The 57,671-nt window shown below is 43.6% G+C and carries 45 protein-coding genes and 1 pseudogene (1 of these 46 running past the window's edge); 10 read left to right on the plus strand and 36 right to left on the minus strand.

Annotated features, from left to right (window positions below; all coding sequences use genetic code 11):
- Window positions 1-69 precede the first annotated feature (69 nt).
- From IEV16_RS09575 to rpsF, 28 genes and pseudogenes are all read right to left on the minus strand, one after another.
- A pseudogene (locus IEV16_RS09575) lies at window positions 70-921 on the minus strand (IS30 family transposase); the annotation flags it as partial.
- 234 nt (window positions 922-1,155) lie between these two features.
- Window positions 1,156-2,172, minus strand: coding sequence for a cation diffusion facilitator family transporter (locus IEV16_RS09580; protein WP_229728310.1), 1,017 nt, complete (start codon window positions 2,170-2,172; stop codon window positions 1,156-1,158).
- A 113-nt stretch (window positions 2,173-2,285) separates the two neighbouring features.
- A complete protein-coding gene (locus IEV16_RS09585) occupies window positions 2,286-4,325 on the minus strand; it encodes a copper-translocating P-type ATPase (protein WP_229728311.1) in 2,040 nt (679 codons plus the stop codon).
- A 45-nt stretch (window positions 4,326-4,370) separates the two neighbouring features.
- Window positions 4,371-4,967, minus strand: a complete 597-nt coding sequence (locus IEV16_RS09590) for a hypothetical protein (RefSeq protein WP_229728312.1) — start codon at window positions 4,965-4,967, stop codon at window positions 4,371-4,373.
- 62 nt (window positions 4,968-5,029) lie between these two features.
- A complete protein-coding gene (locus IEV16_RS09595; RefSeq protein ID WP_188365484.1) occupies window positions 5,030-5,923 on the minus strand; it encodes a ribose-phosphate pyrophosphokinase in 894 nt (297 codons plus the stop codon).
- Window positions 5,924-5,932: 9 nt separating this feature from the next.
- Window positions 5,933-7,435: a thymidine phosphorylase family protein gene (locus tag IEV16_RS09600; protein WP_188365485.1), complete on the minus strand. Its 1,503-nt coding sequence runs from the start codon at window positions 7,433-7,435 to the stop codon at window positions 5,933-5,935.
- A gap of 30 nt (window positions 7,436-7,465) precedes the next feature.
- Window positions 7,466-8,842: an MBL fold metallo-hydrolase RNA specificity domain-containing protein gene (locus IEV16_RS09605; RefSeq protein WP_188365486.1), complete on the minus strand. Its 1,377-nt coding sequence runs from the start codon at window positions 8,840-8,842 to the stop codon at window positions 7,466-7,468.
- Between the two features lie 16 nt (window positions 8,843-8,858).
- Window positions 8,859-9,701, minus strand: coding sequence for a restriction endonuclease (locus IEV16_RS09610; RefSeq protein WP_188365487.1), 843 nt, complete (start codon window positions 9,699-9,701; stop codon window positions 8,859-8,861).
- A gap of 97 nt (window positions 9,702-9,798) precedes the next feature.
- Entirely contained in the window at window positions 9,799-10,809 is a 1,011-nt protein-coding gene (locus IEV16_RS09615; RefSeq protein ID WP_188365488.1) for a type II glyceraldehyde-3-phosphate dehydrogenase, read from the minus strand.
- 89 nt (window positions 10,810-10,898) lie between these two features.
- A complete protein-coding gene (locus tag IEV16_RS09620; RefSeq protein WP_188365489.1) occupies window positions 10,899-13,259 on the minus strand; it encodes a phosphoketolase family protein in 2,361 nt (786 codons plus the stop codon).
- Window positions 13,260-13,287: 28 nt separating this feature from the next.
- Window positions 13,288-13,935, minus strand: a complete 648-nt coding sequence (locus IEV16_RS09625) for a methyltransferase family protein (protein ID WP_188365490.1) — start codon at window positions 13,933-13,935, stop codon at window positions 13,288-13,290.
- Window positions 13,936-13,982: 47 nt separating this feature from the next.
- Complete coding sequence (locus IEV16_RS09630; protein WP_188365491.1) at window positions 13,983-14,243, minus strand: DUF5676 family membrane protein; 261 nt, start codon at window positions 14,241-14,243, stop codon at window positions 13,983-13,985.
- Window positions 14,244-14,375: 132 nt separating this feature from the next.
- Window positions 14,376-14,801, minus strand: a complete 426-nt coding sequence (locus tag IEV16_RS09635) for a MerR family DNA-binding protein (protein ID WP_188365492.1) — start codon at window positions 14,799-14,801, stop codon at window positions 14,376-14,378.
- A gap of 122 nt (window positions 14,802-14,923) precedes the next feature.
- Window positions 14,924-15,397 carry a YybH family protein gene (locus tag IEV16_RS09640; RefSeq protein ID WP_188365493.1) on the minus strand — a complete coding sequence of 158 codons (474 nt, stop codon included), beginning with the start codon at window positions 15,395-15,397 and terminating at the stop codon, window positions 14,924-14,926.
- A 23-nt stretch (window positions 15,398-15,420) separates the two neighbouring features.
- The gene (locus IEV16_RS09645; RefSeq protein WP_188365494.1) at window positions 15,421-16,320 is read right to left on the minus strand and encodes a CopD family protein; all 900 of its coding nucleotides are present in this window, start codon (window positions 16,318-16,320) and stop codon (window positions 15,421-15,423) included.
- 12 nt (window positions 16,321-16,332) lie between these two features.
- Entirely contained in the window at window positions 16,333-16,671 is a 339-nt protein-coding gene (locus IEV16_RS09650) for a copper resistance CopC family protein (protein ID WP_188365495.1), read from the minus strand.
- Window positions 16,672-16,706: 35 nt separating this feature from the next.
- The gene (locus IEV16_RS09655) at window positions 16,707-19,847 is read right to left on the minus strand and encodes an efflux RND transporter permease subunit (RefSeq protein ID WP_188365496.1); all 3,141 of its coding nucleotides are present in this window, start codon (window positions 19,845-19,847) and stop codon (window positions 16,707-16,709) included.
- Window positions 19,840-21,645, minus strand: a complete 1,806-nt coding sequence (locus IEV16_RS09660) for an efflux RND transporter periplasmic adaptor subunit (RefSeq protein WP_188365497.1) — start codon at window positions 21,643-21,645, stop codon at window positions 19,840-19,842. The genes IEV16_RS09655 and IEV16_RS09660 overlap by 8 nt, the downstream gene beginning before the upstream one ends.
- A complete protein-coding gene (locus tag IEV16_RS09665; protein WP_188365498.1) occupies window positions 21,638-23,032 on the minus strand; it encodes a TolC family protein in 1,395 nt (464 codons plus the stop codon). Before IEV16_RS09665 ends, IEV16_RS09660 begins: the two co-directional genes overlap by 8 nt.
- A complete protein-coding gene (locus IEV16_RS09670; RefSeq protein ID WP_188365499.1) occupies window positions 23,029-23,529 on the minus strand; it encodes a DUF411 domain-containing protein in 501 nt (166 codons plus the stop codon). The genes IEV16_RS09665 and IEV16_RS09670 overlap by 4 nt, the downstream gene beginning before the upstream one ends.
- 153 nt (window positions 23,530-23,682) lie before the next feature.
- Entirely contained in the window at window positions 23,683-24,084 is a 402-nt protein-coding gene (locus tag IEV16_RS09675; RefSeq protein ID WP_188365500.1) for a hypothetical protein, read from the minus strand.
- A gap of 92 nt (window positions 24,085-24,176) precedes the next feature.
- On the minus strand, window positions 24,177-27,056 hold the full coding sequence (locus IEV16_RS09680) for a penicillin acylase family protein (protein WP_188365501.1): 2,880 nt from the start codon (window positions 27,054-27,056) through the stop codon (window positions 24,177-24,179).
- A gap of 95 nt (window positions 27,057-27,151) precedes the next feature.
- The gene (locus tag IEV16_RS09685; protein ID WP_188365502.1) at window positions 27,152-28,444 is read right to left on the minus strand and encodes an NTP/NDP exchange transporter; all 1,293 of its coding nucleotides are present in this window, start codon (window positions 28,442-28,444) and stop codon (window positions 27,152-27,154) included.
- The gene (alr, locus tag IEV16_RS09690; RefSeq protein ID WP_188365503.1) at window positions 28,425-29,507 is read right to left on the minus strand and encodes an alanine racemase; all 1,083 of its coding nucleotides are present in this window, start codon (window positions 29,505-29,507) and stop codon (window positions 28,425-28,427) included. The genes IEV16_RS09685 and alr overlap by 20 nt, the downstream gene beginning before the upstream one ends.
- 14 nt (window positions 29,508-29,521) lie before the next feature.
- Entirely contained in the window at window positions 29,522-30,934 is a 1,413-nt protein-coding gene (gene dnaB / locus IEV16_RS09695) for a replicative DNA helicase (protein ID WP_188365504.1), read from the minus strand.
- Between the two features lie 127 nt (window positions 30,935-31,061).
- Window positions 31,062-31,520: a 50S ribosomal protein L9 gene (rplI, locus tag IEV16_RS09700; RefSeq protein ID WP_188365505.1), complete on the minus strand. Its 459-nt coding sequence runs from the start codon at window positions 31,518-31,520 to the stop codon at window positions 31,062-31,064.
- A gap of 14 nt (window positions 31,521-31,534) precedes the next feature.
- Window positions 31,535-31,789 carry a 30S ribosomal protein S18 gene (gene rpsR, locus IEV16_RS09705; RefSeq protein ID WP_188365506.1) on the minus strand — a complete coding sequence of 85 codons (255 nt, stop codon included), beginning with the start codon at window positions 31,787-31,789 and terminating at the stop codon, window positions 31,535-31,537.
- A gap of 2 nt (window positions 31,790-31,791) precedes the next feature.
- Window positions 31,792-32,256 carry a 30S ribosomal protein S6 gene (rpsF, locus tag IEV16_RS09710; RefSeq protein WP_188365507.1) on the minus strand — a complete coding sequence of 155 codons (465 nt, stop codon included), beginning with the start codon at window positions 32,254-32,256 and terminating at the stop codon, window positions 31,792-31,794.
- Window positions 32,257-32,474: 218 nt separating this feature from the next.
- On the opposite strand from rpsF, the gene mfd reads away from it, so the two are divergent.
- From mfd to IEV16_RS09730, 4 genes are all read left to right on the plus strand, one after another.
- The gene (mfd, locus tag IEV16_RS09715) at window positions 32,475-35,876 is read left to right on the plus strand and encodes a transcription-repair coupling factor (protein ID WP_188365508.1); all 3,402 of its coding nucleotides are present in this window, start codon (window positions 32,475-32,477) and stop codon (window positions 35,874-35,876) included.
- Between the two features lie 230 nt (window positions 35,877-36,106).
- On the plus strand, window positions 36,107-36,943 hold the full coding sequence (locus IEV16_RS09720; RefSeq protein WP_188365509.1) for a CsiV family protein: 837 nt from the start codon (window positions 36,107-36,109) through the stop codon (window positions 36,941-36,943).
- A complete protein-coding gene (locus IEV16_RS09725) occupies window positions 36,940-37,545 on the plus strand; it encodes a YceI family protein (RefSeq protein WP_188365510.1) in 606 nt (201 codons plus the stop codon). Before IEV16_RS09720 ends, IEV16_RS09725 begins: the two co-directional genes overlap by 4 nt.
- Window positions 37,546-37,568: 23 nt before the next feature.
- Window positions 37,569-38,354, plus strand: a complete 786-nt coding sequence (locus IEV16_RS09730) for an enoyl-ACP reductase FabI (protein WP_188365511.1) — start codon at window positions 37,569-37,571, stop codon at window positions 38,352-38,354.
- 3 nt (window positions 38,355-38,357) lie between these two features.
- Here IEV16_RS09730 and IEV16_RS09735 read toward each other — a convergent pair whose 3' ends face one another.
- Together IEV16_RS09735 and IEV16_RS09740 are read right to left on the minus strand one after the other, a co-directional pair.
- Window positions 38,358-40,826, minus strand: a complete 2,469-nt coding sequence (locus tag IEV16_RS09735) for a protein kinase domain-containing protein (RefSeq protein WP_188365512.1) — start codon at window positions 40,824-40,826, stop codon at window positions 38,358-38,360.
- Window positions 40,823-41,356 carry a sigma-70 family RNA polymerase sigma factor gene (locus IEV16_RS09740; protein ID WP_188365513.1) on the minus strand — a complete coding sequence of 178 codons (534 nt, stop codon included), beginning with the start codon at window positions 41,354-41,356 and terminating at the stop codon, window positions 40,823-40,825. Before IEV16_RS09740 ends, IEV16_RS09735 begins: the two co-directional genes overlap by 4 nt.
- Window positions 41,357-41,501: 145 nt before the next feature.
- Between IEV16_RS09740 and IEV16_RS09745 the strand changes: the two genes are divergently transcribed.
- From IEV16_RS09745 to IEV16_RS09765, 5 genes are all read left to right on the plus strand, one after another.
- The gene (locus tag IEV16_RS09745) at window positions 41,502-41,927 is read left to right on the plus strand and encodes a hypothetical protein (RefSeq protein ID WP_188365514.1); all 426 of its coding nucleotides are present in this window, start codon (window positions 41,502-41,504) and stop codon (window positions 41,925-41,927) included.
- 17 nt (window positions 41,928-41,944) lie between these two features.
- Window positions 41,945-42,496 carry a hypothetical protein gene (locus IEV16_RS09750; RefSeq protein ID WP_188365515.1) on the plus strand — a complete coding sequence of 184 codons (552 nt, stop codon included), beginning with the start codon at window positions 41,945-41,947 and terminating at the stop codon, window positions 42,494-42,496.
- Window positions 42,497-42,663: 167 nt separating this feature from the next.
- Window positions 42,664-44,661, plus strand: a complete 1,998-nt coding sequence (locus tag IEV16_RS09755) for a right-handed parallel beta-helix repeat-containing protein (protein ID WP_188365516.1) — start codon at window positions 42,664-42,666, stop codon at window positions 44,659-44,661.
- 59 nt (window positions 44,662-44,720) lie between these two features.
- Window positions 44,721-45,062: a PAN domain-containing protein gene (locus IEV16_RS09760; RefSeq protein WP_188365517.1), complete on the plus strand. Its 342-nt coding sequence runs from the start codon at window positions 44,721-44,723 to the stop codon at window positions 45,060-45,062.
- Between the two features lie 195 nt (window positions 45,063-45,257).
- Entirely contained in the window at window positions 45,258-46,793 is a 1,536-nt protein-coding gene (locus IEV16_RS09765) for a right-handed parallel beta-helix repeat-containing protein (protein WP_188365518.1), read from the plus strand.
- Window positions 46,794-46,975: 182 nt separating this feature from the next.
- On the opposite strand, the gene IEV16_RS09770 is transcribed toward IEV16_RS09765, so the two are convergent.
- Entirely contained in the window at window positions 46,976-47,365 is a 390-nt protein-coding gene (locus IEV16_RS09770) for a hypothetical protein (protein WP_188365519.1), read from the minus strand.
- A gap of 7 nt (window positions 47,366-47,372) precedes the next feature.
- On the minus strand, window positions 47,373-48,800 hold the full coding sequence (locus IEV16_RS09775; RefSeq protein WP_188365520.1) for a leucine-rich repeat domain-containing protein: 1,428 nt from the start codon (window positions 48,798-48,800) through the stop codon (window positions 47,373-47,375).
- 65 nt (window positions 48,801-48,865) lie between these two features.
- Here IEV16_RS09775 and IEV16_RS09780 point away from each other — a divergent pair, with 65 nt between their 5' ends.
- Entirely contained in the window at window positions 48,866-49,270 is a 405-nt protein-coding gene (locus IEV16_RS09780) for an HIT family protein (RefSeq protein ID WP_188365521.1), read from the plus strand.
- Here IEV16_RS09780 and IEV16_RS09785 read toward each other — a convergent pair.
- The 4 genes from IEV16_RS09785 to IEV16_RS09800 all read right to left on the minus strand — a co-directional run.
- Window positions 49,267-50,154, minus strand: coding sequence for an EamA family transporter (locus IEV16_RS09785; RefSeq protein ID WP_188365522.1), 888 nt, complete (start codon window positions 50,152-50,154; stop codon window positions 49,267-49,269). The genes IEV16_RS09780 and IEV16_RS09785 overlap by 4 nt on opposite strands.
- Window positions 50,155-50,500: 346 nt before the next feature.
- Complete coding sequence (locus IEV16_RS09790) at window positions 50,501-53,689, minus strand: S41 family peptidase (protein ID WP_229728313.1); 3,189 nt, start codon at window positions 53,687-53,689, stop codon at window positions 50,501-50,503.
- Between the two features lie 165 nt (window positions 53,690-53,854).
- Window positions 53,855-57,436, minus strand: coding sequence for a translocation/assembly module TamB domain-containing protein (locus IEV16_RS09795; protein ID WP_188365524.1), 3,582 nt, complete (start codon window positions 57,434-57,436; stop codon window positions 53,855-53,857).
- Window positions 57,436-57,671, minus strand: the 3' end of a protein-coding gene (locus IEV16_RS09800; RefSeq protein WP_188365525.1) for an autotransporter assembly complex protein TamA. It continues 1,525 nt past the right edge of the window; only the last 236 of its 1,761 coding nucleotides appear in the window; the start codon falls outside the window, past its right edge — the gene reads right to left on this strand; it ends in the stop codon at window positions 57,436-57,438. Before IEV16_RS09800 ends, IEV16_RS09795 begins: the two co-directional genes overlap by 1 nt.

The following is a 57,671-nucleotide window of genomic DNA, read 5'->3' on the forward strand; positions in this document are numbered from 1 at the left end:
TCATGAAAGCATGCTTTCATGATGAAATCTCTCTCTTTACAAATGGTAGCGGTTTATTGGGCTAGTCACTGTGACTTGATTGAAATCGGTTCCCTTTGGAAAATATTGCCTGATTAAGCCATTGGTATTTTCATTGATACCACGCTCCCAGGAACTATAAGGATGGGCAAAATAAATGTCAGCCTTTAGCCCTTCAGCGATCAGTTCATGGGCTGCAAACTCCAAACCATTATCCAATGTAATAGTCAGTATTTGGTCAACTATATGTGCCATACCTTCAATGGCTGCCTCCGCCAACAGTGAAGCTTGTTTTCCGGTTAACCGGAAGATCATGGTGTACAAGGTCTTTCTTTCAACCAGGGTGAGCAAAGCGCTTTGACGACCTTTGCCAATGATTGTGTCACCTTCCCAATCACCAATCCTTGTTTTCTTATCAACCACAGCCGGTCTGTCGTCAATACTGACCCTGTTCCTGATTTTACCCCGCTTATCATAAGAACCATAACGTTTGCGGTACTTCTTACAAGCAGTTCGTAATTGTTTGTAAAGTGTTCCACCGGCATCTCTATCAGCATAAATAAGCTGGTATATGGTTTCGTGATGCAACGAGATACTCTTACGCCTTTTGAGATAAATAGTAATCTGTTCTGGGCTCAGGTCATGATACAGAAGTGTGATAATCCAATGTTTAACTTGTTCTGTTAACTTAACGGCTTTGTGGGCGTTCTTACGACGACTTTCAGCCAGCTGTTGGGCTTGCTTGGCCCGGTAATTCTTTTTGCCTGTATTACGGGATATTTCACGAGAAATGGTAGAAGGTGATCTGCCAAGCTCTTTGGCTATAATCTTTTGTGTGAAACCCATGTTCTTTAGCCTGTAAATCTGATATCGTTCTGGTTCGGTTAACTGTTTATAGCTCATATTGCATTTTCCTTTTGGTGAGAAAAATCAGTAACTATATCAGTTAACCGACTTTCTCAGGAAATTGCACTTATTATCCGAATTCAGGCAGTATAACCCCTGCTATTGATGCACGCATGGCGGCAAAAGTGATATGAGGCGCAAAGTTTAGACCCATTACTATTAACGGATAGCAAATAGCCCACAAAACCATTACCAGAATAATAGCCAGAACATTATTAGTTTTACTACTCTTCATGACCCTTGGATAGTCGGTTTTGAGTCACTGTCTAAGTAATCAATAAATTTGGAATCATCATTCATCCGACAATTCTCTTCAACTTGTAGGGTTGAAAAGTAAATATCGTATTTCGATTTGAGTAATTTATCAGCCTCATCAAGAACCTGTTCATGACCATTGATTTTATTAATTTTCAAATGCGCCATGAACAAATTCTTACCAGATGTTAAGGCCCAGGCATGGACGTGGTGGACATCAGTCACGCTATTTATATTTTCTAAGTCTTTAACAATTTCTGTCACTTCGATGTCTTTGGGTGCTGACTCTAACAAAATATCAAAACTGTCTTTGATGATGTTTATGGACGCGACAAATAGAACCAAACCAAATAACATCCCCAGTATCGGGTCAATGGGATACCAACCTGTAAATTTAATAACCACTGCAGCAATAATAATAATGATACTACCAACAAAGGTTTGTAAGACATGCCAAAGTGCACCTTTCATGTTGAGGTTGTTTTTTGAACCCTTCCACATGACGGCCATTGATATAAATTCAGTAATCAGTCCGCCAATCGCTGAAATAAACATGATATTTGTTGGTAGCTCTATGCTTACTTTCAAACGGCTATATCCCATCCAAAGAACATAAATTGCCATCATTAGCAAAAACAGACCATTCAATAAAGCGCCTATTATTTCTGCGCGGATAAAGCCAAATGTATAACTTTTACCAGGAGGTCTGGTCGCAATACGGTTTGCGACCAAAGCAATGAGAACCCCGCCAACTGCAGAAAACGTGTGGAATGCATCTGATATGACGGCGACCGAGCCTGAATAAAAACCCAAAATAAGTTCAATAATAAAATAAATACCGGTTAACCAGCCGGTTATTTTTAAGGCTTTGGCGTCGGCTTGCATGCCGTGAAATTGGTGATTGGTTGAGTTATGTTTTTCAGTTTCTTTTGCGCCTAACTGTTTCATTTTAACCTCAGATTTCGTTTTAGGAATTTGAATTAAAAAAAGCAAACTCTAAGTGTTATATAACTGCACTCTGAATAGATCAAAACCAATTAGACAGACAACAGCAGATAAACCAAGCCTCAATTACATTGCTAATTTTATAACTACATTCTTTTCAATTATTTTTTAGCTATTTTTCGTTTTAGTAATTGTGCATTAATGGCCACAATAATGGTACTCAAACTCATAAAGACTGCACCAATAGCTGGGCTTAAAACAAAGCCTGACGAGTACAATACACCTGCTGCCAAGGGTATGGCGACTACGTTATAGCCTGTAGCCCATGTCAAATTTTGAATCATTTTGTTGTAAGTTGCTTTACCAAACAAAATCAAGTTAGCAATATCCTGTGGGTTACTATTAACCAAAATAATATCGGCGGTCTCGGCCGCAACGTCTGTACCGGAACCTACGGCGATTCCAACATTTGCCTGTGCCAAAGCAGGGGCATCATTGACCCCGTCACCAGTCATCGCAACAAATTCATTTTTGCTTTGTAGATCTTTAACGATTTCTACCTTTTGATGTGGAAGAACCTCTGCAAAATACCCATCCAAACCCAAATTATCGCTGACCGCTTTGGCTGTTATTTCATTATCGCCAGTGGCCATCAAGACTTTGATGTTGTTTTCTTTAAATATTTTAATGGCTTTAGCGGATTCTGGTCTTATTTCATCAGCCAGAGCGATATAACCGGCCAATTGATCATCGATTAACACAAATACGACCGTTTCCGCGGCATCACTGTAGGCATCTTTTGGAATGGTGATTTTCTCATCTCTTAAATAACCCGGGCTCACTACTTTTATTTGCTTGCCTTCTACAATGGCTTCGACTCCTTTACCGGTAATGGCATTAAAGTTTTCGAGATTTGGAATGGTCATTTTTTCTTCTTTGACTTTTTTAATGATACCTACAGCAATAGGATGTTCTGAACTTTGCTCTAAGGCACTTGACAGACGTAAAATTTCATCAGAAGAATAATCCACATGGACAGATTTAATTCGAGTAACACCAAAATCACCTTTGGTCAATGTCCCTGTTTTATCAAAAACTAAAACTGAAATTTTACGTGATTCTTCAAAAGCAGTCCGATTGCGAATCAACAATCCATTTTGTGCAGATACAGCGGTAGAAATTGCAACCACAAGCGGAATGGCAAGCCCTAATGCATGTGGACAAGCTATGACCATAACGGTCACCATTCGCTCTAATGCATAGACAAAAGGAAAGCCTAAAATTAACCATACTGACAAGGTTCCAAAACCAATGACAAGCGCAATATAGGTCAACCACTTGGCTGCCCTATCCGACAGGTTTTGCATTTTTGATTTGGTCTTCTGAGCTTCCTCGACCATGGTGATGACTTTGTTAAGATAGCTGTCTTTTCCAGTATGCTCTACTTTTATCTTTATGCTGCCATTGCCGTTTATTGAACCACCAATTACTTTGTCTTTTTCTTCTTTTTTGACCGGTTTAGATTCTCCGGTAAGCATCGATTCGTTTAAATAACTGGAGCCTTCTACAATAATTCCATCGGCAGGGACTTTTTCTCCCGGCCTGACCAGAATGATGTCGTCTATTAATAACTCATCCAGAGGAATGTCCTCAATGTTATCACCTTTAACGCGATGTGCTTCAGCCGGCATCATACTGACCAGCAGTTGCAATGCTTTGGAAGCCCCCAGAACACTTTTCATCTCTATCCAGTGACCCAAAAGCATAATGGCGATAAGGGTGGCAAGCTCCCAGAAAAAGTCAACGCCTTGCAAGCCAAACACTGTCGCTGAACTATATACATAAGCCACAGTAATGGCCAAGGCAATCAGCGTCATCATCCCGGGTGCGGCTTTTTTAACTTCTGACCAAAAGCCGGTTATAAATGGCCAGCCGCCATAAAAATAGACCACCGAAGAAAGGATAAATAATATATATGGATTTCCCGGAAGTAGAAATTCATAGCCTAAAAAATCCTGAATCATCGGTGATATGAACAGTATGGGGACAGTCAGTACCAGCGTTACCCAAAACCGTTTTTTAAAGTCATCTATCATCATTTTGTGATGGTCGTGACCCATTTGCCCGTGCCCCGGACTATGACCCGAATGGTCTCCACTTTCGTGGTTCATTTTAGAATGATCTTCTTTTGTGTGTTTCATCTTTGTGCAACCCATTTTGTTGTTATAGTGATATTTATGACTCAATTATTTAGAGACCTCTGCATATTTTATTGTAAAATAACTACCATCGGCTTCAGTAAATTTCTGAAAGTCTAATAAACCGTTTTCATTTAATACTTCGTTAACGGTGTAATTGAGTTGTTTAATGCGAATTCCCCACGCATAGGCTTTCATACTAATTTTTGATTTAATGTTATTTTTGTTTTGTTCTTTTTCTAATTTTCGGTCAAAAATCTTTATGAGGCTTTTTGATCCTAAAAATTTTAACCAGCCTGAGTCAAAATTCATTTCCATTTCGATGTCTTTCATGTTTTCAAAATCATAAAGTTTTTTAAAGTTTTTAGAGATGGTATTGATTTCGGTTTGTTTTGATTTTGGATTGGTAAATGGAAAAGCCATAACCATCATACTGGCTTCATCAGGCTCACAACGATAAATGGTTCTGTACTTTTCAATAGACTTTTTATTTTTATCAAACAGCTCCGCAATGACTTCAATTTCATAATAACCATCATTATAGATAACTTTATTAGCGACAAATATTTGTTTGTTAAGAAAAGCACCCTTTTCATTAAAATTTTCCCGAACAACTATCCTATCGGAAATCTGTCCAATAAGCATCTCAGTTTGTCCATTTACTGTGGCAGTAAACAATATAAAAAAGAGTATGAAGCTATTCTTTATCATAAATGGTGCATTAGTTTTTTTACTTCTTTTGCCATAACATCACTTAAATCAATGGCATTTGTCGGATGTGGGATGGTGTTACAGGTCACTATTTTTTCCACTCCGGAATCCAACAAGTCCTGATAGGCATTACCTGAAAAAACGGCATGAATACCTACACATATCGGTGGTTTCATCCCTGCTTTTTTCAAGTGTTGCACAGTTTCAATCATTGTTCGTGCCGTGGAAATAATGTCATCCACTAAAATAGGTGTGGCATTTGTGTATTTTTCAACATCCGGTACCGATACTTCCACATTACGGTCGCCGTGACGTACTTTTTGTAAAACAGTAAAGGGTGCTTTTGCATTTTTTGCCACCTCGGAAACCCATTGTTCGCTTTCAGAATCGGGACCGATAAGAACCGGGTTTTCTATGTTTTCTTTTATCCACTCTGCAATGGTATCAGCAGCGCGGATAACTTTATTGGGAACTGTATAAACTTCATCCAAAGTACTTATTCTGTGTAAGTGGGGGTCTACAGTGGCAATGCTGTCGGCAAATCCTGAAACCAATTCTCCAAAAAAACCAGATGTAACACCCTCGCCTTCATTAAAGACCTTGTCCTGGCGCATATAAGCCAGATAAGGTGCCAATAAACAGGTGCATTTAGCCCCCAATGATTTGGCCGTTTTGCTTAAAAAATAAAGAGAGAGCAATTTCTCATCGGGTTGATGCAAGGTACACACTAAAACCACTCTCTTGCCTTTTACATCAGATAGTATGCGAGTATAAGATTCTCCATCGGGAAAATTGCGTATTGTGGCCTCACCGACTTCGGCATCCATTTTAGATGCTAATCGTTCTGTGAGTTCTTCGTTGCCGGGTAAACTAAATAATATTGTTTTCATGGTTTATTGTTAAATAATGGTTAGAATGTCGTTATGGTTATTTTTGTAATCCATGGCATAGTTAAGTTCGCCTTTGGATTCTGCATATAAGGTATAGAGCAATTGATTTTCTTCGATTGCTTCGCCTAAATGAACATTTAATAAAACACCTGCTGATTTAGATTGTGGCGCTCCTGAAAGCTTGGCAAGTTTTGCTATTTTTCGGTTATTGATTCTTTTTAGAGTGCCAGATTTTTGTGCTTTAATTTCAATCTTAAAAGGTGATAGCACTGGCAGTGTAAAGCGACCTTGCGCTTTGCAAATGGCTATGAACTTTTCAAGGGCTTGTCCTGATTCCAACACTTGTTTGGCAATCTGGTCGCCCGTTCCTGATTCAACTTTTCCGGAAAGTTCCAAGAGTTCTCCCGCCAATAGTAACGCCCTTTCCTTAAGGTCAATTGGTGCGTCGGCTTCGTTTTTCAATACTTTTAAAACATCAATGGCTTCTAAAGCAGGACCAATACCTCTCCCTACCGGCTGTGTACCATCAGTAATAACAACTTTTATATTCAAACCAACAGCATTGCCTACAGTTTCCATATGGCTCTTTAGTTTTCGTGCCATTTCCATACTGCGTATTTTGGCGGTTTCACCCACCGGAATATCAATGACCACGTGAGTGGAACCTGCTGCTGCTTTTTTTGAAAGTACCGAAGCAATCAGTTGACCTTCACTGTCAATGTCCAAGGCTTTTTCAATTTTAATCAAGACATCATCGGCTGGACTTAATTGTGCTGTTCCACCCCAGACGATGCATCCGCCTTCTTTTTTTACTACTGCCTTTATTTCTTCTGGAGAAAGGGTCACATTAGTCAGTACTTCCATGGTATCTGCTGTGCCTGCGGGCGAGGTGATGGCTCGAGACGATGTTTTGGGCATGGTAAGTCCATAAGCGGCCATAATAGCGACCACCAACGGTGTGGTTCGATTACCAGGTAGTCCGCCAATACAGTGCTTATCGACGACGATATTTTTGTCCCAATTCAGTTGTTCCCCTGAAGCTATCATTGCTTTAGTAAGGAATGATATTTCATTAATATCCATTCGGTCACCCGCACAGGCTGTAATAAAAGCCGACAGATGGATATTGGAATAATCGCCCTGAACGATATCTGTGATGATTTCATGGTAAGCGTTATAATCCAATTTCTGATTGTAGATTTTGGCTCTAACGTGGCTTAAGGATTCAATCGGTTCCAAATGTGAAACATACAGGTTGTCATTTTCTGTAATATTAAGTTTTTGTGCAGCCGCATCTGACAGTCCGATTTCGTTGGGCAACAGCATATCTGAATTGATAATATTGAGGCTTGCCACAATGGTTTGACTTGCCTTAGATATTCTAATTCTGGTGAGGGCTTCAAAACCTTCGGAGATACAGACGTGGCAATCTTCGTGCATATACACCACGTTTTCATTCTGTGTATAAATACCAAGATGTTTATATTTAAGTGTGTTCGGTTGTTGTTCCATACTATTTCAACTTTTTTAGTTTCCAAAAACCTATTCTATTTCCGCAATGCTATAGAGTTGTGGTATTTCAGCATCCCATCCAAAGGTTTCTTTAATACCTTGTTGCAATGCTTCTGCACTTTCTTTTTCACCATGTACAACAAAAATACGTTCTGGCTTATCTGCCAACTCACCCATCCAGTCAATAAGTTCATTATGGTCTGAATGTGCCGAGAGTCCTTCTATTTCTGATACTTGCATGTTGAAGGGCACCCATTTTCCATACACTTTCAGCTCTTTTTCACCTTCCAATAATTTTCTGCCGCGTGTTCCTTCCGCTTGATAACCCACAAAGAGTAATGTATTTTTTGGATTTTGTGCCTGAGTTTCAAGATAGTTGAGTATTCTTCCACCGGTGAGCATGCCACTTCCTGCAATGACAATTTTCGGGTTGTCATCAATGCGTAATGCCATGGTTTCCTGATAACTGCTTACGACAGTAAAGTGTGAACACATTTCATCACATTCATTCTCCTCTAAACGATGCCACTCACTGGCACGGTGAAATAACTCCAGAACACTGGCACCCATGGGACTGTCCATGATCATTTGTACCCTGGGAATTTTGTTCTCTTTAATTAATTTCCAAAGAATAAGCATCATCAGTTGAGCTCGTTCCACCGAAAAACTTGGGATAAACAGGCTGCCACCTCTATCGATGGTATCGTTAACTAATTTTTCAATCTGAGGAATGGTGTCGGCTTCATCAGGATGAAATCTTCCACCATATGTTGATTCTATTAAGAGTACATTGGCTTGTTGCGGTTTGAGGGGTGGATAGAGTAATAAATCATGAATTCTGCCTACATCACCAGAAAAAACGAAACGTTTTCCATGTACATCCAACTCGATGAAAGTAGAACCCAGAATATGTCCATTGTTTTGAAAACGGGCCTTAATTCCATCAAATAATGGTATCCATCGAGATAAGGGCGCCTCTTTAAAATAGGGTATTGTTTGTTCCACATCCTTTAAATCATAAAGTGGTTCTGCAGGTTTGTGTTTTGAATAACCTTCCCTGTTGGCACGTTCAGCTTCTTGCTCTTGTATTTTTGCACTATCATTCAAAATGATTTCAGCAATATCCAAAGTCGGAGAACTGCCGTAGATAGGTCCTGAGAACCCTTGTTTGACTAATCTTGGTAAATAACCTGTATGATCTAAATGCCCGTGGGTAAGCAACACCACATCTATTTCTGAAACTTCCACTGGCGGATATTCCCAATTTTTGCGGCGTAATTCCTTTAACCCCTGGAAAAGTCCACAGTCTATCAGTATCTTCCTGTCTCCGGTGTCCATAAGGTATTTTGAACCAGTCACTGTGCCGGCTGCACCCAAAAAGTGAATATTTACTTTATTGTTTTTCATAATTTTTGCCTTGGGATTAATGTGTGGAACATAATTTTTCTGAATCTTCTAAAATCTTTTTATATCTTGCTTTAGGTACCCCGATTTTTTCTAATAATTCAGGGTTTTCATAAAGCTCCTTACAAAGAACAATACCTTCTTCCAATAATTTTGTTTTTTCGGCCTTGGTCATTGTTGTTAATGCTGTTAGTGGATGTAAGCCGGCTTTATCTATTCGTTCTTTAAGCCCATTTCCCTTTGGGTAATTCCAACTGGTCAATAATAATCCTACACATTCAGCATATTGTATAGAGTCACTTGTAAACCGGGTATTCGTATACAAGCCACCTTTATGATGTTTAGCTTGGTGGCCATTTTGCCGCTGCCATTGCTTCTCTACGTCCAGAAACCTCGAATGGACATATAAGGGAATTTTCACATTGCAAAACCGACCCTGATCGCTGTGGTATTTACATTCAATCATATAATGATTATTGCCTTTTTGCGCTATCACATCCACTTCATGCTGGACACATTTACCCTGTACAATCACACCAACTTCTGTGGCAAAGCCTTCGTGCTCCAATAGTTTGCCTACTATCTTTTCAAATGGGAACCCCGTTGGGCCGAGTTCCATCAAGGCTTTTTTAAGCTTGTACTTTGAAGCGCCTACTCGCGATTTGCCCTTGAGCATTTTGAATGCAAGTTGATAGATTTTTTTTGTGGTCATTCCTTCTTCAATCTGTGCCTGCACGCTACGGGCTATATCCTGAATAACAGTCTCATCTGCCTTTGAGCGTCGTAAGGATCTGATGAGCTTATTGACATCAAAAGCTTCGTATTCACCGGAATATTTTTTAATCAGAACCGGTTTATTCATTGTTCCGCCTTAATGGTGATAATCGGCCTTATAAAGGATTGATATGTCTCTTCAATCTCCATTGCTTGCCCGTCCAAATAAAAGTACTTTTTCATGATTAAATTCCCAAGCTATTATTGGTTTTTAAAATAGACTTTACGCCATCCGTTTCAATTCCGGTCAGTGCTCTAATGGCATCGATGGTTTCAGGCACGACAATCGCTTGGTTATCAACCACATAGGCATAAAAAAGCTCATCTCCCTGTATCATTAGCATATCTTCCCAGAGGGCAACTTCATACATATCGCCCCAGGGCCTGCCCATATCCATGAACATTTCCTTAATGGTGTTGTTTGAAACCAGACCCTGGTCATAGCGAATTAGTTTAATGCGGCTAGACGTCTTAAACGCATTCAACACTTCTTCTTTGGTGGTTTGTTTAGTTAACTTGATGTTCCAATAGTGCAAATGACTTAAGGTTTGGGGTACCTTTATTGCGGTCGTGATAACATCCAAATCAGGATCGACAGTTTGCGCATCAGGACCTTGGTGGCTCGGTATGCTTTTTTCTGGAACCAATGTATTCATTATACCGCCGAGATGACTTTCCCAGGGGTCTGTGGCCCTTCTTAATAGTGTTCCCCGGGCATAATCCAATAAATGAGCTCTTTTTAAAGCGCTCAATGTTCTTAAAATAGATGTGGTATTACAGGAAACAATTCTCGTGGCATCCAGGTTTATGGCCGATTGATAATTATTTTCAGCGCTAAAGGAATGACCCGTGGTTTCATGCTTTTCACCTCCTTGTAGAATAAATTTGATATTCTGTTTTTTATAAAGGGTCACATTTTCAGCAGCAATATTTTTAGGTGTACAATCCACAACGAGATCAGCGATTTTTAAAAGATCCGACATATTGCCTTTTACTGAAATCCCTTCGGACTTCATTTTATCGGCGGCTTCTTGTGTGGCTGCATAGATGGCATATTCTTTTCGTGCAGCATTTTGTATGCGCCAATCGCTAATAACATCGCAAACGCCGATGAGATTCATGTCATCTTGACGTTTAATGGCATCGGCCACTCTTTTGCCGATAACACCATATCCAATAACTGCAATATTTTTCATATCATATCCATCCTGTTTTATTTTTTGTATTAACTGTAATCACCATTGTCATCGGCATATTAAAATCGTTATCTGTCATATTTTTATTTTCAATCCCAAATAAAATTCTTAACTTCAGGTAAATCATCACCCTTTTCTACAATATAGTTTTTATGGCGATAAAGTTTATGGTCCATATCTGCTATTATTGTCGCTTCGTTTTTTATGTTTTTCAGTCGTAGAATGGCATTTTTTACCAAATTAAATCTGTCTAATTTGTTCAATACCAACATATCAAAGGGCGTTGTGGTGGTGCCCTCTTCATTAAAGCCATGTATATGAAAATTGGCGTGGCACGATCTGTTATAGATTAATCGATGAATCATGGACGGGTAACCATGAAAGGCAAAAATAATGGGGACCTGAAGATTGAAAATTTCATTGAATTCTTTATCAGTGAGGCCTTCAGAAGTTGATGATGGATTCGCCAAAGTCATGATATTGACCACATTGACAAATTTAATCTTTAAGTTGGGTAGCAATTTATTGAGAATTTTGGTGGCGGCCAGTGCTTCGATGGTGGGCACATCACCGGCACAGGCCATGATTAAATCAGGCGACTTAATATCTGAACTACTGGCCCAATCCCATACGCCAATGCCCTGTTGACAATGGTTTTTCGCTTCTTCCATATTCAACCACTGTAATTGCGGTTGTTTACCGGCAACAATCACATTTATCTTATTGGTTGACCTGAGTACTTGTTCACCAATCACCAATAATGTATTCGCATCAGGTGGAAAGTAAAGTCTGATTACCTGCGGATCTTTATTTGCAAGGTGATTAATAAATCCGGGATCCTGGTGTGAGAATCCATTATGGTCCTGACGCCAAACATGGGATGTCAGTAAATAATTTAATGAAGGTATTGGCTTTCGCCAACAAATTTCCTGACTTGAAACTTTTAACCATTTGGCATGCTGGGTGGCCATGGAATTGATAATATTAATAAAAGCTTCATAGCAAGAGAAAAAACCATGCCGACCGGTTAATAAATAACCCTCGAACCAACCCTGGCATGTATGCTCACTTAATATTTCCATAACCCTGCCATTGGCTTGTAAATGTATATCGTCTTCATGTTTTTCTGCCACCCATGTTTTGTCGGTCACGTCGTACAAAGCATCCAATCGATTTGATGCTGTTTCATCAGGGCCAAATACTCTGAAGTTAGCCCTATTTAAGTCCATCACGGCTGCCAAATATTGCCCCAAAATTCGGGTGGCACTTGTTTTTTCATAACCTCTTGAATCAAAACTAATATTAAAATCTGTGACATCAGGGAGAACAAGTGGTACTGTGAGTTTTCCGCCATTGGCATGTGGACTCATACCCATTTGTAAGGATTCATCCGGAATAAACTTATTTATGTTGGTTTTAATACGACCTTTAGAATCAAATAATTCTTCAGGATGGTAACTTTTTAGCCATGTATCTAAAAGTTCGAGGCGTTCCGGATGTCCATGTAAATCTTTAAAAGGCACTTGATGAGAACGCCAGTTTCCTTCAACCGGTTCATTGTCAAATGTTTTTGGCCCAGTCCATCCTTTGGGTGTTTTCATGATAATCATTGGCCAAACCGGACGATCCGTGAAGCCATGTTCACGGGCTGATTGTTGAATTGATTTTATCGTGTGCACGGCTTTATCAAATGCATCAGCCATCAATTGATGAATTTCATTAACATCTGTTGATTCAACCCAGATAGGCTCATAACCATAGCCGTTGAAGAGATTAATTAATTCATCCTCGGGTATTCTGGCTAAAATGGTTGGATTGGCAATCTTGTAACCATTCAGATGAAGTATCGGTAATACCGCACCATCTTCGATTGGGTTAATAAATTTATTCGAATGCCATGAAGCAGCTAAAGACCCTGTTTCAGCTTCTCCATCGCCCACAACACAAGCCGCAATAAGATCAGGATTATCAAAAACCGCGCCAAAAGCATGTGATAAGGCATAGCCCAATTCCCCGCCTTCATTAATAGAACCCGGTATTTCAGGTGCCACGTGTGACGGAATACCTCCTGGAAATGAAAATTGTTTAAATAGTTTTTTTAAGCCATCTTCATTTTTTTGTATGTCAGGATAGTGCTTGGTATAGCTACCTTCAATATAGGTGTTGGCTGCCAAGGCCGGTCCACCATGTCCGGGACCGGTTACATAAAGTAGCTTTGATTTGGTTTCAACAATAATGCGATTAAGATGAATATATATTAAATTTAAGCCCGGTGTCGTTCCCCAATGACCCAATAATCTTGGTTTGACATGATCAAGTCGTAAATCTTCTTTCAATAGTGGATTATCAAGCAGATAAATTTGACCCACCGAAATATAGTTCGCAAGTGCCCAATACTGGTTAAGGGTTTTGACATCATCTGATGTTAATTTATTGTTTTTTATAGTCATGCTTGTTTACTCCTATGAGACCTGTGTATTAATTGTTGGCTTGTTTAATGAATTTTTTCAATTGCGCCTTACGTGGAATAAACATCGGTGTATTTTTCATATAATTCCGATACTTCTCACCAAACTGAGCCACCATCTTTTTCTCTTCCCTTTTAGCAAGTTGGTAATAAATCAGAATAATGATTGGAAACAGAGCAACCGAAAATAAGGTGGGCCAGTGAATAACACCTTCTCCAAATAAAGCGATGAATAGACCTGTGTACTGCGGATGTCTGGATAGTGCATAAAGACCGTCAGTGACTAACTGATCACTTTTCTTCGCTTGATGAACTTGTTGCCAACCTTTAAAGAACAGACCAAGTCCTGTGATAATAAAAAATATGCCAAGCAACATTGAAATCATCATGCCTGTTTCACCCAGACCAACAGCTGATGACCATAAGTTAGCACTGAGGCCGCTGCCATCAAGCCCAAAAAAACGAGCTAATAGATAAATGGTTAACGGAAAACCATACATCTCAGCATATAAGGCAATGATAAAAGCCTGTACAACGCCTGCCCCGGCCCATTCGCGCCATGTTTTGGGTGCTAAATAACGGTACAAAATCCAGGAAACCAGCACAATCATGATGATTGCCAGTCCCCACGCGCCCGTATGTGAAACATTTTGATTCATATGCTTATCAATGATGGTTAAGGGATTGTGATTAAATCGACACTATATTATTTGGCTTTATTGCTAAAATAATTATACAAAGGCACCCAAATTAACGCGAAATACCAACCGTAAAGATAACTTTCTATCAAGCCCAAGAAAAAGCTTTTCCAGGAAATCCATTGAAAACCCGGCAATAATTGTATGTAAGCTTTATACATCGCGTGATCCGGGAAAATCAGATCAAACACAATACAAAGACTAAAAGTGATTGCCAAAAAAAGACTGCTGGCATTGCCAACTACAGATAATGATATTCTGTTATTCATAATAGTTTCCTCATTTAATAGATGTTATTAATTTATTTTCACAGTTTATAGTCAAACCCATCACAACGTTTCATGATATAAAAACGCTGCCATTTATCCTGATACGATTTGCCATACATCTTTAATTAAGTATTACTCATTAGATTTAATATCGTATTCATCATAATTTTCGATTAAGATACAAATTGAATTACCAGTTGGTTCACGATCAGGTTCATTCCGCCATTGTTTTATGGCTTTTTCCATTGTGTTCCTAAGTGCAATGGTTTTTTCAAGTTGGGAATTTATTTCATCAATTCTTAACTCAATTAACTCTCTTACTAGGGGACAAGGTGTTTTACCTTTATCAGATTTTTTTAAAATTAAACCAATATCTTTTACAGTAAAACCCAGCATTCTTGCACTCAGAATAAAGGACATTCGATGCCGATCTTTAACACCATAGAGCTTATAGCCATTTACAGGATTGACTGTTGGTTTCAGGTATTTCAAGCGGGTGTAATACCGAACAGTTTCTGCGGTGGTTTGAAGTTTCTGAGCAAGTTCGCTTACTTTCATTTTCTTCGTCATGATGAGATTGATAATACACCTATGTTCCGCACATAGGTCAACACCCAGTCTTTCAAATAATCTGAAATATGATTGCTCATATGATAACTACATCAAGAAGAAGTCTTTGTTTAAGACCAATGGATATGCGTTATTTTCCATTGCCCCTTTTTCTTGGTTACAACAATGGTTTCCATGGATATTTTGACGCGGGCTCTTCCGGCCACCATACGGGTGTTTTCGAAGCGTGCGGTTGAAACGGCCATGTCGCCACTGACTTTAACCTGGTGTTCGATTAATTTGGATTTGATCTGAGCCAAATACTGCATATCAGCCTTCATATGGCCAGCGGCGTATTCTTCTAATGAGCGCTCGGCTTTTCCAGATTCATAAATTAGGACATCTTCGCTGAGTACAGATTGAATCGCATCGGTGTCTTTTGATCTGAGGGCTTTGTGGAACTTTGTGACCACTTGGGCTGCGTCAGTGTCAAGACCTGACATCAGCTTAGTTTGTTTACCCTGATGCTCGCCCTGGTGTGCGAATAGATTAAATGAGAGTGCCAGTGATAATAGTGTGATTAAATTAAGCATGCTTTTTTTCATAATAGTTTTCCTCTGTTTAATAATTAATGTGAAGTGGGTCCAACCCAGGTCGTTAAAATGGCTGTGACAACTAAAATAGCCAGACCGATCATAAGTTCAGCTGTAATTGAGCCGGCCAATGATTGTTTCGATTTACGGGCTTTTAATAAGCCCGGAACCAGTATAAATTTGTGAAATGCAGCTAATAGTAAAATATGAAAGACCAGTATCAGCTTAAATGAAAAGAGCTGACCGTAATCAGTATTAGCCAAGGCATTAAAATCATCAATAAGATTAAACGCCAGATAGCCGCCGGCCACGATTAACAAAGCCACCATAAACATGGCTGATTGGCCAAAACGGTGCATGATGCGAGCCACTGCTTGCTTGTTAAATATTCGGCAAATAATGATTAACGGCCATAGAGAACCTAACCACCCCAAAGCTACTATGACATGTAAGCCAATGGCAAAGTGGGCTAATCCTGTTAATTCTGAAACATGGCCTGAGGCTGAAAAAGAATACGCCATCATGACTAAAACAGCCGCATACATAACTATGCTGAGAACCTTTAACCATGGTCTCGGGTTATGACTATGTCGATAAACCAGCGTTAAATTAAGCAAAGCCATGATAACAGCAGCGATTCGCCAAACGGTCATCTCGCCCACCCCGGACTGCCAGATAAGCTTAATATAAAAAGGCTCAAATGCACCGTTTAAGCCCTCTTCAGCAAACACCGCGACCTGAATAAAAAAATAAGCGATGATGGCCACCAGCGCTAACAACAGGCTGATATAACTGACCTTTTTCAGCTGATTCAGTAGGCTTTGATTAAATCGGCACAGGCCAGCGATAAAAGGGAGTGCGACTGCCTGGGCAAAGCCTGCATAGATCAGCAGCTTAGTCACCAGTGTCGCACTATCCCAGATAATAGTTGTCATATTACGTTAATCTCAGTGATGATTTGAGTGGTTGCTATGCTTGGATTGCTTAAGCGTGAAACTAAAATCACCTTCACTCTTATGGCCGTCGCCACCCATAATCGTCCACAAAACTGTGTAATCATCCTCATCTAAGCTGTTCAGTTTAATGACAAATTCGGTCTTATCTTCCAGTGTCGGTTTAAAATTCGTGTCAACCGTTTGTTGATCTGAACTCACTAGTTCAAATTGAACCAGTTTGACCGGTTGTGTAAAGGTCAGCACAATTTCATTCAGTGGTTTGTTGACAGTCTGACCGTTTGCCGGACTGGATTGATCCAAATCAGAATGGGCCATAACTAAGCTGCTCATCAGCAGTAAAGACGTTGTTATAAAATTTTTAATGTTCATTGGGTTTCCTCGGTTAGTTTAAAATCATTTTGAATGCTTCGTGAGCGCCATAAAAAGAACACCACGGGTATCACTAATAAAGTGAGTATTAAGGCACTGACCATACCGCCGACCATCGGTGCGGCGATGCGACTCATGATTTCAGAGCCGGTGCCGGTGGCCATTAATATGGGTAACAGTCCGATAATAATCGACAATGATGTCATGAGTACCGGACGTAAGCGTCGCCCTGCCCCTTCGATTACGGCCTCTTTTAAGGTGTTTTTGTTAATCTGCTCAGGGGGTTGTTGAGATAATTGCTGATAAGCCTGGTTTAGGTATACCAGCATAATCACACCAATTTCAACGGCCACACCGGCCAGCGCGATAAAGCCAACACCCACGGCCACTGAAAAGTTATAACCGGTTAAATACATCAGCCAGATACTGCCGACCATAGCCAAAGGCAAAGTCCCCATAATAATGGCCACTTCAGTGAAATTCCTGAAGTTCATATACAGTAAAATAATAATAATGGCCAGCGTCAGAGGTATAACGTAGGTGAGCTTTTCTTTGGCACGCAGCATATATTCATACTGACCCGACCAGTTAATGGAGTAACCGGCGGGTAATTCCAGCTGATCGGCAACGACTTGTTGGGCATTCACCACATAGCTGCCGATATCAACCCCGTCTATATCAATAAAAGTCCAGCCATTCAGCCGGGCATTTTCACTTTTAATACCCGGTGGACCGTCTTCGATTTTAATCTCCGCCACATCACCCAAGGCGATTTGTTGTTGACCGGGGGTGACAATCGGCAGTAAAGCCAGCTGTTCCGGTGAATTCCGGTAATCTTGTGGATAGCGTATATTCACCGGGTACCTTTCCAGACCTTCAATGGTCTGGGTCACATTCATACCGCCGATGGCTGATGACACCACCTGTTGAATATCGGTGATGTTTAAATTGTATCTGGCGGCTTTGCTACGATTGATATCGACTTTGATGTACCGGCCACCGGCCACCCGCTCAGAATACACAGAAACGGTGCCGGGAACTTCTTTAAGAATGGTTTCCAATTGCTGACCAATTTGTTGAATCTGATCGAGTTCCGGGCCGGCAATTTTAATCCCTACCGGCGTTTTAATGCCAGTGGCGAGCATGTCAATGCGGGTTTTAATCGGCATGACCCAGGCGTTGGTTACCCCGGGTAGTTTGACCAGCGAATCGAGCTCCTTTTTAAGGTCTTCGGTATCTATGCCAGGCCGCCATTGGTCCCTTGGTTTTAACTGAATAAAGGATTCAATCATGGTTAAAGGCGCCGGATCGGTGGCGGTTTCAGCCCGCCCGACTTTGCCGAAGACCGTTTCAACTTCGGGTACGGTTTTAATCAGTTTATCGGTTTGTTGCAGTAATTCCCGGGCTTTACCGATGGAAATGCCCGGATAGGTGGTGGGCATATACATCAAATCACCTTCATCCAGGTGTGGGATAAATTCACTGCCGATTTTATTCACCGGCCAAAAACCGATGATTAACACCACCAGCGTTAACACCAGTGTTGATTTAGGGAAACGCAAAACCTGATTTAATACCGGTATGTAGAGGGCTGTGAGGATTTTGTTGATGGGGTTTTTATGTTCCGGTAAAACTTTACCTCGAATAAAATATCCCATTAAAACCGGCACCAGCGTGATGGCTAAAGCGGCTGATGCGGCCATGGCATAGGTTTTGGTGAAGGCCAGCGGTGAAAACATGCGGCCTTCCTGGGCTTCTAAGGTAAACACCGGAATAAAGCTTACCGTAATAATCAACAAGCTAAAGAACAAAGCCGGTCCCACTTCACCGGCGGATTTAGCCACGATCTGCCAGCGGTTGTCTTTGGTCACTTCAGTGCGTTCCATGTGTTTATGCATATTTTCAATCATGACAATGGCGCCGTCAATCATGGCACCGATGGCAATGGCGATACCGCCTAAGGACATGATATTGGCATTTAAACCTTGCCAGTGCATGATAATAAAAGCGGTCAGAATGCCCACCGGTAAGGATAAAATCGCCACCAGGGACGATCGCACATGGAACAGGAAGACGATACAAACCAGGGCCACCACCGCAAATTCTTCCAACAATTTAATCCATAAATTATTCACCGCCTCTTCAATTAAGCCACTGCGATCATAAACCGTGACCACCTCGACACCCTCAGGCAATCCCTGTTTGAGTTGTTCCAGCTTGGCTTTAACACCGGCGATGGTTTTTTGGGCATTTTCCCCATAACGCATCACAATAATCCCACCGATGGTTTCGCCTTCACCGTTCAATTCAGCCACACCGCGTCGCATTTGTGGCCCAATACCGATGTCAGCCACATCTTTCAGCAATAACGGCGTGCCTTTAACAGTGGTACCCAAGGGGATATTTCTCAGGTCATCTTCACTTTGCAAATAACCCGTGGCTCGAACCATGTATTCGGCTTCAGCCAATTCCACCACAGACGCGCCTATTTCCTGATTACCTCTTTGAATGGCCGTTTGTATTTGCGCCAAAGGAATGCTGAAGGCACGTAATTTATCGGGATTTACCTTGACTTGGTACTGCTTGACCATGCCACCCAGAGCGGCCACTTCGGATACGCCCGGAACCGTTTGTAGTTCATATTTTAAAAACCAATCTTGCAAACTTCTTAATTGGCTGATGTCATGCTTGCCGGTTTTATCAACGAGGGCGTATAAATAAACCCAACCTACCCCGGTTGCATCCGGTCCCAACTGGGGCCGGGCATTTTGTGGTAGAGAAGGCGCTACCTGAGAGAGGTATTCAAGTACACGACTTCTGGCCCAATAAAGATCGGTTTGTTCATCAAAAATAACATACACAAAAGAATCGCCAAAAAATGAGTAACCTCTGACAGTTACGGCACCTGGAACAGATAACATGGCGGTGGTTAACGGATAGGTGACTTGATCTTCAACCACTTGGGGCGCTTGGCCTGGATAGGTTGTTTTAATAATGACTTGGACATCCGATAAGTCAGGTAAAGCATCCACCGGTGTATTTTTTAATGAATACAGCCCCATGCCCATTAAAATAAAGGTCGCTAACATAACAAAGAAGCGGTTGTGGACAGACCAATGAATAATGCCTTTAATCATGGTTGTCTCCACTGTCCGCATCATCATTGTGATTCATTGAGGACATATCATGACCCGAATGATCGATGGGGGCTTGTTCAGCTGACTTTTCTGACATCTCATGCTGACTGTGATCCATCGAAGACATATCATGGCCTGAATGATCCATGGTTGAATGATCCATGGTTGTATTATCCTCTGCTTCTTCAGACATATCGTGCTGGCTGTGGTCCATTTCTGACATATCATGATCCGAATGATCCTCAGTCGAGTTATCCTCAGTCGAATTATCCACAGATTCATCAGACATATCATGTTGACTGTGATCCATGGAAGAACCGGCTTCTTTATCTGATTGAATATGTATGCCTGTCACCTGATAAGACTGTTCAGACACTCGTTTAATCTCTAAATGGGCTTGTGTACCGGCTTTTAAGCCGCTCATATTCACATTTTCTGCAACGGTAAAGTCCATGGTCATTTCTGGCCAGTCCCATTCTTCAATGGGCTCATGGCTGGCATTAATCATTCTGTGACCCGGCATGACGCTTTGAATGGTGGCAGCCACCCAAACGCTTTCTGGCATGTCTTCGACATCTTCCATGCGTTTAAAATCTGAAGTTTTACTGGATTCTGAATCAATCAAGAACTGGGCTGAAGTCACGACTTGATCACCCGCTTGAAGTCCACTCAGAATTTCAGCATGTTGGTTATAAAACCGGCCCAGCTCAACGTCAATGGACTTAAACTGACCGTCACCTAACGCCAGTACCACGCGGTTTGAATCGCCGGTCCTGATGACCGCTTCAGTGGGTACTAACAGAACATCCTTCATGGGATTGCTGTGAATGGTGATTTGTGCAAACATATTGGGTTTGAGTTTCTGATCTTCATTATCAAACTTAAGCCGCACTTTAAGCGTTCGGGTTTCAGGGTTCAGAGTTGGGTATATATAATCAACTTCACCAGTCCATTGTTTACCCGGCAAAAATTCTAAAGTCATGGTTACCGGTTGGCCGATGGCTAATAAATCGGCTTGTCGTTCAAAGACTTCAGCTTCTACCCACACTTGTTCTAATGAACCAATGGACATCATGGTTGTTCCTGGTTTAACGAAATATCCTTCTCGAATATTTAAGTTATCAACCACACCACTTTGTGGTGCATAAAAGGTTATTTTTTGTTTTACCTGACGGCTTTTTTTCAATTGATTGATTTGTTCGTTTGTTATTTGCAATGATTGCAAGCGATTCTCGGCCGCATGAATTAAACGTTGGTTTTTTCGATCCAGTGCCAGTAAATACTCTTCCTGAGCGTTTACCAATTCCGGTGAATACAATTCATATAAGGCCTGGCCTTTGGTAACCGGATTGCCAGCCGTCTTGATGTAGAGTTTTTCCACCCAACCATCTACTCTGGGGTGAATATGTACCAATAAATCCTCATCATATTGGACATAACCTACGGTATTAATTTGGGTGTGGATATCTTGTTTTTTAACGGTTTTGGTTCTGACTCCTAAATTATTGACCACAGCCGGGGAAATTTGGATGGTGCCAGGACCGCTGTCAGCCAAACCACCCTGCTCTTCATAGACCGGAATCAGGTCCATACCCATGGGTGATTGGCCGGGCTGGTCTCTTTTATAGTTCGGATCCATCGGTGCCACCCAGTACAACGGTTCTTTGCTGTCTGCTGATTCTGCCGATTGTGTGGATTCTGCGCTGTTCAGAAATTTAAAGGCTATAAAGGTCAGCCCAATACCTAGAATAAGGCCAATAGTAATGCCTTTTATGTTGTTGCTGTGTTGTTTAGTCATTGCTGTTCTCCATGGCGATGGTTACGACCTGTTCGGGGTTTGTCATTAACAAATAATTGAGTTTAATTGTGGTTTTTTCGATATCAACGTTAATTTTCAGGGCATCTATTTGGGCATTTAATTCGGCAATGCGGGCGCGCACCACTTCAGCAAAATCACCGTCGTCGTTGGTGTAAGCTGTTAACGATGCTTCTGCCTGTTCACTCATTTGGGGTAATAATTGTTGTTTGTAGAGTGCCTGTCTTTGATACAGTCGTAACAGGTTTGATTGTTCTGTTTGGAATGAAGCAATCATTTTACGCAGCAGTAAATCCTGTTCGGTTTCAATGGCCTCAGCCGATGACACCGCGGCTTTAAGCGTCTGATCCTGTCGGTTTTTTGTAAATAAAGGCACATCAAATGTAACCCCCACGGAAAATAAATCAGCCCGATTAAGGCCATTATTGGCATCGGCCCGATAGCCGTAAGCGGCATTAACGCCCCAGGCCGGTTTGTATTTTTGTCGGGCCAGTTCAACGCCGACATGCTCAGCTTCAATACGTTGTTGCACGGCTTTGATGGCAGGATGGTGAGCAAATTGACGGTATAAATGGTTTTTATCAATGTCCTGAGACTCGATCAGCGATTGATCTAATGGCTTAATCGATGGTAATTGCTGACTGACTGCTTGCTTGGTATGATTATTGTCGGCACCGACATGACCGGACATATCAGGTCTGTAATCATTGATAAATTCACTCAGTTGTTGCATGGCCTGTTCTTTATTTTGTTGTAAGGCGGTCAGGCGATCATCCAAACGGGTTAACTCCAGTTGTGCACGGATTAAATCCTGTTGCCGGGTGTTACCAGTCACGGTGGTATAACTGGCTTCAGCCACATCCACCAGGTACTCAAACAGTTCTCGGTCTTGTTCAATCAGGCGAATACTTTCCTGGGCCTGAAAAACGCTGAGCCAAAGCTGACTGACTTTAACGTTGAGTTCTGCTGTGCGGTTTTGCCTTTGGTATGGGTATTGTTGTGCCAACGTATTGAGCCGTTTTTGGCTTAATTGCCGGGTGTCACCGCGAGGAAACATTTGTGACACCCCGAGTTTGAGCTGGGTCATGCCTTCCTGACTAAAATCAAAGCTGTCGGCAGCGAGCCCCATCACACCCACAGATATTTTAGGATCCGGTAACTGATCCGCGGCGATGGCTAAAGACTCAAGCGAGCGTTGCTTGCTTTGATTGCCCAAAAGCCAGGGGTCATTTTTTTCAGCCAACTGAATGGCGGTGGTTAAACTCAAAGGGTCATTAAACTGTTGGTCTGCAGCCTGAACGGCCGGTGATTGCATAACAATCACCAGCAATCCGGCATAGAGAAAAAATTTAAGCAAATGTATATTCATTTGAATTGCGCCTCAAAATGATTGATTTCTGCATACGGTGTGAGCTTACCTTCTTTATCAAACGCCATAATGACGTAAGGACTGAATTTATTCATGTACTCCATTCCGGGGCTGCCTACAGGCATACCAGGTACCACCAGACCGATATAATCATCGGGCTGTTCTTGTAAAAATTGTTGTACATATTTGGCCGGAATATGGCCTTCAAACACATAACCATCCTGACTCACGGCAGTATGACAGGAGCGATAATTGGCCGGGACCTGGTGTTGGTCTTTAAGTTTATTTAACTGTGTACTGTTGATGCCTTTTGCTGTGAATCCATGATCATTGGCATGATCAATCCACTTCACGCAGCAGCCACAGGTTGCGCTTTTATAGACGGTTAAAGGCATATCGACAGTCTCCGCTTTTAAATCAGTGACGGTCATCATTGATAACAATGCAAAGGATAGTGTCAGCACCATGGCTGAAAGTGTGTATTGAATAATTTTCATGTGAACTCCAATTGTTTTCTCATCGAGGTGAAATCACACCAGTTTTAACTGGCTGGTCATGATAAGAACCCGAATGAATTTAAAATTTAATTTCTAAGGCGATGAAATAGAGCCTCAAAGGCACTTATTTCAGACGCAGGTCGGCTGTGGAAATTAAATTATTGGAGGACGATAGAGTGGTGATTGGTCTTTGTTCAGATAAAAGCCATCTGAAAATACCGCTTGGGTAATGGGCTTATAAACAAAAAATGGCGTTGATTGTGCTTTAGACAATAATAAAACCGTGGAACACAAGGCCTGTGGACATTGACATAATGTCTCACAACAATCTGACATGGCAGTCATGTTAGTGTGATTCATGGCATTATTATTCATGGATTGTTGACTGTTCTCATGTTGAGCCATGTGATTACAATCTTGGGCCATTGCCTGGGGTTGGCTTTGGCTATTCATGGTATGCGTATGGGCAACCGCCAGCACTTGTCCTGTTGAGAACAACAGTAACATCGTGATGATCACACTAAGAGGTGGTATGTGCCGTTTTCGCGATTTCATGATACCCCTATGATACTTAATCTCTTAAAAAGTTCAATAAAAAACCGCCACCATAAAATTAAAGGTGACGGTTTTTTAGATTTTAGACTCTTTTAAGGCGTAAATTCGACTTCTTCTGTCGCCATCGCCTGAATGGTGTTCAGGTCAGTAATCAATGGCAAGTAATCATTCACCAGCCAGGAGAACAACTGATTTACATAGTTGGCTCCTGTGGTGATGTTGCCGCTTTGACCACCGGGAATCACCTGTTCGGCCATAATGCCCATCGGTGTGACTTCACCGACAAAACGTCTGGCCGGCCCCGATGAAAACATAAAGCCGTTACTGGAATTACCACGGACACCATGGGTCGAGGCATCCAGGACCTGATAACCACCGGCTCGGGCGACACCCGGTAAACCATCCACGGTAGCTAAGCCGAACATACCATTGGGCACGGATAATTGTGCACCCAATGAATGTGAGAAGGTAATGCGGTGTAATTTACCCCAACGGTAATCCGTTAAATCCATGGAATTATTAAAGGCCGCGGCATAATCATCACCGGCCATTTGATCCAGCGATTGTTTTAACGAAGCCAGAATAATGTAATCACGGGCATCTTCGCGGGTTGGTGCCTGTGGATTGGTGAAGAAATTAATACCTGATGCGCCATAACCCTGATTCTCGGGAAAAGCATCCAATAAATGTTTAAAGGCATTAATCGAATAGCTGTTACCCGGTCTATTCTCTGTCAAAACAGTCATACCAATGGCATCGTCATAACCGGCTAAAGTGGCATCAATGGTATTGCGAATACCATTTGAGCGCCACACCGCATAAATGCTGGCGGCAATCGAGGCATTCACTTCATCCTGACTCGGTGGATTTAAGGCAAAGGCATTATCAAATGGATCATAACCTTCGGCTAAACCGGTCGGTGTACTAAAATCCCAATTTTGGAAATAACCGGCCGCCTGAACCACTCGTGGGTCAGCCAGGAATTGTTGAATACCAGGCCAGGCATCGGCAGCTGAAGCGCGTTGTACCGCGTTCATGATATGCGGCATAATCAATTCAGCGTCCATCATCTGGTTATTGGCCTGAATTTCTTTCATATCCTGCAAGTTAAATTTCTTGCCCTCAGCGATACCGGCTTCCATAATACGGTCTAAGCGACCCTGACGGAACGCGGAATAGCCGCCTTGTGAAATATAATACAGACCACCACCCGGACGGACTTGATTCAGGACATTATTGTCCAAGGACACACCCACCGGATCGTTATTGGCGTTGGCAATATAACCACGCTCTGGATTGATTTGGTGCGGCATTTCATCGAAAGGAATAACGCCATAAGGTGTTGCCTGATTCATATCAGGTTCACCCAAAGGCATCCACTCATTCATACGTTCACCGGAACCGTCACGAATAAACATCGGCGGCACACCATCAGGTTGCATCATGGTTTGCAAATCCTCACGCAAAGGCACTTCGGCACCGGTGTAGTAAGCGACATTACCATCGGTGTCGGCCACTGCAAAGTTTTGTGAACCGAAATCAAACTTAGTCACGGCTTGTTTAAATTCTTCGATGTTGGCCGCACGACTCATTTCCAGGAAGGATTCCACTTCTTTGGTGGCCCCAAAACCGGTAAATTGCATGGAAACGGCCTGGGCGTTTTCAGTATCCAAACTTAAAATCGGGCCATAATTTCGGCGCGGCACCAGGAAGGTCAAGCCACCATTGGTATAACCTATATTGGCACGTTCTTTGTTGTTCATCACTTCATCACCAATTTGATTGACGAAATAACTTTGGAACATCCACACAAGGGGTTCTTCCTGGCCTTTGTAAACGGTGTGGGTCGGTAAACCAAAACTGTTGGTTTTAATGCTTTCAAAGTAGAAGTCGGTTTCATCCACCGGATGCACGGTACTGCCCCAACACAGGCTTTTATTACAGCCTTGCGCGGTAATCGGTGCGCCGGGAAACTGTACACCGGCAATGTTCAAACCATCTTCAGTGGCGACATGCGCGGGATAAAAAACCGACGGATAATCCAAACTTAAATGGGGGTCATTGGCAATCAAAGGAAAGCCGTTTTCAGTGTGCTCTGATGACACGGCCCAGAAGTTAGAGCCCTTATCCGTTTCACCATCATTTTTCATGGATTTAATCAGTGGCGTGCTTTCCCAATTGGCTTTGATGTTATGCAATAAACCCAATTGTGAATCACTCAGGTTTAAAGTGTAATCGTTGGCCGCTTCAACCAGACTTTTGGCGCCGGCTTCACCGATAATGCCATTATCGGCAAAGAAATCCGGCATACTGACGCGGTCATCCGGTGGCGCTGCCCGGTATAAATCTTCCATAAATAAGGCCGTTCCATCAAAACCGGCCGCTTGACCAACTTGTTGAAAGGTATTAATGGCAATGGTCCAGTCAATCTCCTGTAAGTCATTGGATAATTGAAAGGCAATCACTTTTGCAATGGCCACCGAGTGAATTGGCAACCAGCGGTCTGCTGTATCAATTTCCAACCCCTGATATTCAGGTGGTAAAGGGTTACTGTCAAGCCAGGCATTCACGCCATCACTGTACGCTTTTAACACCGCTTTGGTGTGCGGGCTCAAAACTTTCATTGAGTTTCTGGCCCAGCGTTCAAAACCAATGGTTCTGAATTGAATGTCATTAGACAACGCCGCCTCACCCACCAGTTCTGCCAGGCGACCCTGAGCAATTTTACGGGTATAATCCATCTGGTAAAAACGGTCACCGGCTTGTATGTAACCCAATACAAAAGCCGCATCCACTTCCGTTTCAGCGGTTACACTGGGTATTTGCGTGGCGTTGTAATAAACTTTGGCCGGAGCGCTCAGGCCTTTGTTGGTCATCACGGTGGTGGTGCCGGCTTTATCGGTGGCGGCCAGCGCCACAGAAGCTGTCAAAGCCAAACAAGCCACCATACTTTTTAATGTGAATGGTTTCATTGTGTCCCCTTGAAAAAAAGTTAATAAAAGATCTGACGCCTTTCAAACGTACGTTTAAGAGTTTAACATAAACTTAATATGTTGTCTTGCTGAATTTAAGCTGAAACCGGATAATCTTTTATGTGTGATTCATTGAATTTTTTTATCGCGAGGCGACCTACTGTGACGGCATTCCAAACCCACACAACACTGAGCAAAACACCCACCAATGACAACACCCTTAAATCCTTGGAAAAAATCACCAGCGTGCGCACCACCACCAGTTGAGCAAACACATCACCCCCTCGGTACACCACTGTGTCGAGGAAATTTTTAAATTTATATTTAATCGCATCACTCAGGCCGGTGAATAACCAGTCTGTGGGTGGTTTCATAATGCCATAGGCACCACTGCGCTGTAAAATAATGGCCAACAAAACCACCGAAAGCTCCGGCATCAATGAAAAGAAGGTCAGTGCCATGACCATTAATAAAGGGAAAATGGCCAGAATTTGATTAATTTTAAACTTCTGCAGTAAAAAAGGCGTCAGAATCAACTGAAAAAACAAAGTCAACACGTTGGTGGCGATATTGATGTTGGCGAATACATGGGTGCGTTCGTCACGACCCGGAAAATACTGCTTCACATATTCGCCTTGTAGATAATAAAAAATACTGCCAATGGTCACGCTGAATATCACTAATAAGGCAATTTGTTGCAGTAAACGCGATTCCAGCATCAGTTTAAAACCTTCCATGGGCGTGCCACCCAAGGGGGCTTTGGGATTAACTTCGGACTCACCGGCATAACCTCGGATGCGGAGCACCGCATAAATACAAATCAATAAAAAGAACAACGAAATCAGTAATAAATTAATGGTGCCGACCATAAACACCAGTTGGCTGGTGATCAATCCGCCGATAATCCCGCCGGTACTGCCGCCGGCAGCAATCACACCGAACAATCGCGTGCCCTGCTCTTTGCTGTACACATCGGCCATAAAGCTCCAGAATATGGAGACTATAAATAAGTTATACACCGATACAAAAACAAAAAACACCCGGGCTAAAGCCACGCTGTCTTTACCAATCCAGTGAAAAGCCAGCCAAATAAGTAAAATCAGCAGTCCAAAAAAACCATAAACAATCGGTATAAATTGCTTACGGGCATAACGTGAAACCACCTTACCGTAGAAGGGCTGTAACAAAAGCATCACCACAAAAGTGGTTAAAAACAACCAGCCATAATTCTCCGTCCCGGCAGTCACACCCATTTCCTCCCGGATGGGCCGCAGAATAAAGTAACCGGTGAGCAGAAACACAAAATAGAAGTAGGACCAGATTAAAACCGGCCATTCACCCGAATGAACCTGATTTTTAAAATAGTTTTTAAGCTTGCTCAATAACATGAAATTTAACGCGTCCTGTAATACCGCACACCAGCGTATACGGGATGGTGTGTAAATCTCTGGCCACCTGTTCTACCGGTTGCCGATTGCCCCAAATTTCAACCGGCTCACCGATTTGTGGTGCTGAAACAGCCGACAAATCAACCGCCAGCATATCCATAGAAACGCGGCCAATCACCGCCGCCTGTCGGTCACGAATGACCACATGACTGTGACCATCACTCCATGGATAACCATCGGCATAACCCATTCCGACCACGCCCACCGGCATGTCTCCGGGACAAATGAAACGGGCTCCATAACCCACCGGTTGGCCTTGTTTTAGGTTTTTTATGGCAATCAGTTTGGCACTGACACGCATCACCGGCTTCAGATTGAAATCAGAGGCATCACTCTCTGCTAAGGGTGATATACCGTACAATCCCAGACCAACACGGGCCCATTCACGATCCTGAGACAGGCCATTAAGAACCGCACCGGTGTTGGAAAACGACACTTCCAGACCGTGTGCCTGCAACATCTGGTTACGTTCGATTTGCTGTCGGGTTTGATCACAATCAGGTTGATCTGATTGCGCAAAATGTGCCATTAAACGAACATCTCTGACCATTTTGGATTGTTGAATCCGATGCAGCGCCTGTGGGTAATCAGACCAGTCGAAACCCAGACGGTGCATACCGGTATCAATTTTTAACCAGACATCAATAACCGGGGTTATTACTTCAAAGGCCATCAGCAGCTCAAGCTGATAAGCCTGGTGAATCACCACATCAAAGTTCTTTTCAACGGCCAGTTCCAATTCGGCCCGGTTAAAAACACCTTCTAACAGTAAAATGCGTTTATCGGGAATAAAGGTCCGCAGTTGAATGGCCTCTTCAATGGTGGCCACCGCCAGTGCGTCACAACCCAGTAAGGCATCGGTTATTCGGGCCAGCCCGTGACCATAGGCATCGGCCTTGACCACACCAATCAACGGGCCATTGTGTTTATTTTTAAAGGCCTCAATGTTGTGTTGTAAATGCGCTAAACAGATGTCGGCGCGTGTGCCGCGTTCAGGATACATGGAGGCCGCAATATTTAATCAAATGTCTGTACTTCATCATCAGGAACACTGACCTCAAAATGACGTTTGTCCAGGTTATCAAAACGGGTGTATTGTCCCCGAAAGAGCAGTTCAACTTTACCAATAGAGCCGTTACGGTGCTTACCGATGATAATTTCCGCCACCCCTTTGTCTTCAGTTTCGGGGTTATACACTTCATCCCGATAAATGAAGATAATCAGATCCGCATCCTGCTCGATGGCACCGGATTCACGCAAATCAGACATGATGGGTCGCTTATTGGGTCGTTGTTCCAGCGAGCGGTTTAACTGAGATAAAGCAATCACCGGCACATTCAATTCTTTAGCCATGGCTTTCAAACCCCGCGAAATTTCAGAAATCTCAGTGGCGCGGTTTTCAGTGGTCTTACCTTTAACCTGCATCAATTGCAGGTAGTCAATCACCACCAAATCAAGCCCCTTGGTATTTTGCAAGCGACGACATTTAGACAGCACCTCATTGGGGGTCATCGCCGGTGTGTCATCAATATAAATGGAAGCCGATTTAAGAATATCACTGGTCTGGGTTAAGCGCGGCCATTCTGAATCACTGATCTTACCCAAGCGCAAATTATTGGAATCAATCTGCGAAAGGGATGAAAACATCCGCGTAACCAATTGGGTGGCAGCCATCTCCATACTGAATACTGCCACGTGCTGGTCGTTACAGGCCGCCCGTTCGGCAATATTAATCGCAAACGAAGTTTTACCCATCGCTGGACGCCCGGCCACCACCACCAGATCCGATTTGTGCAGACCGGCGGTCATTTTATCCAGATCATCCCAGCCATAGGGAATACCGGTGATGTCGCCATCGTGTTCGGACAATTCCTGCAAACGGTCAAAGGTTTCGGCCAGTACATTTTTAATGTCATGAAAACCGGATTTGGATTTGAGGGTTTGCTCACGAATTTTAAACACCATTTTTTCAGCATTTTCAATCAGGTCATCGGCACTTTGACCTTCGGTATTAAAGGCACTTTCGGCCAGTTGATTGCCAATTTCTATCATTTGTCGCAACACCGAACGATCACGCACGATTTTGGCATACGCGACGATATTGGAGGCCACTGGGAAATTATTGGCGATATCGGTCAAATAATCCAAACCACCGGTTTTCTCTTCTAAATCATGAGATTGCAACCATTCGCTGACGGTGACCACATCACAGGCTTCATTTTGATTATTTAAAAAACTGATACCGCGGTAAATGGACCGGTGTTTGGCAAAATAAAAATCTTCTTCGGTGATTAAATGACTGACCTTGTCCCAGGCCGATTTTACCAGCAATAATCCCGCAATCACCGCCTGTTCTGCTTCCAGAGAATGGGGCGGTGTTTTGATAGACCGGGTGGTCTCGTCCTGGCTTATGGGATATATTTCAGACATAGAGAGGTTTGAAAAATTAACAACAAACAACAGGCCAAATAGTCTACACCAGCAACCTGAAAACGAACACAAAAAAAGCCGGTTTTTTTAACAACCGGCTTTTTGAAACGATATAAAGTAAAGCAATTTAAGCGTCTTCTTCGATGGCTTCAACCACCACAATCACATCGGTTTCAACATCCGCATAGAGGCTTAAATTAACCGTGAATTCACCCACTTCCTTGAGCGGGCCTTCACCCATAATCACTTCACTGGCATCCACCGGATAACCGCTGTCAGTAAGTTTCTCAGATATCTCACGCGGACCAACAGAGCCATACAAATGACCTTCGGGACTGGCGTTGGCACTGATGGCGATGCGCACATCTTTTAAGGCCTCGGCACGGGCTTTCGCCGCGGCCAAAGATTCTTCGGCTTTGGCAATCAGTTCGGCTTTTTGGGCTTCAAAAGCTTTGATGTTTTCAGTCGAGGCGCGGGCCGCCATTTTTTGAGGAATCAGGTAATTGCGGGCAAAACCGCTTTTTACGTCAACCACGTCACCCAAATCACCTAAATTTTGAACTTTGTCTAATAAAATTACTTGCATAGTGGGCTCCTGCTTTATGTATCGTGCTGATCGCAATAAGGGACCAAAGCTAAATAACGGGCTTGTTTAACGGCCGTTGACAACTGACGTTGGTACTTGGCTTTGGTGCCGGTGATGCGACTTGGAATAATTTTGCCGGTTTCAGTGATAAACTGCTTGAGCATATCCAAATCTTTGTAATCAACACGTTCTACACCGGCTGCACTGAATTTACAGTTGCGGCTGATGATGCGTTGAGCAGGTCTTCTGCGTCTTTGTGGTTTGGCCATGATTAGGACTCCTGTTCTTCGGTTTCTTCTTCAGCCTCATCATCAGAAGCATCCTCTTGAGTGGCTTCTTCGGCTTCTTTTTTGGCAGCGGCTTCTTTTTCTTCAACCGCTTTCACGTCTTCTTTTGAGACTTTTTTATCGCTGTCGTCATCATCTTTTTTCAAAGGAGAATCTTCCGTATAGGCTTTGTCCACCGACAACAGCAAATGACGTAAAATGGCATCGTTAAATCGAAAAGCATCAATGATTTCGTCAATGGTTTCTTGATCACATTCGATGTTCAGCAGATAGTAGTGGGCTTTGTGTAAACGTTGAATGGTGTAAGCCAATTGTCGGCGTCCCCAGTCTTCAGAACGGTGAACCGTTCCGCCGCCTTTGGTGACCATGCCTGAATAGCGTTCAATCATGGCAGGCAGCTGTTCGCTTTGGTCCGGATGAACCAGCAGGACAATTTCGTAATGTCGCATCGTAAGCTCCTTATGGAATAATGCCACCCGATTCAGTCAACACCTGTTGTTAACCGATTGGTGCAGCAAGGATTAAAAGAAGGCGGATTTTAGCGGTGAACGGCATGGATTGCAACAGTTTTAACGAAAGATAAGCGGTCATCCGAGATTAATCACTTCATCGGCTACCTCATCACCCTTAAAAACGTTAAAATGCCCCATTTTTTGACGGATGATGCATGTTTGATTTGCCACACAACAATCAAAACCAAAACTGGATGCAGGTTAAAGGTTTGGCACTACCGCTGGCGGTGGCTGAATTATACCAACAAACTGATAATCTGATACTGGTGTTAACCGATTCTGTCCACCACAGCCGCCAATTAGAGGAAGAATTGGCGTTGGTTTCGGCTCAAGAAAATTTAGCGGTGTTGCACTTCCCGGTGTGGGACACCCTGCCCTATGACGTGTTTTCACCCAATCCTGAAATCATTTCAGAACGGTTAAATTTTTTACAGCAAATCAGCAATCATCGTGACCATGGCATTGTGGTGATGCCGGTGCAGAATCTGATGCAAAAAGTTCCACCTAAGGACTTTATCAAAGGCCGCAGTTTTCAGGTCAAAATTGGCGAGCAACTGGTTTTGGACCAATGGCGTCAGCGTTTAGACAAAAATGGATATCACCATGTTACAGAAGTTCGCGAGGCCGGTGAATATGTGGTCCGTGGCGGGGTGCTGGATATTTTTCCGATGGGTGGTTTAGACGCTTTTCGCATTGAATTATTTGATGACGAGGTAGAAAGTATTCGGATATTCGATACCGACAGTCAATTGACGATTCAGCAGGTAGAGCACATTCGGGTGATGCCGGCCAATGAATTCCCCTTTGATGATAAAGCCCGTGAATTGTTCTTAAGTCGATTTCGGGAATATTTTGACGTCAATACAAGCCGTTCAGAAATTTATCAGGATGTGCGCAAAGGTTTAAACTTTTCAGGTATTGAACACTATTTACCGATGTTCCATGAATCATTGAGTGATGTTTTTGCGTATTTACCGGCCGATGCCACCGTGGTTCATTGCCACAATAGCTCTGATGTGTTGGCGACCTGGGAAAAACAAATTAAAGCCCGCTATGAAGATCGCCGGCATGATTTGCAAAGACCTCTGGTGCCGCCTGACAGCCTCTATTTATCTGCCAAATACACCCGGCAACTCCTGACTGACTATCAACAAATCTGGATTAACGCCCCGCGTCAGGACGTTCAACAAGTTAATTTTCACAGCAGCCTGATTACAAAACCGGATTTTGAAGACCGCTCAATCACAGACTATTTCAATCAAAACCCGGACCGCGTGTTGATTGCGCTGGATTCACCGGGACGTTTGGATATTATTCGGGACAAATTAAAAAAAGCCCAACCCGACTTTGTTTTTTTTGACCGAATCGATGATTTTTTAGCCGATAATAAACCACGCGGACTCACGGTGGCTGCCATTGAAAATGGTGTTTATCTTAAACAACACGGTGTGCGGATATATGATGAAGGTTTGTTATTCGGCCGACGCGTTAGCCGGCGCCAACAAAGTAAAAAATTTCAAGCTAACCCCGAAGACATCATCAGCAACTTAACCGATTTGCATCTGGATTCACCGATTGTTCACATTGACCACGGTGTCGGTCGCTACCGGGGGTTAAAGATGCTCGACTATGACGGCGAGGCTGAGTATTTGGAACTGGAATACGCCGGCGGTGATAAACTGTTTGTGCCGGTGTCTTCTTTACACCTGGTGTCCCGCTATTCAGGTGCCGGCAGTGAAGCGGCGCCTTGGCATAAACTGGGTTCAGACAGCTGGTCCAAAGCCAAGCAAAAAGCCGCCAAGAAAGTCAAAGATGTGGCCGCTGAATTATTATCCATTTATGCCCTGCGAGAAGCCGCCGGCGGCCAGCCGATAAAAATTAACGAGCACGAGTACCGCTTATTCTGTGATGGATTTCCCTTTACCGAAACCGATGATCAAATACAAGCCATTGAAGCGGTTAAAAAAGACATGCAGGCCAGCACCCACATGGATCGGGTGATTTGCGGTGATGTGGGTTTTGGTAAAACAGAAATCGCCATGCGTGCCGCGTACCTGGCAGCCAATGACGGCCAGCAGGTGATTATGCTGGTGCCCACCACCCTGCTGGCGCAACAACATTATGATAACTTTTTAGACCGATTTGCGCCGTTTCCGATTCGGGTCGAGCTGTTGTCCCGTTTTGTCAGCACAAAACAAACTAAAGCCGTGATTGATGGGCTGGCTGACGGCACGGTGGACATTGTCATTGGCACCCACAAATTACTGAACAAAAATCTGAAAATAAAAAACCTGGGGCTGGTGATTGTGGATGAGGAACAACGCTTTGGTGTAAGACAAAAAGACCGCTTAAAACAGCTTAAAGCAGACGTGGATTTATTGACCCTGACCGCCACACCAATCCCAAGAACCCTCAACAGTGCCCTGTCCGGTTTAAGGGATTTGTCGATTATTGCCACCCCGCCCAAAGCCCGTTTAAGCATTAAAACCCAAGTGATTGAATGGAACAAAAGCCTGATTAACGAGGCCTGTACCCGTGAAATTCAACGTGGTGGTCAGGTGTACTTCCTACATAATGAAGTGCAAACCATTGAGCAGATGGCGGAACAAGTGCAAAAAATAAATCCCAAAGCCCGGGTTCGCGTAGCCCATGGTCAGATGCATGAAAAAGAACTGCAACAGGTGATGGTGGATTTTCACAAGCAACGTTTTAATATTCTGGTCTGCACCACCATCATTGAATCGGGTATCGACATTCCTAACGCCAACACCATGATTATCAACCGTGCCGATAAATTGGGGCTGGCCCAATTGCACCAATTGCGCGGCCGGGTCGGACGTTCTCACCATAAAGCCTTTGCCTATTTAATAATCCCCGGCTGGAAAGCCATCACAAAAGACGCGAAAAAACGCTTAGAAGCCATTGAATCACTTGAAGATTTAGGTGCCGGATTTACCCTGGCCACACACGATATGGAAATTCGCGGCAGTGGTGAATTACTGGGTGAAGAACAAAGCGGGCAAATCCATAACATCGGTTTTAACCTCTATTGTGAGATGCTGGAACGGGCCGTAGATGCCTTGAAAAAAGGTGAAGACATCGACCTGATGGCAGATGATGACAACCACATCGATGTAGAACTGAATATCCCGGCTTTGATTCCCGAGGACTATATATTTGATGTCTATACCCGCTTAACCTTTTATAAACGCATGAATAACGCCAAAGATACGGACTCACTGGACAACATCCGTGCTGAGTTGGTGGATCGGTTTGGCCCGTTACCGGAGCATGCGGTCAATTTGTTTCATGTGTTAAAAATTAAATTACGGGCTGTTAAAGGTCACATCACCCGACTTATCGCCACCGAAGACCATGTAGATCTTAAGTTTAATCACCCCGAAGAATCTTTTTACACCGGACTGATTAAACTGTTACAAACTGAACCACAACGCTTTAAGCCTTTACCGGACAACGGCTTGCGTTATGTGGGTGATTTTGAAACCGCTGAGCAACGCATTGACGGTGTTTACCAGTTAATAGAGACTCTTGCATAATCCCACAACATGTTAAAAAGTTTAAAACCACACCACTCTGCGTTAGTAAGCTTGTTAATAGCACCACGGTCATATCGTTTCTTATTCGCAGGCTTCTTTCCTTCGGAAAATCGCCTACAAATAAAAACGGACCTATTAACTTCACTTCCTGCCTTGATTGGTGTGATTTTAATTCTTTTTTCCAAAGGTGTGGTTTCATCCAAGAGTCTCTTCTTTGATATACTACAACCATGAAAAAATTTGTTATAAACAGTCTGCTCTTTTTATTAGCAGGCGCGGCATGGGGTCAAAACTACATCAAACGCACTGCCGAAGAACCGGTGTATGATGTTGAAGTGATTGTTTTTGGCCACAACTTGACACAGCCGTCGGCTGACAGCATTCAGCAAGCCACTGTCTTCGATCAACAACAGACGGTCGATATCAACTTTATATCAGCGGATGAAGACTGGCCCACGATTAAAATGCCGCCAGACAAGCAGGCCGGTGAATCGGCCCAATCACCGAACAATCCTGATGTATCTCAAGAAGCCTCTCAAGAGGCTGCTCAGAAAAGCACCTGGCAAGTACCTTTAAATGAACAGCCAGTTATTTATGAAGTGTTGGTTTGGTACTTAAAAAGCCGGCAATTAATCGGATCGGTGGTCAATTTATTGGATAATAACCCCAAATACAAACCCTTAATCAGACAGCTCTGGCGGCAACCGACCACACCTTTTAATAAGCCTTTGTATGTCAAAGTCAACAGTGCGCAATCACCCCCTCTGACAGACCCGGCGACTTCAGAGAATACAACGCAGGCATGGCCTGATTCAAAAGATTTTTTAGCACAGCCAATCGAAATCCAGGACTTTCAGGTGGCCGGACAAGTGGCTTTGTCACAAGGTCGTTTTATCCATTTACATACCAAGTTTAATTATTATAGAATCAATCAGAACCAAGAGGTGCTGATATACGGCAGCAAACAACAACGCCAAATCAAATTAGACCAATGGCAGTACTTTGACCACCCACAATTTGGTGTGCTGGTCAAGGTAACGCCCGTCAAAGCAGAGGAATTATTATGAAAGCATTGATCCGCATCCCCTTGTTGATTTTATCGGTTTGGCTTTTACAAGCCTGTCAACAAACACCCGTAAAAACCGTTAAACCGAAAGACATTCAGTTGCTGTGGCAATTGGACACCATGAAAAGTCAGATCAATTACCTCAGCACTAAAAACGGTGACATCCGGGAACACAACACCCTGCGCTTTATATCCGGTCACATTGATACCGACAAGAATGTTCAACTGATTATCGATTTAAACAGCATTAACACCCATATCGATATTCGCGACCAGAGAATGCGTGAAATTTTCTTTGAAACAAATCAGTACCCGACTGCCAAAGTGACTGCACAAATTGAGGACAATTTACCGCTGATGTCCGCCTACCCAATCAACTTCACATTAAATTTAAAGGCACACAGCCGGGAATTTCAAAGTTCGGTCATAATTCACAGCGGGGGTGGTGAAATGATGGTCACCAGTGCTGAACCGGTGTCTGTTTCTGTAGCCACATTCGGCTTGCAGAAGCCTTTGGAAAAATTACGTGAAATTGCCGGCCTGAACAGCATTTCACCCACTGTCGAGGTGGACTTTAAGCTTCATTTTAAACAAGTCAAATAACACAACATATACGAGGATAAATCATGGGTCTATTAGCCGGAAAAAAAGCACTGATAGTGGGTGTCGCAAGCAACCGCTCCATTGCCTGGAGTATCGCTGAATTTATGCACCAACAAGGCGCTGAATTGGCCTTTACATACTTAGACGATAAACTCGCTAAACGGGTCAATAAAATTGCCGAACAAACCAATTCCAATATCGTACTACCCTGCGATGTCGCTTCAGACGAGCAGATTAAAGCGGTGTTTGGTGAACTGGAAAAACAGTGGGGTTGTTTGGATATTATTGTTCATGCCGTTGGTTTTGCACCGCGCGAATTGCTACAAGGCCATTACCTGGAAAACCTCAGCCGTGAGGGCTACCAAATTGCCATGGACATCAGTTCCTACAGCTTCGCCGCACTGGCCAAAGCCGGTCATTATTTAATGAAAGACCGTGACGCTGCCCTGCTCACCTTAACCTATCTGGGCGCTTTACGCGCCATGGATAATTACAATGTCATGGGCGTGGCCAAAGCTGCATTGGAAGCCAATGTCCGTTATATTGCCCAGTCCATGGGCCCGGATGGTATTCGTGTGAACGGGATTTCTGCCGGTCCGATAAAAACCCTGGCGGCCTCAGGCATCGGTAACTTTAAGAAAATGCTGCACCATGTAGAACGTGCCGCCCCACTCAAACGCACCGTCGATCAAATGGACGTGGCCAAAGCCGCCACTTTCCTGTGCTCAGACTGGGCATCGGGCATCACTGGTGAAATCACCTACGTGGATGCCGGCTATAACATCATGGCGATGGCGGATATTGAGTAACTTTTAAAGCGACTTGCTTTCTTGAGGCAGGTCGCTTTTCCATGCCTGTAAATTATTTTTAACCAGCAATTCTTCAATGGCATTGTCCACCATGTCGTTTTTTTGGGTGCGTTCAAACAGCGCTTTGGCTTCATCAAATTTTTTTAATTGTAATTTTGCCACCAATAAACTGTGGGTATAGTATTTGTTATTCGGTTCAGCCCGGTGAATCGGCACCATCATGGCTTCGGTTTCCAAAAACAGTTGTTCGGCTTCATCAGTCCGGCCAAGTTGTTGTAACAGGTCAGCAATCAGCAAAGAATCCACTGCCAGATCATTGGCGGTGGAGTAATTATTTTTATCGGCGGCATAATTCCTGACTGAAATTTCCCGACCTGACTGATAATAGTTTAACGCCGTTTGGACATCGTCCAATGATTGGTATATCTCACCGGCTGTGGTGAAAGAAAACGCCAGTTCTCGTTCATACTCCTGATTAAACGGGGCCTTTAATTTCAGTGCCCGACCCAGTTCAATGGCTTTAACGGCTGCCTGCCTGGCGGCATCGATTTGCTGATCTTCCAGATAGAAATAACTCAATTGGTTATACAAAATACGGACATTATGCTGTTTTTTAATGTCTTCGGGATCTAATTGATTACTTTTCTTACCGGCTACAATGGCTTTATTAACGTCCGAAATACCTTCAGCTAACGAGCCAAAATCAAGCTCGTACCAGGCTTTGAGTTGACGACTGTGAGATTCGCTATATAGCCAATGGGCCGGTTGTCGTTGTTGACGCCGGGGGTCGGTCGCCAGGGCAAGCGCCTCATTAATGTGCCTTAAGGCTTCTTCTGATTCGGCATATTCCATCAGATGATAAGCCATTTCCAAATGGGCTTCCCAGAGAAAAGTGGCGTCACTGTCAGGTTCAATACTCATCACCACATGCATGGCATCGATGGCCTGTTGCAGGGCTTTTCTGGTGTTGTCTTGCTGACCGGCTGAAATAAATACCTGTGCCTGATGGACCTTTAATTCAGCCAGTATCTGATGAAAAGACAGCGAGTTTTGCTGAACCGACTTAAGATGTTGTTCCCCTGCCCGGTACATTTCTTGGGCTTGTTCCGACTGTTCCAGATAGTCAAAGACCCGACCTGCATTCATATAGGCTTTGGCGGCCTGTAGATAGCCTGATTCATCCAAGGTCAACGGATCTTGTTGCCCTAAATGCGCCACACTTTTTTCCGCCACTTCTTGCAACACATCAATACGACCAATGCGCTCTAAATTCTCATACATGTCATCGAGCATAAAGTTCATCAGCTCGTCGGTGGCATTTTTTTCGGCGATGGTGAGTTGCTGTAGATGATGGGTGTCCTGGGTGTATTTCAGGGTAAAAAACAAGGCCAGAAACACCGCCAGTAGTAAACCAAAGGATGCCAGCGGATGACGCTTTATCGACTTAAGTAAAACACGATGTAGTTGATGGCTGTTAAAGCTTAAGGGAAAACCCGATTGCCACAGATTTAAATCAGAACGCACCGAATCAGCTGTTTGATACCGATTCTCAGGGGTTTTGGCCACCATTTTGGCGATGACCTGCTGTAAATCAGAATCAATACCGGCTTGTTTTAACGCAGCCAACATGTGTTGACGACTGTCTTTATGACTCAGCATAAAGTCTTGGGATGGGTCAATTTTCAATAATAAACAGCCAAACAGAATGCCCAGCGCATATATATCCGATTGCTGATCAATCGATGTACCCTTTATCTGCTCCGGTGAACTGTAGGCCGGGGTGCCAAAAACAAGTTCTGATTCCTCACCGTGTAAAGAAGCAATACCAAAATCAATCAGCACCGGATACGGCACTTTATTGATTTGTTTAATCAGGATATTATTCGGTTTTAAATCTTTATGCAAAACCCCGCGTTTATGAATAAACTGCAGAATTTCACATAAACTCATAATCAGACTCACCACATCATGCGTTGATAATTGATTATCAAGCACATAGTCATCAATGTGTACACCCTCAATGTAATCCAGCACCAGCCAGGGCTTGCCATCCGCTGACACATTTCCATCGATAATCCCCACCACACCCGGATGCTTTAAATCAGCCAACAGCTGCATTTCCTGCATAAATTGTTGCTTCAGGGTATCAGGATCATAATGACCGGAAATAAATTTAATAATCACCTTTTGCCGATAAACACCGTCATTACGTTCAGCCAAATAAATGTCACTCTGGCCGCCACTGTCCAGTTGCTCAATTATCTTGTATTTGCTGTGGATGGCGTGATCGAGTTCCTGTTCAGGTATAAAGGCATGATCAAGCAAATGCGGTAGGGTTGTGTTAAAGGATTCAGGTGTAGGTTCTTGTAAACCTTTAGATTGAAGGTACACCGATAAATCAATATCTGCGTTGCTATCAAAATCACGGCTGATTTGCTGCCACAGTTGCTCAATGTTATCGCCTGGTTTCATTGCAAAGCGACAGCCAGCATGGCCCGGGCTTTTTTCCAATAGCGAAACACCGTGCGTTCGCTGATATCCATAACTTCAGCGATGTCTTTAAATTCCATATCACCAAAGAATTTATAGGTAAAAACCTGCTCTAAATGTGAATCAAACGCCTTTAGTTTAACCAGCTGCTTTTCCAAATCCAACAAATAAGTCGATTCCTTGAGTACAGGATTTTCCACATCACTTTGATCATCCACATAGGTCAGCACCTGATTACGACGGGCTTCATTCAATAAAATATGACGCATGGCCAACGCAGAATAGGCAAAGAAATGATTGCGGTCGTTGAAAGTTTTAGCAGTTTTTTGATTTTTTAACCAGGCTTCATTCACCAGTGCGGTGGTGTTAATACCGGTGCCTTTTATTTTAAAACGCTGACTGCGGGCGATTTTTTTTAAGTGGTCATAGACGGCTTCAATATCCACCTGTTGCTGTGCAGACAAGTCCCTCTGGTCTTTATTTAACAGTTGCGTGAGATTGGCTTGGTCCATGACAATAAATTATCGTTTTATCAATAGATTAGCAAATGAAAAAGGCGAATACAATCTATTTGAAATGATAAAAAATCAAATTTCTGGCAGTGTTCACTTCTTTGGCTTGTTTAAACAGGTACAAACAAACCAAGAGGAATCTATTATGAACTTATTTAAACTGTTAATTTTAATCGCTCCATTTGCCCTGTTGTCAGCCTGTGGTGAAAGTGGCACGCCGCAGGAACGGGTGGAAAGTAACTTATCCAAACTGGTTAAAGCCTGTGCCGATAAAGGCGGTGATTACAGTGGAGCAGCGGGTTTGGTTGTCTATACAGGCTCAGACCGTGATCGAAAATACAAAGACCTGGCATCAGCCAAAGGCGAAGACCGCAGTGTGTTAAATAAAACCTGTTACCAGCTCAGTAAACTCATGAACGGCAAAAACAGCTACACCCTGATGAAATTCGAGGAAGAACCCGAATCTGAGGGCACCTGGTATATCCAAACCGTTCAATTTGACGTTAATAAAACCGCACAACTGGCGTTTTTGGACATCAAAGGCACCATGGCCCTGGGTGATATTGATTAAGAGAATTAGACTGAAATATGAAACCAGTCATAAAAATAACCACTCAGCTCATGATTGTGCTGAGTGGTTTACTTCTTATGGCCTGTCAAAATGACAGCACCCAAATAACAACCGAGGAAACATGTATGCAACTCACCGCCCAACAAGCCGGTACGCAAATTATCGAGATTTACCGAAACGCCATGGATGAAACCAACCGACTAACGCAAGACCAGGCAGCAGCAGAAACTTTCGAAGCTGAATTTAATGCACTCATTGAATCCTGGCAAACAAAACTGTTACTCATTGGTCAACATGTTATGGTCATGTCCGGATCCGAGAAAGCACAAGTCGAAAGCGCCATCAACAAAGAACATATGGCCATGCAATACAACGAGAAAGCCAAAAAGCGATTTGAAGATTATTCAAAAAACATTTTTCCTTATCACAAGACCAGCCCGGAACTTTATCAGAAGTTAAAAGGTATCAACATCATCACCCAGTTTGCGTTTTTTGATTTACTGAAAAAACAAAATAAAGATGCCGAAGAACGCTGGGGTGAGATGATGGTACCGCATAATTGCCCATAAATAGATGTCATCATTATAAAAAAGCAACCGTACCGGCGCAGGCCGGTACCCAGCGTCTTTCAGCGAGCAGTTAACTTTACTGATCTGAATTAAAACACAATCGGTTAAATTAATTGGCAGTTTTCATTAACACAACTTGTTTAACCAGAAAAACAACGAGGAAAATCATGAAAGCCATTTTGTTAAGTCTGTTTATTTGTTTGAGCACATTGTCACATGCGGATGTGTTTGTGGTCAATGATACCGGTGATGCGGATCAATGCGACCAGACGACTTGTACCCTGCGGGGCGCCATCAAGGATGCCATGCGCACACTGGGCACGGACACCATCAATTTTAATATTCCGGCTGATGCAGTGAATCAGAATTATGTTTCAGGCGGTACTGGTAATGGTGCTTTCTTTTATTGGATCATCCAGCCCACACAGGAATTACCGGAAATTTTAGGCATTACCATTGATGGCACCAGTGCCGATTCATCCCCGTTGGGCAACCCAAGCATTGTGATAGATGGCAGCCTGGCCGGTACCGGTACCAACCAAGACCCCATGGATGGACTGACCATGCGCGGCAACAGCACCGTGAAAGGGCTTAGTTTTATCTATTGGGATGAAGCCGGTTTGCGTATCAAAGCCGGTGCAAATAACATTGTCACCCGGTCATGGTTCGGACTCAATATGCCCTATGGTCTGGCAGCAGCGCCTAATCATGTGGGAATCAGCTATGATGCCAGCGGTAACAATAGCATATCAGGCACTCTGGGCTTTTCCGGTAACGTGATATCCGGTAACACAAATTTCGGCATTGAAACCAGTTCCGAATCCAGTGGTTTGGGCATTTACGGTAATCTGATTGGTACCGATCCGGATGGTATGATTGCAGTGCCGAATGACAGCCTGGGCGCTTACATCAGAGGTTTAAATCATCGCATTGGCAATATTTCAATTCCCTTATCCGGCAATGTTATTTCAGGCAATATCAGTAATGGCATTCAAATCAGTGGTTACCCACATGACACAGACAGCGGTCATGTCATTGAAGGCAATATCATTGGCTTAAACCGATTGGCCGATGCGGAAATACCCAACCAGGTCGGTATCTATGTACAACGTGGTCAAGGCTTTACCATTCATAACAATGTCATTGCCGGCAATAATTGGTACGGCATAAATGTAAGCTCAGAACCCAAAGACATTCTGGTAACAAACAACCGGATTGGGGTTAATTTCAGTGGCCAACCGTTTTCTACCGGAACCGGTGTCAAAGCCAATGGCGGAGCCACCGATTTGATTATTGGTCCCGATAATATCATTGCCCATGGCAATATCGGTGTCAGTGTCGGACAACAGTCTACTGGAAGCGTCCGTGTGCAGAAAAATCAAATCCATGATAACTTTCGTATCGGCATTGATTTAGAAGTCGATGGAGTGACTGCCAATGACGTCGGTGATTTCGATGCCGGCCCCAATCGCTTGCAGAATTATCCGGATATAACAGCCGCTCAATATGACAATAACGGTAACCGCATTAGCATCGAACTGGCGGTAGACAGTCACCCCGGTGCCAGCGATTATCCCATTACGGTGGATATTTATCAGGCCGACAGCGGCGGTGAAGAAGGCCAAACCTGGTTGGCAGCCACCACCTTTACAGAAGCCCATTATTTAAGCGGATTACCGATCAACCGCAGCTTGCTTGCCGATGCGCCGGTCAGTCAGGGCGATTTGATTGTTACCACCGCCACCGATGCCGCCGGTCGCACTTCTGAATTTTCCCCATCGTTTCAACTGGCCGGCGATGCCGATTTTGCCATCAGTTGTGAGACCACCGTATTCACCACCACCTCGGCCATGACCTGTACCATCGATTGTCAGGCGGATTCCATCAACGGCTGGAGCGAAGAACCGGTGTTAACGTGCGATAACCCGGACAGTCAATGTGTGTTTTTACCCTCAGACACCATTTCATTCACCCAAAGCACCGTTCCATTCACTATTAAGCTTGGTCATCAAGCCACCTCGCCGGGCCAATACACCACGGAAGTGGCGGCCACAGCCCAACTTCAAGGCGGACCGGTGGTTCGAACCGAATTCCTGGAAATCAAACAATTGGCAGTCAGTGATTACCTATTTAAAGACGGCTTTGATGGCATTGTTTGCCAATAAAAGCCAATTTCGTAACCTCGTGGTGGGCAAAGCCCACCTTACTTTAACCAACGGAGAAAATGATGAAGAATAAAAAATTAGTAACAGCAACCATTCTAATGGGTTTAATCGGCCTGAGCAGTGGTGCACATGCCATGCAAAAAGACACCATTTACAGCATGCCGGCAGATGCTGATCACAGCCAATATTATTTAGCTGATGATGTGCAACCTGAAAATGGCACCGTGGCCGATGCCGAGCAATGCTTAAAAGCTTGCCAGGCCACTGATGCTTGTGTGGTGTGGACCTTTAAACCCGGCCGTTTCGGCAGCCCCAACTCGTGTAAATTGTCACCCAAATTAATGCAGGAACAAGGCATCACCACGCCCTTCGCCGGTGCCGCTTCCGGTGTCATTGAGTAACTTAAAGTGTATGACAAAACCGGTTGTTATACACAGCCGGTTTTTATCAGCGCAAGTACGCTCTCCTGATAAGCCACTTCCTTTGCATGGAGTTTGCCAGAAAACAATATAATTGACAATAAAAGTTAACTTTATGGCAGTAAAAGTTTCATTTCATTGTTTATTGAGTAATACAGTTAATAACCTGAGCTTATTATGAATAAATTTCTACTCTTTTGCCTGCTAACATTAAATCTAAACGCCGTAATGGCAGCCACCTTTACTGTTAACTACAATGACGATGATTTAAATGACCCCGCTCCCGCAGATGGTGTTTGCGAAACCGCTATTGGAAATGGCCAATGCACTCTGAGAGCAGCCATTGATACGGCAAATTACACGCCCAATGGTCCCCATACAGTACAAGTGCCCTATCTTGAAAATGACAGTTATCCTGTATGGGCTGCTGGTGGCATCTGGATTACCACTAACATGACAGTACGAGGTACTGGCGCAGGCAAGGCAGTCATCGAGGGTGACTTATTCATTGAAAGTGGGATGATAAAAGTAGGTAGTCGAGCCACGGTTGAAAATTTGGAATTCCGACCCAACACCAGTTCCGGTTCCTACGTGCATGGGCTTTATGTCAACAGCTTAGAAACAGCGACTCTAAATGACATCACCATCATTCCACATAGCTCCGCCGCTGGTTTAGCGGTGTTCGATGGCAAATTAATTTGTAACCGCTGTGAAATTCGTGATGGTGATTACTTAGGCCTTAGAATTTTCGGCAGTGGCGGTAATAATGAATCCTTTGTGACTTTGAATCAGTCAAGGATTACCGGAAATACCAATACAAGCAATCACCAAGGCGGTGGCGTGAGGTTGCAAATGGGCCATTTAATCATCAAAGATTCACTGATAGATAACAACCAAGGCGTCAGTGGTGGCGGGATTTATAGCCATCAAACAGGAACCAGCCTACACATCATCAACAGCACCATCAGCCAAAACAAAGCCATGCGAGATGGTGGTGGCATATTTGCCCAAGGACCGATACGACTGGAAAACGCCACCATAACCCAAAATGCAGCCGACTATGACGATTTTGAAGGTGGCACTGGCGGTGGTATATATATTAATGACTTTACTGTTGTAACAGCAAAAAATTCAATCATACATGGTAACTATTTACCCTGTCCCACAGGTGTACCCTTATGTTTAAGAGATGGCAGAAACTGTGATGACACCCAAGGTGGAACCATTGGCATTGAGTCACTGGGTTGGGTCATGACCGGTAATGATGACAACTGCCCCGTCACAGATCTTGCCGGTGAACCCAATTACACCAGCTCGGCGATTCCAAAGTTAGGCCCACTGACACAATTAGGCGGTTTACACCCGGTTCATCCTATTATCGGTGAAGGCAGTGAAGCCGATGGTGGCGACCCTGATGGTTGTACTTATCATATTGATTTTACCGGTAATCCGGTCGAGGTGCCATTGGACTATGACCAACGTGGCATGTCCAGACCCCTGGACAGCGACACCAATGTCTTTGATGGCAATTCTTGTGATATTGGCGCTTATGAAGCCAAATGCTTTGGTGATGATCCGGATGGTGATTATGTGGGTTCACAATGTGATGTTTGCCCAAATACTTTTGATCCATTACAGGAAGATGGCAATAGCGATGGCATCGGCGATGCCTGTAGTGATGATTTGATTTTTTATGATGGGTTTGAGATATAATCACCGCGGTGCTTAATCGTTATCTTCTGGCTTGGAATGGAGATATCAAACTCAGGGACGACCGATACCCAGATGCGGTGTATGGCGAGGACACCAACAGTGGGGCCCCTTAGGGCAGCCTCGCAGCTACAAAAAACACAATTCCCCTTATCTGCAGCTGCACTTATTCGAGTGCCTTTGCTTCACTCAGCCCAGAACACCACACGGATATCCGCGTTTAATGACTCCTGGAGCTGTTGTAAGTAATCCAAATCAAAATGTGCATATCGGCAATCTGCATCGGAATTAAAGAATTCAAGCAAGTCATCAAATGACATCCAAGAAGGCCGATTCAAAGCGTCATCATTGAATTGATTCAAGTGAGTTTCAATGATTTTTTTAAGCCCTGTGCTGAGGTCCTTGGGTAGACCTTTTTCACCCGATTGCTGGTAGTAAATGCTGAAATTGTATTCACCCCAGGGTTGTGGGGCAAAGTTTTGTGGTGGCGCTTTGTCAGCCAATTCGGTGGTTTTATACAGCTGCCAACGACCTTCCCGGTGGAACTCAATAAATGCACAGACAGTCACACCCATGATTTATTTATTCAAACTCAAGGTGAATACCCGTAGCCTTACCCTGCTCCGGCCCCAATAACAAAAAGTATTTACCGGCGATGGCGACCAAATTGGCTCTGAATTCAACCGTTTCACCAGCGGATGCCCTGTCAACAGTAAAACCCTTTATCACCAAATCATCCCGGTCTTCGGGTCTTTGTTTAATCGGCGTATCCACAAAAAGCTTGGCCATGTCCCAAAAGTTTTCTTCGATGGGGCTGTAAATATTTAATGAGCCTTCCTTTACCGTGGCTGTGCCTTGTATGACAATTTTTCTGTGGTACTGTAAAAGGTGATCGGTGCTGGTAACCTCTAAGCGCATCAATCCATTCAGGGTATCAATGCTGATAGAGCCCGAAACAGTGGGATCGCTGTGAAGATTAAAACGACTGCTGATGTTTTTGCTAACACCATAAGCTTTGCCACCGGTTGATTTGGGTAAATTTTCCATAAACTCAGTGTTGTTTAAATAACTTTCCTTGAGGTATTCGGCTTCGGCTATCTGTAATTCAAGCGGTCCACTTAATTGAGTAATCTTGCTGTTTATGGGCGCGGACGCATCTGTCAAAACACCATCAAAATCAATGGATTGTAAATTCGGCCAATCTGATAATGCCACCAAGTTATGTAACGGATTATTCTTTAAGCTGATGCGCTTTACGCTGTTAATCGGTGAAACTGTTTCAAGGTCTTCAATCTGATTGTTTGAGAGGGATAAAGCTTCCAATATCGGGGTGTGGTTCTTGTGTGCCCAGTTTATGAGGTGGTTGTTATCCAAAACCAGTGTTTCCAACTGCGGTAGGTCAGCGTTTATGGCAAAGTGATCGATTTGATTGTGGCTTAAATCCAGAAAATTTAACACCGGTGCTGTGTGCGCAATCTCAACCGATGTCAGTTGACTGAAGTTAATTTTAATCGAGGTGAGTTGTGGCAAAGTCAATAAGGGTGCCATTGAAGTCACCGCGCTGTGAACGACTTTGATCTTTTCTAATTGCTGACAATTCTGAACGCCGTCTAATGTTGCCAATTGATCACCTGATACCCTGAGTGATTTGAGTTGGGTAGGACAGTCAGACAAATCTGCATTTTTAAAATTGTTGAGCTCTAATGAGGACAATGCAGGTAATTGTGACAAACCTTTCAGACTGGTGACGGATTTGGCTCTGATCGATTCAATGTGTTGATCCACAACAATCACTGAAAACTCACCGCTGTGGCCTTTGGGTGGTTCGATAATGTTAAAGTCTTCTGCTTTTAAGGCATTATCTAACAACCATTTGGACATAACAGTCGAGTCTTGTTGCGACAATTTCTTGTCATTCTCTATCCAGCCGCTGAGTTGGTTGTTTTGACCACATGAAAATAATTGACTTAATCCGAAAACCATCAAAAGCACCTTAATATAATTTCGCATAACTTCTGCTCTTTATAACTTCAAACAAAGTATACTGATTTTTACTGACATAAAATAATAATACGATGATCATTCATCCACAACTCATTGCTGATAGTCACGATCTATTTAACTGGCAAAAATGCCATGTTCGACTGCATAAAAACGCCACCCTGCCCTGGATTATTATTATTCCTGAGACAGATAAAATTGAATTTTGTGATTTACCCAACGAACAACAATTAGAAATTACCCAGTTAAGTCGAATGATTGGTGATTACTTTAAGACAGCCTGTGGCGCTGAAAAAATTAACATTGCAGCCATCGGCAATGTGGTGCAGCAATTACATGTTCATGTGATTGGTCGGCACAACAAAGATCCCTTGTGGCCGGATGTTGTGTGGGGGCGTGAATTACCCGATAAATCGTACTCACAACAACAGCTTGATGACTTCAAACAAAAACTACGGCGTGTTCTTGATGATGATTAAGATTCTTCTTTGGTTAAATGTCGGTAATTAATAATGACCACCGCAACAATGATAATCGCTACGCCCAGCCATTGAATCATTTTTAATTGCTCATCCAACAGCCAGTTGGCGGACAGTATCGACACCGGAATTTCGATGGCGGTGAGAATGCTGCCAAGACCAATGCCGATAATGGGGAAACCTTTGTTGAACATAATCGGTGGGATTAGCGTGCCAAACAAAGCCAGAAATAAGCCAAAAGCCAAGGTTTTGGCGTTCAAAATGTCTGGACTGATGAGGTTAATGTTCCAAAACAGCAGCACCGCCAGTACACCACCCAAGACCATATACTGACTACGCACGATATTAGGCAGATGGGTGGCAATTCGATTGGTGGCGGTTAATGTTACGGTAAAGGAAACCGCCGCGGCCACACCATAGAACACGCCGGTTAAATTGAGTTGATCCAGATTATCCAGGGCATCCACCGCTAAAAAGGTCCCGATTAACACCACCAAAGCACCAATAATTTTTAACGCCTGCGGCTTTTGCCGGCTGATCAACAACTCCACCACCACACCCATCCAGATGGTTTGCATCAACAGAATAATCCCCACTGAAACCGGCACATATTGAATTGATAGATAATAGAGACTGCTGGTAAAGCCCAATGACGAACCAAATAAAATCAAAGACCGTTTATCACCGCGGTTAAAGGCCGGTAGTTTCTTTCGCGCAACATGATAAGCCGCCAAGGAAAGCACTATAAAACCCAAAAGATACTGATAAAAAGTCAGCATCGCCGTTGACAAACCTTGCAAATTAGCGACCTTCACCATGGTCGCCAACAAGCCGTAACTAGCCGCACCAAAAGCAACAAAAAGAATACCTTTTAATTTATACATAGTGAATATCGTCCAATGAAATAATTATTATTCAGCCGCTTGTTGTTGGCATTTCTGAATTGTATTTGGCCTGTAAATTATGTAAATCATCACCATTTAAGCCTAATTATAAAGTAGACCACAACCAAATACACTCTCAAAACGCTGTATGCCGGCCTTCGCCGGCAAGGATGTGTACTTTTATAGCCTTACCGGCGCAGTCCAGTTCCCAGTGTCTTTAGCACAACAATATAAAAATTAAATGTGCTTTCTCTGTGCCCTCTGTGTCTCTGTGGTGATCATTTCTTCACCTCAAAACAATCGCAGCCATATGTTTTTATGGCTGCGATTATCTTATGGTGTTTTCTTAAAACTCAGTGGGTTCCGGTGGTGATTGGATGGTGCTGCGCGGATTGGGTTTGAGGTCTTTAAGCAATTCCTCAACGGCACGTTCCAGGGTGGGATCCTGGCCTTGGGCCACCAGTTCCGGTCGGTCGATGACTTCGATGTCCGGGGCCACACCTTCATTTTCGACTGCCCAGTTGCCTTCGGTGTCCATAAAACGGAAGGTGGAGGCAATCACAGAACCACCATCAGCCAGGCCGGGATTACCGCTGATACCGATGAGACCACCCCAGGTTCGGGTGCCGATGATTTTACCGAGATTCATTTTACGGAAGAAATACGGTAAGGCATCGCCACCGGAGCTGGATTGGCCGTTGGTGAGCATCACTTTCGGGCCGTCATGGGCAATCAAAGGTGTCGCCATGCTGTCCACATCGAGGTTACGACGTTTCCAGTAGCTTAAGGTTTTTCGTGACAGCAGTTCAATCATCCGATCAGGAATAAAACCACCACCGTTATAGCGGTCATCGATAATCAGGGCATCTTTGCCAATCTGTGGCAGCATTTGCTTAAACAGCTCCTGATTGCCTTCAATCGCGGTATTCGGTAAATGTACATAGCCGATGCGACCGTCGGATAATTTATCCACCATGGCTCGGCGTTCATTGACCCAGTTTAAGTAACGCAGTTGGCCTTCAGATGTGATGGTCTGGACATTGGCTTGCCAGCTGCCTTTGGTTGAGGCTTTATTATTCAGTGTCAGTGTCACCGTGCGTTTGGCTTGATGTTCTAACAGTTCATAAATATTGGCCACATCTTTCGTGCTGTGACCGTTAACGGCGAGCACAAAATCGCCTGCTTCGGCTTTTACGCCGGCTTCGGTTAAGGGCGATAAACGGTCTTTGTTCCAGTTTTCACCTTCAAAAATAGAGGTGATTTTAAAATAACCGCTGTCGTCTTTTTCAAAAGTCGCGCCCAGTAAACCATTTTCCTGACGTTTCACTTTCGGCATATCACCGGAATTGACATAAATATGCCCTGAATTCATTTCGCCGGCAATTTCACCCAGGATATAATCTAAATCACTTCGGTGGGTGGCCGCATCAACCAGCGGTTGGTATTTGGCTCTGATGCCTTCCCAATCCATACCGTGCATATTCGGGTCATAGAACCAATCCCGTAAAATACGCCAGGCATCGGTGTACATTTGTTGCCACTCGGTTTGCGGGTCTATTTTCAGACTGAGGTTGGTCAGATCCAATTTTTGACCGTTGTTATCCTGACCTTCTTTAGCTTCAACAATGGATAATTTATCACCTTGCTGCAATAAAATCTTTTCACCCTGTGCTGCCAGGCGGTAATTATTCACATTATTACTGACAGTTTTAGACTCATCTTCTTTTTTCAAACTCACCAGTAAAAGACTTTGCCCATTGTCATCACCCTTCAACACAAAAAGCTTGTCGCCGGCTGTTTGTAAACCGTTATAGTTTCCGGGTTTTACGGGTAATGCAGTGATGCGGTTGTTAAATCCTTCAAAATCAATGCTGACCTTAATTTTTTCGTCACGGTCTTTTTTATCTTTTTTCTCTTTCGATGTGTTCTCTGACAGTTCCACCTCATCACTTTGATAGGGATAAATCGGTGGCGTGTCATCGGTTAACTGAGCGGCGTATAAACGGGTGGCATCCACATAGAGATAATTAAATTCGTAAGCACTGAATGCCAGGTTGTAATCACGGTTTGATAAAAACAACAGGTATTGACCACTGTCATCAAACACCGGTTCATAATCATGATAGGAAGCCGTGCTGAGTTTATGGGCTTTATTATTGTTTAAGTCATACACATAAATACTTGAAAAACCTGTGTTTTCTGTTTTGGTGTAGGTCAGCCAACGACTGTCCGGTGACCAGCGATAATGTTCGATGTCATTGGTGCTGGAACTGTCTAATTTTTTCGGTTTGCCACCATCAATCGACACCGACCACAGAATATGGTCTTTATCCGAAAAAGCCAGTTTTTGACTGTCCGGTGACCACACCGGATTAAAACGCCAGATATGGCCATCTGAGGTAACGCGTTTATGTTGTTTGGATTTTATATCGTAAATATAAATGTCATATTCACCACTTTGATCACTTAAATAAGCCACATAGCGGCCATTGGGTGACCAGTTGGCGGCAATTTCACGGGCTTTGGGGGTGTTGGATATGTTTCTGATTTCGCCGTGTTCAGCCGGAACCGAAAACAATTCACCTCGTGCACCCAAAACCACACGTTGACCATCCGGTGAAATATCACCGGATTCAATATAGTCAGCGATATTTTTATACTGAGCCATCAGATTTTCCTGATTGGTGGTGATGTCAATAGTCAGTTGTTGAGTGTCTTGTGTTTTAGGATCAAAGCGCCATAAATAACCGCCATTTTCATAAACGATGGCTTCAGGACCCGCTGACGCCCATAAACTGTCATATTTGTCATGATGGGTGACTTTCACAGGATCACCATCCGGATTATAACGGTATAGATTCAGGCGGTAATCACGATCACTGATAAAGTAAATGTCATCGCCAACCCAGACCGGCTGGTGATCGGTGGCACGATGGGTGGTGAGTTGTTCAGATGTATCATTCTCTAAATCATAGACCCAGACATTCTGGGCGCGACCGCCTCGGTAACGTTTCCAGGTCCGAAACTCGCGATCAATCGGTGTGTACACATATTTTGTGCCATCCGGCGACAACATACCGCCACCGGTTTCAGGCACCGGTAAAGGTTGCTCCATACCACCGTCAACAGGTATCCAGTAGGGTTGACCCATGCGCTCACCCCAGGGTAAACGATTGGCACGCACCAAAACGTTTTTATCATCCGCTGACCAGTCCAGTATGCGGTAATCATAACCACCACGCGGGGGCATCGGACCGACATCGTTGTACCAGGTGAGTTGTTTTAAATCGCTGCCGTCTGTATTCATCACATACACCTGTCGGGTGCCGGTGTATTCGGCTGAGAAAGCAATGTGCTGACCATCCCGGGAAAACTTCGGAAAGGCTTCAAATCCTTTATCGGAAGTTAATCGTTTGGCTTCACCATTATTGATATCCGCGATATAGATATCACCGGCATAAACAAAGGTTACCTGGTTTTTGTGAATGTCAGCGTAGCGTAATAAGGCGGTTCCCTGGCTGGTAGATTGGGCCATTATGGACGCAGAAAACAGTAATAATAAAACCATGACAAAGCGCTGGAAAGCTTTAGGTGAGAGAAAGGGCAGCATAATTAATATCCAATACTAAAAATGGCAGTTATGTTAGCATTGAAGACGCCATTATGACACTAGGCCAAAGGTCACTATCAACAGTGTGCTTTATTCTTTTTTGCGGACATAAATCAGTTCAACGGTTTGGTTTTCGCCCTGGGTGGTTTCAAGGCGTAAGGCCTCATTGATTTTATAACGTAAAATCCAAAAACCCAGGCGATTAAACAGGCCTTGTGAATAACCCACGTAGAGATCATCACCGATATTTTGGCCGGCTTCGATGTAGCTGTCTTCGTTATTAGTGCCTTGTCTAATGGTGAGGACATCGATGCCAAAAGCATTTTGCAATTGTGAGAACACCGAATCACTGCGCTTTAAGCCCAGCAAAATAGCGGCTTGTGCCAGTTGTTCGCCATTGGTGCCACCGCCACTTTCATTAAGTCCCCTGCCCGTCGCTAAATAAGACAAGATTTCTAACTGACTCATGGCCGGTTCTGAGTACAGGGTTGACTGCAATTGGTTCACAGTTCCTGAGATTAAAATACCCGCAGTCACCGTGCCATCATCAGATTTACGCGCGGCTTTAACATCAATGGCCGGATTGTCAATCGGGCCATTAAAAATCAATTCACCACGCTCAATATCTAAACGCTGACCATAAAGTTTATAAAAACCTTCGGTTAAGTTAAGACGTCCTTCTGCATGGGTTTGTTTGCGGACATTAAAAACCCGCAACTGACCGGCCATTTTGGCTTCTAAGCCCAATAACTGTATGTTGATGGGTTCTTTAATTTCTGCAGTAACATCATAATTAATGGGTATCGATGTGCTGCTTTCCGGGGTATCTTGTTCAGGGTAATGAATAACCACATCATCGGAGGTAGAGATGGCTGACGGCGGAAGATTTTTAATATGAACTTCAGCCATCGGTAACGACAGTTTACCGGTAATGTTAACTGCTTTGGGTGTGGCATCAATTGTTAAATCAGGATCAATGTTGATTTTAATTTCCGGTAAAGTCAATAATCGAAAATCAGTGCCCTTGATTTGTCCATGGTAAGACCAATCATCTGCTTCTTGAATATCCAATTCACCGGTAATTTCTATGGAACCGTTGTCACTGTCAGCGTTGGCTGTTAAATCAATTAAACCTGGTTTTTGACTGCTAACCAGTAACGCAATATTGGTTAAACGACTGCCGGTTTGTCTTAACACAAGAAAGCCGGTTTGTTGTTTTAAATCCAGACTAATAGCGGGCTGATTGAGGGGGCCTGTGACCTCTCCTGAGACGCTCAATTCACCTTGCAATTGTTCTAATTCAGGTGATAAAGCCACCAAAAAACGGGTGTGCTTTATCACACCCTTAATGTCGGCATTAACCTCAGGCCAAGGAGAATCTGCTATGTCATCCAGCGTGGCGGAAGCGTTAAGATAGCCACCGTCATCCAAAATAATGACGGTATTCATTTCCGTGCGGCCGTTGTCCTGACGCGCTGTGAGTGTTGCTTTGTTAATGGCCACCTGGTAGCTGTTTTTTTGACCTTCACGGTAATAAATATTAGCCTGTTCAGTTTTTAAATCAGCGGTCAGAGACAAGGCTTGTTGCTGATAACTCAGATCTGCGCTGCCCTGAATCAAACCATCCAGTTTTAAATCCTGAGGTAACAGGCTTTGAAACAGCTTAATTTGCAAATTTCTGAGTTGTACTTTAGCCAAAACCTCTGTCTCTGTCCGGGTTTGCACATCCAATTCAGCGCAGGCTTCGCCTTCACCATGCAGTGACTGCCAGCAGGCAGGCGATAAATGGATCTGTTGGCCGATAAACATATCGGCCGGTGCTTGCAATTGCCAGGTCATATCACTGTCATTCAAACGGATATCATGACTTTTAATCTGACCACGCCAGGTTTGTTTATCCTTTAACCAGCCGCCTGTCAGTATAATTTGCGTGGTTAAATCCTGGTGCAAAATATCACCCTCAATTTGATGTTGCTGCAGATTGCCTTCTAATTGAAGCGCTACTTTTGGTAAATATTGATTGGCACTGTCAATATCTGTGGCGCTTATTTCTGCCTGCAATTTTTGCGGCCATTGACCGGAGCCTTTGATCACTAATGATTTTATTTGTTGTTCTTGATAGCTGAGTGCCTCGGCCTGTAAATTCACATCATAATTTAACGTATCTATGGACCCGGATAATTGTCCCTGAGTCTGAATTTCACCACCTAAATCCGTTAAAAATAAGTGTGGTTGCGGTATCTTTAAATCGAATATAAGCTGATCTGAACTGGCCTGATCAGCTAAACTTAGCTGACCCTGTAGTTTTATCCGGTTCTCACCCCACAGCAAATTCAATGGCTTTAAATCCAATAACGCATCTTGCCAATCGGCATTGGCAGACAACGTTAAATCCTGTCCTTTTAACTGACCGTGTAAATTAAGGTCATTTAAAGCCAGCTGCCAGGATTGTGCATTGTCCTGTGATGCGATGAACTCACCGGATCCACTGAGTTGCCCCGGCCACGCCGGCAGCAGCCATTGCGGATTAAAGCCGTCTGTATTAAAGCGTGCATTGACCTGTAATTGTGGTGTGAAATCAATCATTGATTCGGCATTTAATTGCCCAAAGTCACCGGTGATGGCTAATGTTTCCAGCTTAAGCTGTTCGCTGTTACCTTGGGCTTTTAGCTTGATCTGATTATGATAAGTCGCAGAGCCGACGTGTTGATCGGCTGCGGCCATTAACGGTTTAATCGACTGTTTAGCCGTGGCTGTAAGGTTTAAACGGTAATCCTCTAATTCACCGTCAGCCGTGATTAAAACATCGGTCAGTCGGGTACTGATTTGTTCTGTATTGGCCGCAGGAATAAGTAACTCATCACTGCTTATTTGGGCATCCACTGATAATGCCGGGTACAGCGATACCTGACTTTCTATCTGCGCTTCACCCTGCGCATTGATATTATTAAAATGCGTTTGTTGGGACACATTCAAAGCAGTGATGTCGCCGTTGATGGTACCCTGCCCACTGATTTGCTCGGGTCTGTAAGTCCAGTTTGTTTCTAAATGAAATGGCCAACGGTTATGTAAAGTCACTTCACCGGATAGCTTAAGTACAATGTCTTCATCTAATAATTGCAGCGTATTAATATCAATGGTCTCTTTTTGTAAGGCCGCTTTCGACCAAATTGAACCATAATCAATTTGACCCTTGTTGATATCAATATTTTGGATAAAGAGTTCGTTGACATCGACACGTAATGGTAATTCAATCGCTGCCCCTTCAGGCAACGGTTCGGTTACTTTTTCCGCGTCATTATCGGCTAATTCAATACTGACCTGACCGATGTGAACATTATCAAAAACAATGTGCCTTTGCCACCAGTTGATATCAGCGATTTGATACGTCAGTCGATCGACTTTGACGGTTACGCCGTGTTGTTGATAGGTAAGGTTTAAGGCGGTCATTTCGCCGGCCAAACGTCCGCCGCTTTGCCGGATATGTAAAGGCAACCAGTCCTGAGCTTTAGCAACAGCCCAACGGCTTCCGGTTTCCGTATAGAGCAAGCCATAAAGCAACATGAAAAGAAGTCCAAGCAAAACAAACAATGTGACCAGCATATAGCCAATCCAACGCCGGAAGCGCGGCTTCTTGCTATCTTTTGCGTTATTTAAATCTTTATCCGTCATTACAAATCCGGACCCAGAGACAGGTGAATTCTAAAATCATGGTCAGCTTCGGTGACAGGCACACCTAAATCGACCCGCAACGGCCCTATGGGCGAAAACCAGCGAAAGCCAATACCGACACTACTGGCCATTTTAAAATCATTGGTAAAGGCATTACCACCATCAACAAAAACCGCCAGCGCGTAACTGTCGTAAAGACGGTGCTCGTACTCAACACTGGCCACTGCTAAGTGTT

Origin of the sequence: Marinicella pacifica (genome assembly GCF_014636635.1) — a bacterium.
GTDB lineage: Bacteria > Pseudomonadota > Gammaproteobacteria > Xanthomonadales > Marinicellaceae > Marinicella > Marinicella pacifica.

Bases quoted from the DNA above. Each gene is read 5' to 3' on its own strand.
- IEV16_RS09665 (WP_188365498.1), bottom strand. From the start codon at position 23,032: ATGAATATACATTTGCTTAAATTTTTTCTCTATGCCGGATTGCTGGTG.
- IEV16_RS09615 (WP_188365488.1), bottom strand. From the start codon at position 10,809: ATGAAAAATATTGCAGTTATTGGATATGGTGTTATCGGCAAAAGAGTG.
- IEV16_RS09745 (WP_188365514.1), top strand. From the start codon at position 41,502: ATGAACTTATTTAAACTGTTAATTTTAATCGCTCCATTTGCCCTGTTG.
- IEV16_RS09605 (WP_188365486.1), bottom strand. From the start codon at position 8,842: ATGAAAAACAATAAAGTAAATATTCACTTTTTGGGTGCAGCCGGCACA.
- IEV16_RS09725 (WP_188365510.1), top strand. From the start codon at position 36,940: ATGAAAGCATTGATCCGCATCCCCTTGTTGATTTTATCGGTTTGGCTT.
- rpsF (WP_188365507.1), bottom strand. From the start codon at position 32,256: ATGCGACATTACGAAATTGTCCTGCTGGTTCATCCGGACCAAAGCGAA.
- IEV16_RS09720 (WP_188365509.1), top strand. From the start codon at position 36,107: ATGAAAAAATTTGTTATAAACAGTCTGCTCTTTTTATTAGCAGGCGCG.
- IEV16_RS09610 (WP_188365487.1), bottom strand. From the start codon at position 9,701: ATGAATAAACCGGTTCTGATTAAAAAATATTCCGGTGAATACGAAGCT.
- IEV16_RS09750 (WP_188365515.1), top strand. From the start codon at position 41,945: ATGAAACCAGTCATAAAAATAACCACTCAGCTCATGATTGTGCTGAGT.
- IEV16_RS09640 (WP_188365493.1), bottom strand. From the start codon at position 15,397: ATGAAAAAAAGCATGCTTAATTTAATCACACTATTATCACTGGCACTC.
- IEV16_RS09780 (WP_188365521.1), top strand. From the start codon at position 48,866: ATGATCATTCATCCACAACTCATTGCTGATAGTCACGATCTATTTAAC.
- IEV16_RS09765 (WP_188365518.1), top strand. From the start codon at position 45,258: ATGAATAAATTTCTACTCTTTTGCCTGCTAACATTAAATCTAAACGCC.
- IEV16_RS09730 (WP_188365511.1), top strand. From the start codon at position 37,569: ATGGGTCTATTAGCCGGAAAAAAAGCACTGATAGTGGGTGTCGCAAGC.
- IEV16_RS09735 (WP_188365512.1), bottom strand. From the start codon at position 40,826: ATGAAACCAGGCGATAACATTGAGCAACTGTGGCAGCAAATCAGCCGT.
- rpsR (WP_188365506.1), bottom strand. From the start codon at position 31,789: ATGGCCAAACCACAAAGACGCAGAAGACCTGCTCAACGCATCATCAGC.
- IEV16_RS09795 (WP_188365524.1), bottom strand. From the start codon at position 57,436: ATGACGGATAAAGATTTAAATAACGCAAAAGATAGCAAGAAGCCGCGC.
- IEV16_RS09775 (WP_188365520.1), bottom strand. From the start codon at position 48,800: ATGCGAAATTATATTAAGGTGCTTTTGATGGTTTTCGGATTAAGTCAA.
- IEV16_RS09770 (WP_188365519.1), bottom strand. From the start codon at position 47,365: ATGGGTGTGACTGTCTGTGCATTTATTGAGTTCCACCGGGAAGGTCGT.
- IEV16_RS09785 (WP_188365522.1), bottom strand. From the start codon at position 50,154: ATGTATAAATTAAAAGGTATTCTTTTTGTTGCTTTTGGTGCGGCTAGT.
- dnaB (WP_188365504.1), bottom strand. From the start codon at position 30,934: ATGTCTGAAATATATCCCATAAGCCAGGACGAGACCACCCGGTCTATC.
- IEV16_RS09590 (WP_229728312.1), bottom strand. From the start codon at position 4,967: ATGCTTATTGGACAGATTTCCGATAGGATAGTTGTTCGGGAAAATTTT.
- IEV16_RS09680 (WP_188365501.1), bottom strand. From the start codon at position 27,056: ATGAAACCATTCACATTAAAAAGTATGGTGGCTTGTTTGGCTTTGACA.
- IEV16_RS09630 (WP_188365491.1), bottom strand. From the start codon at position 14,243: ATGAATAACAGAATATCATTATCTGTAGTTGGCAATGCCAGCAGTCTT.
- IEV16_RS09650 (WP_188365495.1), bottom strand. From the start codon at position 16,671: ATGAGCAGCTTAGTTATGGCCCATTCTGATTTGGATCAATCCAGTCCG.
- IEV16_RS09685 (WP_188365502.1), bottom strand. From the start codon at position 28,444: ATGTTATTGAGCAAGCTTAAAAACTATTTTAAAAATCAGGTTCATTCG.
- alr (WP_188365503.1), bottom strand. From the start codon at position 29,507: ATGTATCCTGAACGCGGCACACGCGCCGACATCTGTTTAGCGCATTTA.
- IEV16_RS09790 (WP_229728313.1), bottom strand. From the start codon at position 53,689: ATGGCCCAATCTACCAGCCAGGGAACCGCCTTATTACGCTACGCTGAC.
- IEV16_RS09620 (WP_188365489.1), bottom strand. From the start codon at position 13,259: ATGACTATAAAAAACAATAAATTAACATCAGATGATGTCAAAACCCTT.
- IEV16_RS09585 (WP_229728311.1), bottom strand. From the start codon at position 4,325: ATGAAACACACAAAAGAAGATCATTCTAAAATGAACCACGAAAGTGGA.
- IEV16_RS09635 (WP_188365492.1), bottom strand. From the start codon at position 14,801: ATGAAAGTAAGCGAACTTGCTCAGAAACTTCAAACCACCGCAGAAACT.
- mfd (WP_188365508.1), top strand. From the start codon at position 32,475: ATGTTTGATTTGCCACACAACAATCAAAACCAAAACTGGATGCAGGTT.
- IEV16_RS09755 (WP_188365516.1), top strand. From the start codon at position 42,664: ATGAAAGCCATTTTGTTAAGTCTGTTTATTTGTTTGAGCACATTGTCA.
- IEV16_RS09625 (WP_188365490.1), bottom strand. From the start codon at position 13,935: ATGAATCAAAATGTTTCACATACGGGCGCGTGGGGACTGGCAATCATC.
- rplI (WP_188365505.1), bottom strand. From the start codon at position 31,520: ATGCAAGTAATTTTATTAGACAAAGTTCAAAATTTAGGTGATTTGGGT.
- IEV16_RS09760 (WP_188365517.1), top strand. From the start codon at position 44,721: ATGATGAAGAATAAAAAATTAGTAACAGCAACCATTCTAATGGGTTTA.
- IEV16_RS09660 (WP_188365497.1), bottom strand. From the start codon at position 21,645: ATGACTAAACAACACAGCAACAACATAAAAGGCATTACTATTGGCCTT.
- IEV16_RS09645 (WP_188365494.1), bottom strand. From the start codon at position 16,320: ATGACAACTATTATCTGGGATAGTGCGACACTGGTGACTAAGCTGCTG.
- IEV16_RS09675 (WP_188365500.1), bottom strand. From the start codon at position 24,084: ATGAAATCGCGAAAACGGCACATACCACCTCTTAGTGTGATCATCACG.
- IEV16_RS09740 (WP_188365513.1), bottom strand. From the start codon at position 41,356: ATGGACCAAGCCAATCTCACGCAACTGTTAAATAAAGACCAGAGGGAC.
- IEV16_RS09655 (WP_188365496.1), bottom strand. From the start codon at position 19,847: ATGATTAAAGGCATTATTCATTGGTCTGTCCACAACCGCTTCTTTGTT.
- IEV16_RS09670 (WP_188365499.1), bottom strand. From the start codon at position 23,529: ATGAAAATTATTCAATACACACTTTCAGCCATGGTGCTGACACTATCC.
- IEV16_RS09600 (WP_188365485.1), bottom strand. From the start codon at position 7,435: ATGGAACAACAACCGAACACACTTAAATATAAACATCTTGGTATTTAT.
- IEV16_RS09595 (WP_188365484.1), bottom strand. From the start codon at position 5,923: ATGAAAACAATATTATTTAGTTTACCCGGCAACGAAGAACTCACAGAA.